37 protein-coding genes and 2 pseudogenes (1 of these 39 running past the window's edge) are annotated in these 57,671 nt (G+C 75.3%); 13 read left to right on the top strand and 26 right to left on the bottom strand.

Translation table 11 applies throughout. The annotated features are described in order from the left end of the window. Positions 1–121: 121 nt before the first annotated feature. Positions 122–388 (bottom strand): zf-HC2 domain-containing protein, encoded by a 267-nt coding sequence (locus tag ACZ7RU_RS22210; protein ID WP_470342659.1) that lies wholly within the window; start codon positions 386–388, stop codon positions 122–124. A gap of 55 nt (positions 389–443) precedes the next feature. Here ACZ7RU_RS22210 and ACZ7RU_RS22205 point away from each other — a divergent pair, with 55 nt between their 5' ends. From ACZ7RU_RS22205 to ACZ7RU_RS22190, 4 genes are all read left to right on the top strand, one after another. After that, positions 444–1,007 carry a sigma-70 family RNA polymerase sigma factor gene (locus ACZ7RU_RS22205; protein WP_470342658.1) on the top strand — a complete coding sequence of 188 codons (564 nt, stop codon included), beginning with the start codon at positions 444–446 and terminating at the stop codon, positions 1,005–1,007. Between the two features lie 348 nt (positions 1,008–1,355). Beyond that, positions 1,356–2,651 carry an MFS transporter gene (locus tag ACZ7RU_RS22200; RefSeq protein ID WP_470342657.1) on the top strand — a complete coding sequence of 432 codons (1,296 nt, stop codon included), beginning with the start codon at positions 1,356–1,358 and terminating at the stop codon, positions 2,649–2,651. Between the two features lie 91 nt (positions 2,652–2,742). Further along, a complete protein-coding gene (locus ACZ7RU_RS22195) occupies positions 2,743–4,074 on the top strand; it encodes a cytochrome P450 family protein (RefSeq protein ID WP_470342656.1) in 1,332 nt (443 codons plus the stop codon). 95 nt (positions 4,075–4,169) lie between these two features. Continuing rightward, positions 4,170–5,150: an L-tyrosine/L-tryptophan isonitrile synthase family protein gene (locus tag ACZ7RU_RS22190; RefSeq protein WP_470342655.1), complete on the top strand. Its 981-nt coding sequence runs from the start codon at positions 4,170–4,172 to the stop codon at positions 5,148–5,150. Positions 5,151–5,353: 203 nt separating this feature from the next. Here the strand turns inward: ACZ7RU_RS22190 and ACZ7RU_RS22185 are convergent, their stop codons facing one another. From ACZ7RU_RS22185 to ACZ7RU_RS22175, 3 genes are read right to left on the bottom strand one after another with little or no spacing between them, the layout of a single operon-like run. Beyond that, positions 5,354–6,163: an ABC transporter ATP-binding protein gene (locus ACZ7RU_RS22185; protein ID WP_470342654.1), complete on the bottom strand. Its 810-nt coding sequence runs from the start codon at positions 6,161–6,163 to the stop codon at positions 5,354–5,356. Beyond that, positions 6,160–7,248 (bottom strand): FecCD family ABC transporter permease, encoded by a 1,089-nt coding sequence (locus ACZ7RU_RS22180; protein WP_470342653.1) that lies wholly within the window; start codon positions 7,246–7,248, stop codon positions 6,160–6,162. The genes ACZ7RU_RS22185 and ACZ7RU_RS22180 overlap by 4 nt, the downstream gene beginning before the upstream one ends. Positions 7,249–7,251: 3 nt before the next feature. Next, the gene (locus tag ACZ7RU_RS22175; protein WP_470342652.1) at positions 7,252–8,352 is read right to left on the bottom strand and encodes an ABC transporter substrate-binding protein; all 1,101 of its coding nucleotides are present in this window, start codon (positions 8,350–8,352) and stop codon (positions 7,252–7,254) included. Between the two features lie 230 nt (positions 8,353–8,582). Between ACZ7RU_RS22175 and ACZ7RU_RS22170 the strand changes: the two genes are divergently transcribed. Continuing rightward, positions 8,583–9,428, top strand: coding sequence for a helical backbone metal receptor (locus ACZ7RU_RS22170; protein ID WP_470342651.1), 846 nt, complete (start codon positions 8,583–8,585; stop codon positions 9,426–9,428). Positions 9,429–9,541: 113 nt separating this feature from the next. Here ACZ7RU_RS22170 and ACZ7RU_RS22165 read toward each other — a convergent pair whose 3' ends face one another. From ACZ7RU_RS22165 to ACZ7RU_RS22155, 3 genes are all read right to left on the bottom strand, one after another. Further along, a complete protein-coding gene (locus ACZ7RU_RS22165) occupies positions 9,542–11,749 on the bottom strand; it encodes a hypothetical protein (RefSeq protein ID WP_470342650.1) in 2,208 nt (735 codons plus the stop codon). 300 nt (positions 11,750–12,049) lie between these two features. Then, entirely contained in the window at positions 12,050–13,693 is a 1,644-nt protein-coding gene (locus tag ACZ7RU_RS22160; protein ID WP_470342715.1) for a lipase maturation factor family protein, read from the bottom strand. 345 nt (positions 13,694–14,038) lie between these two features. After that, positions 14,039–15,112, bottom strand: a complete 1,074-nt coding sequence (locus ACZ7RU_RS22155) for a GAF domain-containing protein (RefSeq protein ID WP_470342649.1) — start codon at positions 15,110–15,112, stop codon at positions 14,039–14,041. A gap of 411 nt (positions 15,113–15,523) precedes the next feature. On the opposite strand from ACZ7RU_RS22155, the gene ACZ7RU_RS22150 reads away from it, so the two are divergent. Together ACZ7RU_RS22150 and ACZ7RU_RS22145 are read left to right on the top strand one after the other, a co-directional pair. Continuing rightward, entirely contained in the window at positions 15,524–16,801 is a 1,278-nt protein-coding gene (locus ACZ7RU_RS22150; RefSeq protein ID WP_470342648.1) for an acyl-CoA dehydrogenase family protein, read from the top strand. A 401-nt stretch (positions 16,802–17,202) separates the two neighbouring features. Further along, a complete protein-coding gene (locus ACZ7RU_RS22145) occupies positions 17,203–18,954 on the top strand; it encodes a sensor histidine kinase (RefSeq protein WP_470342647.1) in 1,752 nt (583 codons plus the stop codon). A 77-nt stretch (positions 18,955–19,031) separates the two neighbouring features. Here ACZ7RU_RS22145 and ACZ7RU_RS22140 read toward each other — a convergent pair whose 3' ends face one another. The 8 genes from ACZ7RU_RS22140 to ACZ7RU_RS22105 form a co-directional block, all read right to left on the bottom strand. Next, positions 19,032–19,490, bottom strand: a complete 459-nt coding sequence (locus tag ACZ7RU_RS22140; RefSeq protein ID WP_470342646.1) for a MarR family winged helix-turn-helix transcriptional regulator — start codon at positions 19,488–19,490, stop codon at positions 19,032–19,034. A gap of 150 nt (positions 19,491–19,640) precedes the next feature. Beyond that, positions 19,641–21,647 carry a hypothetical protein gene (locus ACZ7RU_RS22135; RefSeq protein ID WP_470342645.1) on the bottom strand — a complete coding sequence of 669 codons (2,007 nt, stop codon included), beginning with the start codon at positions 21,645–21,647 and terminating at the stop codon, positions 19,641–19,643. Then, a complete protein-coding gene (locus tag ACZ7RU_RS22130) occupies positions 21,644–25,390 on the bottom strand; it encodes a vWA domain-containing protein (protein WP_470342644.1) in 3,747 nt (1,248 codons plus the stop codon). The genes ACZ7RU_RS22135 and ACZ7RU_RS22130 overlap by 4 nt, the downstream gene beginning before the upstream one ends. Before the next feature lie 4 nt (positions 25,391–25,394). Beyond that, positions 25,395–26,561 carry an ATP-binding protein gene (locus tag ACZ7RU_RS22125; protein WP_470342643.1) on the bottom strand — a complete coding sequence of 389 codons (1,167 nt, stop codon included), beginning with the start codon at positions 26,559–26,561 and terminating at the stop codon, positions 25,395–25,397. Beyond that, on the bottom strand, positions 26,558–31,657 hold the full coding sequence (locus ACZ7RU_RS22120) for a hypothetical protein (RefSeq protein WP_470342642.1): 5,100 nt from the start codon (positions 31,655–31,657) through the stop codon (positions 26,558–26,560). The genes ACZ7RU_RS22125 and ACZ7RU_RS22120 overlap by 4 nt, the downstream gene beginning before the upstream one ends. After that, entirely contained in the window at positions 31,654–32,511 is an 858-nt protein-coding gene (locus ACZ7RU_RS22115; protein ID WP_470342641.1) for a DUF4132 domain-containing protein, read from the bottom strand. Before ACZ7RU_RS22115 ends, ACZ7RU_RS22120 begins: the two co-directional genes overlap by 4 nt. Positions 32,512–32,769: 258 nt before the next feature. Beyond that, positions 32,770–33,552, bottom strand: coding sequence for an ABC transporter ATP-binding protein (locus ACZ7RU_RS22110; protein WP_470342640.1), 783 nt, complete (start codon positions 33,550–33,552; stop codon positions 32,770–32,772). A 34-nt stretch (positions 33,553–33,586) separates the two neighbouring features. Continuing rightward, on the bottom strand, positions 33,587–34,621 hold the full coding sequence (locus ACZ7RU_RS22105) for an ABC transporter substrate-binding protein (RefSeq protein WP_470342639.1): 1,035 nt from the start codon (positions 34,619–34,621) through the stop codon (positions 33,587–33,589). Between the two features lie 128 nt (positions 34,622–34,749). On the opposite strand from ACZ7RU_RS22105, the gene fhuB reads away from it, so the two are divergent. From fhuB to ACZ7RU_RS22085, 4 genes and pseudogenes are all read left to right on the top strand, one after another. Beyond that, positions 34,750–36,927, top strand: a complete 2,178-nt coding sequence (gene fhuB, locus ACZ7RU_RS22100; protein WP_470342638.1) for a Fe(3+)-hydroxamate ABC transporter permease FhuB — start codon at positions 34,750–34,752, stop codon at positions 36,925–36,927. Positions 36,928–36,937: 10 nt separating this feature from the next. Beyond that, positions 36,938–38,071: pseudogene (gene fes / locus ACZ7RU_RS22095) on the top strand (enterochelin esterase); the annotation flags it as partial. A gap of 67 nt (positions 38,072–38,138) precedes the next feature. Then, positions 38,139–38,954 (top strand): helix-turn-helix domain-containing protein, encoded by an 816-nt coding sequence (locus ACZ7RU_RS22090; RefSeq protein ID WP_470342637.1) that lies wholly within the window; start codon positions 38,139–38,141, stop codon positions 38,952–38,954. After that, complete coding sequence (locus ACZ7RU_RS22085) at positions 38,951–39,157, top strand: DUF397 domain-containing protein (protein ID WP_470342636.1); 207 nt, start codon at positions 38,951–38,953, stop codon at positions 39,155–39,157. The genes ACZ7RU_RS22090 and ACZ7RU_RS22085 overlap by 4 nt, the downstream gene beginning before the upstream one ends. On the opposite strand, the gene ACZ7RU_RS22080 is transcribed toward ACZ7RU_RS22085, so the two are convergent. The 4 genes from ACZ7RU_RS22080 to ACZ7RU_RS22065 all read right to left on the bottom strand — a co-directional run bounded on the left by ACZ7RU_RS22080 (position 39,145) and on the right by ACZ7RU_RS22065 (position 48,633). After that, positions 39,145–39,690, bottom strand: coding sequence for a Uma2 family endonuclease (locus ACZ7RU_RS22080; protein ID WP_470342635.1), 546 nt, complete (start codon positions 39,688–39,690; stop codon positions 39,145–39,147). The two genes, ACZ7RU_RS22085 and ACZ7RU_RS22080, sit on opposite strands and share 13 nt — an antisense overlap. Positions 39,691–39,761: 71 nt before the next feature. Next, positions 39,762–41,156, bottom strand: coding sequence for a DHA2 family efflux MFS transporter permease subunit (locus ACZ7RU_RS22075; RefSeq protein WP_470342634.1), 1,395 nt, complete (start codon positions 41,154–41,156; stop codon positions 39,762–39,764). Further along, on the bottom strand, positions 41,153–41,338 hold the full coding sequence (locus tag ACZ7RU_RS22070) for an MbtH family protein (protein WP_470342633.1): 186 nt from the start codon (positions 41,336–41,338) through the stop codon (positions 41,153–41,155). The genes ACZ7RU_RS22075 and ACZ7RU_RS22070 overlap by 4 nt, the downstream gene beginning before the upstream one ends. Then, on the bottom strand, positions 41,335–48,633 hold the full coding sequence (locus tag ACZ7RU_RS22065) for an amino acid adenylation domain-containing protein (RefSeq protein WP_470342632.1): 7,299 nt from the start codon (positions 48,631–48,633) through the stop codon (positions 41,335–41,337). Before ACZ7RU_RS22065 ends, ACZ7RU_RS22070 begins: the two co-directional genes overlap by 4 nt. Before the next feature lie 119 nt (positions 48,634–48,752). Between ACZ7RU_RS22065 and ACZ7RU_RS22060 the strand changes: the two genes are divergently transcribed. Continuing rightward, entirely contained in the window at positions 48,753–49,961 is a 1,209-nt protein-coding gene (locus tag ACZ7RU_RS22060) for a M20 family metallopeptidase (protein WP_470342631.1), read from the top strand. A 79-nt stretch (positions 49,962–50,040) separates the two neighbouring features. Here the strand turns inward: ACZ7RU_RS22060 and ACZ7RU_RS22055 are convergent, their stop codons facing one another. The 7 genes and pseudogenes from ACZ7RU_RS22055 to ACZ7RU_RS22025 all read right to left on the bottom strand — a co-directional run bounded on the left by ACZ7RU_RS22055 (position 50,041) and on the right by ACZ7RU_RS22025 (position 57,392). After that, complete coding sequence (locus ACZ7RU_RS22055; RefSeq protein WP_470342630.1) at positions 50,041–50,793, bottom strand: AMP-binding protein; 753 nt, start codon at positions 50,791–50,793, stop codon at positions 50,041–50,043. A gap of 59 nt (positions 50,794–50,852) precedes the next feature. After that, on the bottom strand, positions 50,853–51,086 hold the full coding sequence (locus ACZ7RU_RS22050; protein WP_387757559.1) for a phosphopantetheine-binding protein: 234 nt from the start codon (positions 51,084–51,086) through the stop codon (positions 50,853–50,855). A gap of 134 nt (positions 51,087–51,220) precedes the next feature. Next, positions 51,221–51,838: pseudogene (locus ACZ7RU_RS22045) on the bottom strand (isochorismatase family protein); the annotation flags it as partial. 47 nt (positions 51,839–51,885) lie between these two features. Beyond that, a complete protein-coding gene (locus ACZ7RU_RS22040) occupies positions 51,886–53,568 on the bottom strand; it encodes a (2,3-dihydroxybenzoyl)adenylate synthase (RefSeq protein ID WP_470342629.1) in 1,683 nt (560 codons plus the stop codon). Beyond that, positions 53,565–54,776, bottom strand: a complete 1,212-nt coding sequence (dhbC, locus tag ACZ7RU_RS22035) for an isochorismate synthase DhbC (protein WP_470342714.1) — start codon at positions 54,774–54,776, stop codon at positions 53,565–53,567. Before dhbC ends, ACZ7RU_RS22040 begins: the two co-directional genes overlap by 4 nt. A 157-nt stretch (positions 54,777–54,933) precedes the next feature. Beyond that, positions 54,934–55,749: a 2,3-dihydro-2,3-dihydroxybenzoate dehydrogenase gene (locus ACZ7RU_RS22030; protein WP_470342628.1), complete on the bottom strand. Its 816-nt coding sequence runs from the start codon at positions 55,747–55,749 to the stop codon at positions 54,934–54,936. A 410-nt stretch (positions 55,750–56,159) separates the two neighbouring features. Beyond that, positions 56,160–57,392, bottom strand: a complete 1,233-nt coding sequence (locus ACZ7RU_RS22025; RefSeq protein WP_470342627.1) for a CapA family protein — start codon at positions 57,390–57,392, stop codon at positions 56,160–56,162. A 274-nt stretch (positions 57,393–57,666) separates the two neighbouring features. On the opposite strand from ACZ7RU_RS22025, the gene ACZ7RU_RS22020 reads away from it, so the two are divergent. Further along, a protein-coding gene (locus ACZ7RU_RS22020; protein WP_470342626.1) for a universal stress protein crosses the window boundary here: on the top strand, positions 57,667–57,671 show its beginning. It continues 790 nt past the right edge of the window; the window shows 5 of its 795 coding nt (coding positions 1–5); it begins with the start codon at positions 57,667–57,669; its stop codon lies off the right edge, out of view.

The raw sequence follows: 57,671 nt of genomic DNA, 5'->3' as shown, positions 1-57,671 counted from the left end.
AGTGCGGCGCCGCTCCCCGCCTTCCCCTCGGGAACTTCCCATGTCTGACTTCGACGGCGCACCGACTCCGGCCAGCGCCCCCGTCCCACCGCACCCGCTCCTCGGCGCGCCCCTGCCGTGCCTACTGCTCGACGGTCCGCCGGCCGTCCGGAACGCCATCTCCCGGCCCGCCCTGGCCCAACCCGGCAAGCAGTCGGGCCGACCACTCCGGCGACGGCCCGTCCGCGGTGCCCGCCCGCACCCGGCCGCGCAGCTGTTCCGCCCGGGCCAGCCAGTCCCGGCAGCCGGCGCAGCGGGCGACGTGTTTGTCCAGCCGGACCTCCGGCAGGCCGCTCGGTTCGCCGTCGAGCCTGGCGGACAGGGCGATACGGAACTGCGCACATCTCATACGACCATCGTCCCGCACGCCCGTTGTGCCGGGACCGGCCGGGTGGGAGGCCGTCGTGGATGACGAACAGCTCACCGCCCTCGCGCTGACCGCCCGCTCCGGACGGGCGGCCGACGTCGAGGCCTTCGTCCGGGCGACCCAGCGGGACGTCTGGCGGTTCGTAGCCCACCTGACCGACGTGCAGTCCGCCGACGACCTGGCGCAGGAGACCTTCCTACGCGCCCTGCGCGGCCTGCCCGCGTTCGCCGGACGCTCTTCGGCCCGCACCTGGCTGCTGTCGATCGCCCGGCGCACGGTGATCGACCGGTACCGGATGGCCGCCGCCCGGCCGCGCTGCGCGGCGCTGCCGGACTGGCAGGAGGCGGCGGAGCGCCAGGGCGGAGCACCGGCGGCCGGGTTCGAGGACGGCATCGCGCTCGGCGACCTGCTCGACCGGGTACCCGCCCAGCGACGGGAGGCCTTCGTGCTGACCCAGGTGGTGGGGCTGAGCTACGCCGAGGCGGCCGAGGTCGCCGGCTGCCCGGTCGGGACCGTCCGATCCCGGGTCGCCCGGGCACGGGAGGAACTGGTGGCACGCCTGCGCGCCGCCGAGGCCGAGGTGCTCGCGCCCGCCTGCTGAGGAGGCGGGCGGGCGCGGACAGCGGACGGCCGGCAATCGACAGCAAACAGATAACAGATTTCGAAATCTGTTATCTGTTCGCTGAAAGTTGTCAGCTGTCCGCTGTCCGCTGTCGGCTGTCGGCCGTTCGCCGCAGCACCCCACCTCCCACCCCCCGGGAAGAAATCCCCCAGGTGTTCGGAACCGGAGCCCCCGGACGCCCGACTGCTGTACCGGACCCCGCCGCCGAGGCGGCGTCCGGTCCGGCAGCACGGGAGACGGAGGGACTTCATGACAGTGCAACCAACCCCGGCCTCCCGATCCCTGACGCATAGTCAGCGCCAACCAGCCGACCGCTGGAGCCTTGTGGTGGCCGCCGGCCTGCTGTCGTTCGTCGCGATGCTCGACATGAACGTGGTCAACCTCGCGCTCACCGACATCTCGGCCGGGCTGCACGTCTCTCCCGGGGTCGCCCAGTGGGCCGCTCTCGGCTACCAACTCCCGCTCGTCGCCCTGCTGTTGCCCGCCGGGAGATGGCTGGACCAGGTCGGCACCCGTTCGGCTCTGCTGTTCGCGGTCGGCTGCTTCGCCCTCTGCGGCGCGCTGGCCGCCTGCGCCCCGTGGGCCGGCTGGCTGATCGCGGCCCGGCTGTTCCAGGGCGCCTTCGGGGCCGTGCTCTTCGTCCTGATGCCGGTGCTGGCCGCGACCTCCGTCCGGCCCGAGCTGCGTGGCCGGGCGATGAGCGTGCCCGCGACGCTCGGCCCGCTCGGCGCCGTCACCGGGCCGGTGGTCGGTGGTCTGCTACTGGACCACCTGGGCTGGCGGGCGATCTTCCTCGTCAAGCTGCCGGTCTGCCTGGCCGCCGTCCTGATCGTGCGGCGTCACGCCCCGCGCCGGGGCGGGCTGCGGCCGCCCGACCGGTCCTCGCTCGGCGACGCCGCGCTGATCGGCGCCGCCGTGGCCGCCACGCTGCTCGGGCTCACCCTGGCCCCGCAGGCGCGGCTGTGGTTGCTGCTCGCACTGCCCGCCGTACCGTTGGTCCTGCTCTGGCTGCGTCGCCCGGGCGGCCGGCCGGTGGCCGAGGTGCTGCGGGCCGCCGGGACGGCCGGGGTCAACGCCTCGGTGCTGGCGCTCGCCGCCGGCTTCGCGGCCTGCCACTACCTGCTCGCCCAGCACCTGCGCGGCCCCCGGGGTGAGAGCGCCACCGCGACCGCGCTCACCATGCTGGCGTTCCCGCTCGGCATGGTGCTGGCCGGCCGGGTCGGCGGCCGGCTGGCCGACCGCTGGGGCGCCCGGCCGACCGCGCTCACCGGCGCCGCCGTCACCACCCTCGGCCTGGCATTGCTCGTCCCGCTGGACACCGGCTGGTCCGCCCTCGACATCGCCGCGCGACTCGCCCTCGCCGGCGCCGGGATGGGCCTCAACGGCGGCCCCACCCAGGCCCTGGTGATGTCCGCCTCACCGCCCGGGAAGCTCGCCACAGCCGGGTCCGCCGTCCAGCTCGCCCGCAGCCTCGGCTTCGCGCTCGGCCCGGCCCTCGCCACCGCCGCCTCCCTCGCCGGGGCCCGCGAGACCACCGGGACCCGCGCCGGGATCACCCTTGCCGCCCTGGTCGCGGCCACCGCCGTCGCCCTGCTCGCCGCGCACCGCCGCCCCACGCCCTGACCGCCCCACGCTCTGCCACGACCTGACCGCCCCGCCTCCCTACCGCCCCACGTCCTGAGCCCGCAACTCCCGTACCGAAGGACCTCCTCAGATGACCGACACGATCCCCGGCCAGGGCGCCACCGGCGACGCCCCGCACTGCCCGTACGGGTACGACCGGCTCCCCTCCCCTGTCCCGCTGTACGGCCCGGCGTACAAGAGCGACCCGTACCCGCTCTACCGGCGGATGCGCGAGGCCGGGCCGGTGCACCGGGTGGAGTTCCCGAGCGGCATCCACGCCTGGCTGGTCACCGGCTACCGGGCCGCCCACGCCGTGCTCAACGACCCCCGACTCGGCAAGAACCACGCGCTGGGCAACGACAATTGGCGCCGCCGCGCGTCGATCATGCCCGAGCCGCAGCACTCCCAGCTCCAGGTCCACCTGCTCCACCAGGACCCGCCCAAGCACACCTCGATGCGCCGGCTCGTCCTGGACGCGTTCGCCCCGCGCCGGGTGGAGTCGCTGCGCCCCCGGTTCCGGGAGCTGGCCGACGCGCTGGTGGACAAGCTGCCGGAGTCCGGCGGCGCGGACCTGGTGGCCGGCTTCGCGGCCCACTACCCCTTCCAGGTGCTCGCCGAAGTCATCGGCCTGCCACCCGAGTTGGCTGAGAGATTCGACCGGGACTGGGGCAAGGTGGTGCAGCCGGTCGGCCCGCAGGACCCCGGGCGTCCGGCGTACGAGGCGCGGCTGCGCGGCCTCCAGACGTACATCGCCGATGTCGTCGCCCGTAAGCGCGCCGATTGCCGGGAACCCGGCTGGGCGGCCCGGGAGGACCTGCTGGGCCGGCTCGTCGCGGCCCATGACGCGGGAGGGTTGAGCCGCGCGGAACTCGACTCGATGGTGTTCCAGCTGCTGGTCGCCGGGCAGGAGCCGGTCACCAACCAGATCACCACCATGCTGGTCGCCCTGCTACGCCACCCCGAGCAGCTCGCCGGGCTGCGCGAGGGTCTCGACGAGCCCGACCGGCTCGCCCGGGCGGTGGAGGAACTGCTGCGCCACGACGCCGCGTTCGAGCTCACCACCTGGCGGTTCTTCGCCGGGGACAGCGACCTGTTCGGCACCACCGTTCCGGCCGGCGACTCCGTGATCGTCTCGCTCTGCGCCGCCAACCGCGACGACGCGCAGTTCCCCGATCCCGACCGCCTCGACCTCGACCGCACCCCCAACGCCCACCTGGCCTTCGGCCACGGCATCCACTACTGCCCCGGTGCCGCGCTGGCCCGGGCCGAACTGCAGGTCGCCCTCGCCACCCTGCTCGGCCGGCTGACCGGTCTGCGCCCGGCCGAGGCGCCCGGCGACGGCCTGGCGGACCTGGCCTGGATCCCCGCCGTCCTGGCGCGCGGCGTGAACCGGCTGCCGGTCGCCTACGACCGCCGCCGCTGACCCCCGGGGCCGAGGCGCCGCCCGGCTCCGCCCGCCCTCCTGCCTTCCTTCCTGCCTGCCCGCCGTACCGCACGACCTTCCGTGGAGGACCCGCCATGCCGCCCGTCGGCACCGCCCCCGCCATCACCGCCGTCGCCCCCGCCCTTGAGGACCGCCCCTCGGCCGAGCGACTCGCCACCCGCGTGCTGGGCCTGCTGCTGCCGCACCGCCGCGCCGCGGACCCGGACCTCGACGCCCGCCCGGAGCACTTCCCGGTCCAGCTGGCCCAGTTGGCGGACTTCATCGCCGCCGACGAACCGATCGTCCTGACGCTGCCCGGATTCCCCTGCAAGTCGCCGAACCCGGCGAAGGTGCTCGGCCACCTGCCGGACGAGGGCGAACGGCTGTCGCTGACGTTCCTCGACGGACTCTGTGCCGAGATCGGCCGACTGCACGCACCCGGCGCCCGCATCCTGATCTGCTCGGACGGGCACATCTTCGGGGACCTGATCAACGTCCCGGACGACCACATAGACGCCTACGCGGACGCCCTGACCGCGATGATCGCCCGCGAGGGCCTGACCCACCTCGACACCTTCGACCTGCGGGCCGTCCTCGGCGACCTCCCGTACGACGGGAAGCGCGCCCGGGTGCACGCCCAGTACGCGCCGAGCGTCGAGGAGTTGCGCGAACAGGTACTGACCGATGAGGGGACCCTGCGGCTCTACCGGGGCATCACCCGCTTCCTCACCGAGGACACCGTCGGTTTCACCGGAACCCGCTCCGCCCTCCAGCGGGAGTGCCGCCGCCGCGCCTACGGCGTGATCCAGCGCAGCCGCGCCTGGGGCGAGTTGATCGCCGAGCACCACCCGAGCGCCGTCCGGCTCTCCATCCACCCGCAGCCGGCCGGGGCGTCCAAGTTCGGCATCCGGCTGCTGGCGGCAGCCGACGCCTGGACCACGCCCTGGCACTCGGCGGTGCTCCACCGAGCCGACGGCGCCACGGAGTTGCTGCGCCGCGAGGAGGCCGCGCGGCTCGGCCGACTGGTCCTGCGGGACGGCCGGCCGAGCCATTACGAGAGCCGCCAGGGGTTCTGACCACGGAAGTTGGTGGCACCCGGCTCACGGCTGGGTGATCTCGAGACGGAGCGAGGGCCTTCTGCCTCGGCATGGATTGCGACATCTGCACCGGCCCCCGGAAAGCCCCTCATCCCACACCGCAACGCACCGCTGACCGAGACCGGACGCCTGCGCCTGGCCTCCGGCGTCGGCCAGCGCATGCTGACCGGCGACAGGGCCCACTACGACTCAACAGACCTCGGCGCGGCGGCCTCCGGCGCTGCCGGGGTGCGGTGGTCGAAGGCGATCAGCGGGTCGCCGGTGAGGGGGTGTTCGACCACCGCCGCCCGCACGCCGAAGACCTCGGCCAGCAGGTCGGCGGTCAGCACCTCGCGCGGTGTCCCGGAGGCCACCAGGGCGCCGTCGTGCAGGACGTGGAGCCGGTCGCAGACCGAGGCGGCGGCGTTGAGGTCGTGCAGGGCCACCAGGGTGGTGCGGCGCTGCTGCCGGAGCAGGGCGAGCAGTTCGACCTGGTGCCGGACGTCCAGGTGGTTGGTCGGCTCGTCCAGCACCAGGACGTCCGGCTGCTGGGCGAGCGCCCGGGCCAGCAGCACCCGTTGCCGTTCGCCGCCGGACAGTTGGGCGAAGCGGCGGGAGGCGGCCCCGGCCATGCCGACCCGGTCCAGCGCCTCGGCGGTGATCCGGCGGTCCTCGGCGTCGTCGGCCGCGAAGGCCCGCTTGTAGGGCGTGCGGCCCATCGCGACCACCTCGCGGACGCTCAACTCGAAGTCCCCGCCGCGCTCCTGGGGCAGCGCCCCGATGTGCCGGGCGGACTGCGCCGGCCGCAGCTCCGCCAGGTCCCGCCCGGCCAGCAGCACCCGGCCGGCGCTCGGCCGCAGGTGCCGGTAGACGGTGCGCAGCAGGCTGGACTTGCCACTGCCGTTCGGCCCGACCAGTCCGGCGATCTCCCCCTCCTCGGCGATCAGGTTGGCCCCGGCCAGCACCGTCCGGCCGGCCAGGGCGACGCTCAGGTCCTCGACGGCGATCCTCAACTGCGCTCCAGTCGTCGGTCCAGCAGGTAGAGCAGGGTGGGGGCGCCGAGCACGGCGGTGACGACGCCGATCGGCAGTTCCTGGCCGTCCAGGGCGGTGCGGGCCACGGTGTCGACGACGACCAGCAGCAGCGCCCCGGTGAGCGCGGACAGCGGCAGCAGCCGCCGGTGGTCGGCGCCGACCAGCAGTCGGCACACGTGCGGCACCATCAGCCCGACGAAGCCGATCGCCCCGGAGACGGCGACCAGCACCCCGGTGAGCACACTGGTGACGACGAAGACCTCGCGGCGCAGCCGGGCGACGTCCACGCCGAGCCCGGCGGCCGTCTCGTCGCCCATCAGCATCGCGTTGAGCCCCCGGGCGCGGGCCTGGAGCAGGGCCAGTCCGAGCGCCACGGCGACGGCGGGGACGGCGAGTTGGGCCCAGACGGCGCCGCCGAGGCTGCCCATCAGCCAGAACAGCACGCCCCTGGTCTGCTGTTCGTCGCGGGTCTGCAGGACCAGGTAGCTGGTGATGCCGCCGAGGAACTGGGCGATGCCGATGCCCGCGAGGACCAGGCGCAGCGGGGAGAAGCCGCCGCCGCGCCGGGCCATCAGCCAGACCAGCGAGAACGCGGCGAGCGCGCCGGCGAACGCCGCCAGGGAGACGGTGAGGCCGAGCGCGCTGCCGAAGGAGAGCTCGAGTCCGAGGGTGGTGCCCAGGACGATGGTGGCGACCGCGCCGAGTGAGGCGCCGGAGGAGATGCCGAGCAGGTAGGGGTCGGCGAGCGGGTTGCGGACCAGGGCCTGCACGGCGGTGCCGACCAGGCCGAGTCCGGCGCCCACCACCGCCGCCAACAAGGCGCGTGGGACGCGTAGTTGCCAGACGATGAGGTCGCGGGTGCCGGGTTCGGCGGGCCGGCCGGTGAGCCGGCGGGCGACCACCGACCAGGCCTCGCCGGGCGGGACGTCCACCGAGCCGAGCGAGACGGCGGCGGTCAGCGCGAGCACCAGGGCGGCGACGAGGACGGCGGCCAGCGGCCCGGCCCGCAGGGTGCGGGCCGGGCGGGCTTCGCCGTGCTCCTTGCGAGCGATGGCCGAAGTCACCGGCTACTGACCGTTCTTGGCGGGGGCGGTGCTCTTGACCAGGTCCGGGTGGACGGTGGCGGCGATCTGCCGGACGGCGTCGGCGTTGCGCACCCCCGCGATGGTGGTCACCTCGGAGCCGAGCCGGACGAAGTGCCCTTCCTGGACGGCCTTCAGGCCCTGGGTCGCGGGAAAGCCCTTCAGGAAGGCCTCGGCCTCGTCGAAGGCCTTGCGGGTGGCCTCCTCGCTGCCCCGGTTGCGTACGGCCAGCTGGATCCAGTCCGGGTTCTTGGCGACCACGTCCTCCCAGGAGCCGGGCTTGAAGTCGGCGTCGCACTCGGCGAACACGTTGCGCGCCCCGGCCTGGCTGATCACGGCGTTGGCGACCTGCCGTCCGCAGACCGCCACCGGCTGCTTGGTCCCGGCGTCGAAGTCGAAGACGAAGTAGCTCGGCCGCTGCCCCTCCGGCACGGTGGCGAGCGCGGTGCGGACCTCGCCGAGCTGCTTCTCCATCCCGGTGACGAGTTCCTCGGCCCGCGCGGCGGTGCCGGTGACGGCGCCGAGCCGGCGGACGTCCTCCTCGATCCCGGCGAGGTCGGTGCGCGGCGCCTTGGCGGCCTTCGGCGTCCCGGCGCAGGCGGTGGAGAGCAGGTAGACGTGCTGGATGCCGGCCGCCGCGAACTCCTCCTCGCTCGGCCCGGTGGCGCCGCCGCCCATCATCGGCATCGCGCCGAAGGTGTCCACGTAGAGGTCGGCGCCGGAGCCGAGCAGCTTCTCCTTGGGTATGCCCTTGTCCCCGAGCACCGGCACCTTGGCGCCCTGGTCGGCGAGGGCGGCGGGCAGGGTGCCCTTGCCAGGCGGGAAGCCGGTGCCGATCACCCGGTCCCCCGCGCCGAGTTGGAGCAGCAGCTCCAAGCTGGAGGCGTTGCTGGTGACGATCCTGGCGGGCGCCTCGGCGATGGCGGTCTCCTTGCCCGCGCAGTCGGCGACCTTGACGGGGAACCCACTGCCCGGGCCGGCCTGGACGGTGACGGAGGCGTTCGGCCCGCCCTCGGTCCCGCTTCCGCAGGCCGTGGCGAACAGGGCGACGGCGGCCGCGATTCCGCAGACGACGCGAGGGCGCATGACAACTCTCTCCTGGTCAGGTGGTGCTCGGTGGTGGTCGTACCGAGGGCCCGTACTGCGGACCCGGACCAGGTAGTCGGACGGCCCGGGCGATGGGTTCCCCGCGATTCGCGAGCGGTCGCCGCCGGTCGCCGCTGGTCGCGGCCGGTGCGTCTGCGGGCTCCTTCGCAGGCGGGTTCGTACCCGGGCAGGTTCGTACGCCGCCGAGGCCCCGGACGTAGGCTGGCCGGATGGCCGACCCCACCGCCCCGCGCGACGACCTCGACCTCCCCGTCCGGCTCGGGCCGCGCCCGCCCCGCCGGGTGGTCTCGCTGGTGCCCTCGCTGACCGAGGCGGTCGCCGCCACCGCGCCCGGACTGCTGGTCGGCGCCACGGACTGGTGCAGCCACCCCGCCGACCTGTCCGTCACCCGGATCGGCGGCACCAAGAACCCGGATGTCCCGGGCATCCTCGCGCTCGCGCCGGATCTCGTCCTCGCCAACGACGAGGAGAACCGGCGTCCCGACCTGGACGCGCTGCGGGCGGCCGGAGTCCCGGTCTGGGCCACCGACATCCGCACCCTGGACGACGCCTTCCGCTCCCTCGACCGGCTGCTGACCACGGCCTGCGGCCTGCCCCGGCCGGGCTGGCTGGACGAGGCGGAGGCGGCCTGGAGCGGCATCGGGAGCAGCGCCGGGAGCGGCACCGGGAGCGGCGGCACTCCGGCGGAACCCGACGGCCCGCGGACCGTCGTGCCGATCTGGCGCCGCCCGTGGATGGTCCTCGGCCGCGACACCTTCGCCGGGGACCTGCTGCGCCGCCTGGGCCTGCGGCTCGTCCACGCCGACCACCCCGAGCGCTACCCGGCCGTCCCGTTGCCCGAACTGCTCGCCTGCCGACCGGAGTTGGTGGTCCTGCCGGACGAGCCCTACCGCTTCACCGCCGAGGACGGCCCGGAGGCGTTCCCCGGCACCCCGGCGGCGCTGGTCAGCGGGCGACACCTGACCTGGTACGGCCCGTCACTGGTGACCGCCCCCGCCGTGCTGCGGCAGGCGCTCGACCACCCGGTCGGTCCGGGCGGTACGGGCACCTCGTAGCCGGCCGCCGGTCTCCGAGCCCGTCGTCGCGGTCCCGGCATCCGGTGCCGAACAGGAGAGGGCCCGAAACGCGCACTCGCGTCCCGGGCCCTCGACCCTGCGGCCTTACGTCGTCAGCCGCGCGCGGCGGCCACGGCGGCGCCCAGCGCCTCCTTGATCCGGGGGCCGAGGCGGGCGAAGCCCAGCTCCTTCATGGCCGCCCGCAGCAGTTCCTCGTCGGTCCGCTCGACACCGTCGCCGTCCAACCACCGCACGACGGCGAGCAGTTCGTCGGCGGAGTAGGCGGTCACCGGGCGACCGGGCGTGAAGTCCGGCTTCGCGGGACGGGCGTCGGCCTCCGGCTCGGCGGCGGGAGCCTCGGCAGCGGGCTCGGGCTCGGCTTCGGCCTCGGGCTCGATGGAGGGCTCCTCTGCCTCGACCACCGGCTCCGTCACCTCGACGGCGACGGCATCGGTCTCGGTCTCGGCAGCGGGCTCCTCGACGACGGCCTCGGTCTCGGGCTCATTCTCGACCACCGGCTCGGCCTCGACAGCAGGCTCGGCAGCCTCGGCGGCCGGCTCCTCGGCGGCGGGCTCCACCGTGACGGCGTCAGGCTCGGCCACGGGCTCGTCGACCTCGACAGCCGGCTCCTCGACCACAACCTCCGCGACGGCCTCCTCGACCTCGGCCTCAGCTGCCGCTGCCACCAGGGCCTCAGGCTCGACCTCGGCGGCAGGCTCAGCAGCCTCGGCGACGGGCTCCGCCGTGACGGCCTCAGGTCCGGTCTCGGTCTCGGTCTCGACAGCCGGCTCCTCGACCGCAACGTCGGCAACGGCCTCAACGGCCTCGGCGACCGGGACGGCCTCCGCCTCCGACTCTGCTTCCGCCGTCGCCTCGTCCGCAGCCACAGCCTCGGCCAGGGCGGCGGTCGCGGCGGCCACCAGGTCGTCGGCCGCCGGGGCGGGCGCCGGGAGGGAGACCACAGCGGACGGGGTCTCCTCCTCGGCCTGCGCTGCCGACGGCTCGTCGTCAGCGGCACCCGCCTCCGGCACCGTCTCCGCTTCGACCTCAGCCTTGATCTCTGCCTCGGCCTCGACGGCCACAGTCTCCGCAGCGGCCTCGTCGGCCTCCTCGACCGGAGCCGTCACCGGAGCCGGGGCCTCCTCCACGAGCCCGGCCCGCTGTCCACCGGCCAGCGCCTGCAGGGCAGCCGCCTCGGCGTCGGCCAGGTCGGCCGGCTCGTCGGCCTCGGTCTCCTCGGCGCCGGCCTCGACATCGGCCTCGACATCGGCCTCGGCGACGGTCTCTACCTCAGCCTTGATCTCAGCCTCGGCAGCGTCCTCGGCACCCGGCTCCTCGACCGCCGTCTCCTCGGCGGCAGCGGAGGCCTCCGCGAGCCCGTCCCGCTGGCCGGCGGCCAGCGCCTGGCGGGCGGTGTACGCGGCCTCGGCGGCGCGGCGGTCGGCCTTGACGGCGGCGAGTTCGGCGAGCAGGTCGGCGAGGCCGGCCTGCTCCAGGCCGGCGCGCAGGCTACGGATGGTGGGCAGGCGGTAGAGGGTGCCCTCGTCGGCGGCGAGCCGCTCGACCAGGTCGATCAGCTCCGCGAAGGACAGCCCGTCCAGGTCGTGGTCGGGCAGCAGCCGGGCGAGGCCGCGCAGGCCGGTGTTGATCGTCTCGAAGGCCTGGGCGGTGCGGTCGACCAGCGCGCCGTCGGCGGGCACCCGCGGGAGGGTGCCGACCGGGGCGAGCGCGGCCCAGGCGCGACGCTCGACCTCGGCGGAGGTGAGGGCCTCGTGCAGGTCCTCACGGCGGATGCGGCGGTCGGTGGCGAGCGCGACGGCCTGCTTGCGCAGCGAGCGGCCGCGCAGCCAGGAGAGCTTGACCCCGTTCTCGCGGCGCCAGCCGCTGTCGGCGGTGGCGGCGGCGAGGGCGCCGAGGTCGGCGTCGTACGCGGCGGGGAAGAGGACCGCGGAGGTGCGGTGCACCCGCTGGAGCATCTCGACCAGCAGCGCGGTCTTGGCGACGGTGTCGGGCTCGTCCAGCTTGACGTCGGCGGCGAGGGCGGTGACGGCCTCCCAGGTCTGCTGGAGGTCGCTGCCGCGCAGTTCGGCGAGGGCCGTGGACGCGGCGCGGGCGTCCTCGGGGGTGGCGACGGTGTCGACGGCCGCGTACCAGGCGTGGGTCTCGGCGGTGAGCGTGAAGGCCCCGAGCTCGGCGTAGCGGCCGAGGTCCTCGCGGAGGTCGGGCTCCGCTGCGGCGTCCTGGGGGTCCTTGACGTCTGCGGCGTCGGCGACGTCCGCCGGGTCGGCTGCGTCGGCGTTGCGCGAGTGAAGCACTGTCATGTGAGGTCCGGTTCTGGGCGACGACGGCGGGGCTGGCGGCGAGGGGGCGGCGGACCGGTTGCGCGGAATCGCCCCTACGACGGGGCTGGGGGCGCGCGGTCGGGCTGCCGGTTGTGGACGCCCAGAATACGGGTGCCCGTTCGAGCCTTGCACGCACCCACCGCCCCGAACGGCGGGTGTCGTGTGCCATACCGCCCGCCTGGCCGCCACCCGGGCGGTCCGCTCGGGTGGTCCCGCGCTGCTCCGGACAGGTGTCTTCGCTGCTCACGGCTGCTCACCGCGGGTCCTGGCGGGACTCCCTCACCGCGGCTCCCCGTGCCGCCCTCCATCGGACGGACCGCGCCGACGGGCAGGGCGGCGCCCAGGCCGGTCGGGACGTTCGGGACGGTCAGGCCGGTCAGGCCGGTCAGGCCGATCGCCCGACCGGTCCTCCCGCCGCCGGAACCGTTCCAGCGGCACCTCCCGGACGCCGCGTCCACGCCGCTGGCCCCGCCCGCCGAGCGGCGGCCGGAACCCGGCCCGGCCGAGGGCGTGCAGATCGACCGGCGCGAGGTACTCGCCGAGCGCGGTGCGGTGCCACCACGCGCCGGTTTCCCGCAGTTCGCGCCAATCGGTGAACCGGTAGAGGTAGAGGGTCGCCCGGACGTGGGTCGGCGGGGCGTCCGGGAAGGGGTTGTGGCGCAGCAGGCGCAGGGTGGCCCGGTCGCCGGACAGCAGGCGGGCGACGAAGGGCAGGAACCAGGGGCGGGCGTAGGCGGGCGAGATCCCGGCGAACCACATCAGCCAGTCGAGCCGCAGGTGGTAGGGCGCGAACTGTCGCGGGAGCCGGCGCACGTCGCCGGGTTTGCCCTTGAAGTCATACTCGCGCCAGACGGTGTGCGGGGTGAGCACGGCCTCGTCGGTGCCCTCGACCACCACCTCCTGGCGGAGCCGGTTGACGCTGCCGAAGGCGCCGTAGGTGTTGACGAGGTGCAGCCGGTTGAAGGAGCGGTTCATGGCCTGGCCGCGGGAGACCATGTTGCGCACCGGCCAGTAGCTGAGCACCACGACGGCGGCGGTCAGCGCGATCACCAGCGCCTCGTACCAGACCGGGGCGCCGGGGTACGCGCGGGCGTGGACGGGCAGGCCGAGGCGGGCCGGCTGTACGGCGGCGAGGGCGAGGACGATGGTCAGCCAGTTGAGCCAGGCGAAGTTGCCGGAGGCGACCAGCCAGAGCTGGGTGGCGATGACGGCGCAGGCCGCGTAGCCCGCGACCGGCTGCGGCAGGAGCAGGCCCACCGGTACGACGAGTTGGACGACATGGTTGGCGGCCGCCTCCACCCGGTGCAGCGGGGCGGGCAGGTGGTGGAAGAACCAGCTGAGCGGTCCGGGCATCGGCTGGGTCTCGTGGTGGTACTGGAGGCAGGTCAGGTCGCGCCAGCAGCTGTCGCCGCGCAGCTTGATCAGCCCGGCGCCGAACTCGACCCGGAAGGCCAGCCAGCGCATCAGCCACAGCACCGGGGCGGGCGGGGCGGTGTCGGCGTTGCCCAGGAAGGCGGCCAGGAAGCCGGCTTCGAGCAGCAGTGACTCCCAGCCGAAGGAGTACCAGGTCTGCCCGACGTTGACGATGGAGAGGTAGAGGACCCAGAGCACCGCCCACAGCAGGACCGACGCCCAGAGCGGCACGGCGTCGCCGAGCCCGGCCGCGACGGCGGCGGCGAGGGTGGCGCCGGTCCAGGCGACGGCGGCGAAGAACCGGTCGCTGTAGTGGAGGTGGAACAGGCCGGGCGACCGGCGGAACGGGACCCGGGCGGTGAACCGGGGCACCGGCAGCATGCCGTCGGTGCCGATCAGCGCGCGGAACTGCGCGGCGGCGGCCAGGAATCCGATCAGGAAGAGGGTGGCGAGCAGGCGTTGGACGAGCAGCCGGCTCAGCCAGTAGTCGGGGGCGGCGAACCAGTCCATGCGGCCCATGCCTACCATCCGGCACCCCGGGCGCGGGCCCGGTCGGGGCGGCGGCGGGCGGACGGTTCACCCGCTCGGCCCGGGCGGCGGGCCCCGGCGGACGGCGGAACGGACGCCGGTCGCGGACGCCGGTCGCGGACGCCGGTCGCGGGCGCCGGAACGGACGTCGGTATGTAAGCCGGTACGGAAGCCCGTGTCGGACGCCGGTACGGAAGCCCGTGGCGGCCCCGGAATAGTCACCCGGCGGACTGTCGGCCCCGGACGACACCGTGGCGGGGGTCCTCTCCACGGGGGTGAGAGGCGCCCCGCCACGGCGGTGGACGGGTCCGCACCGGTCGGCCGGGTTCAGCCGGGCAGGCCGGGGCCTGCCTCGCCGGTGATGGCCGAGCGGCCGGGCACGGAGGCGCCGCTCTGCTGGAGCCGGTCGACGAGCAGGGCGGCCAGCGTGCCGAGCTCCTCCTCGGTGCGGGACCGGGCGGTGATGTCCATGCCGACGGTGAGGACGCCGTTGATCCGGCCGGTGAGCGCGGCCCGCAGCGGCGTGCAGGTGAAGCTGAAGACCTGCCGGCCGCGCTGGGCGTCCGGGCGGGCGCACTGGATCCGGACGTCGTCGAGGACGGCGGTGCGACCGGTGTGGTACGCCTCCACGACGGCCTGTTCGAGGCCCGCCGCACCGAGTTGCGGGTAGGCGGCGCCGATCGTCCCGTACGCCGTCGGAGCGCCGAAGGTGTCGGCGTGCTGGGCGTTGGCGTACCGGATCTCCTGGCCCGGGCCCTCGGTGAGCATGATGGGGAACGGCGAGCCGTCGAAGGCGGCGAACATCTCCTGGCGCTGGGCGAGCAGGCTGTCGCGCAGCCGGATCTCGGAGAGCAGCGCCTCGGCGAGGTGCTGGATGTCGCGCAGCCGTTCGCGCCCCCACTGCCGGGGTTCCCGGTCGAGGACGCAGACGGTGCCGATGACGGTGTTGGTGTCGTCGACGAGCGGGGCGCCGAGGTAGGCGCGGACGCCGAGTTCGTCCACCACCGGATTTCCGGCGAACCGGGGGTAGGCGAGGATGTCGTCCAGGGCGAGCGGCGAGCGCTGGGCGACCACGTGCGGGCAGAAGCCGTGGTTCAGCGGCATCTCGCGGGCGGGAAGGTCGAAGGCGATGCCGCGGTCCGCCCAGGACGATCCGTCCTCGCCCTTGGTGTCGGCCGGACTTGGCGGAATGTAGAGCCCCCGGAACATCTGGCGCTCGTCATTGATGAAGTTGACCATCGCGATGGGGGCGCGCGTGATACTGGCTGCCAGGTGGGCGAAGCGGTCGAAGGCCTCGTCCGCGGACGGGTCGTTGAGGCCAAGGCCGCGCAGCCTGCGGGTTCGCGCGGACTCCCCGGAGGCACCCGGGAACTGGCCTTGAGTGCTCATCACATCAGTCATGGCGCACATGTAACCAGACATCAGAACGGCCGGGCGGTGCCGATCGACCGTTCCTCAGCCTTGCCGATGGCCAGTCAAAACCGCACGTGAACGACCGGTCGACGGTCCGTCACGAAGCGGTGATCGATTCCCGTCCGGGGCCCCGGCGAAACCCCTCGGCGCGGGGAGGGGCCGAATCACGCCAATCCAAGATCGACTCTGGGATGCCCCGGTGCCCCATACAACAATGAGCCCTGCCGAAGACACGGACGGTGCCCGTCGCCGGGACACCGCCCGGTGACGCACGCGCCGATCGCACCGGGGCGACCGGCCGACCTCCCCGCACCCCCACCGCCCCCCGTGGGGGTCGCCGGAGCGGCATCGACGGCACGGACGGAGGCACGGCACCACCCGCATCGAGAGGACCGGAGCATGGCGATGGACTACTTCACCGACGACCGTCACGAGGAGCTTCGCGCCGAGGTCCGTGACTTCGCGGAGAAGGAGGTGCGTCCGCGGGTGTCCAGGATGGAGGCCGAGCGGAAGATCGAGTTCGAGCTGGCCCGGGAGATCGCCCGCCAGGGCTGGATCGGCGTGACGATCCCGCGGGAGTTCGGCGGCCTCGGCCTGGGGCACGTCGCCAAGACCGTGATCATCGAGGAGCTGGCCCGGGTCAGCGGAGCCGCGGGCTCGATCGCGCAGGCCTCCCAGCTGGGCGTGGCCAAGGTCCTCCACTACGGCTCCCAGGCCCAACGCCGCACGTGGCTGCCCAAGTTCGCCTCCGGGGAGTGCCTGCCGACCATCGCCGTCACCGAGCCGGAGTCCGGCGGGCACGTGCTCGGGATGACCGGCACCGCGGTGCGCGACGGCGACGAGTACGTGCTCAACGGCCGCAAGTGGTTCGTGGGCAACTCCCACATCGGGGACGTGCACGGTGTGGTCCTGCGCACCGGCCAGGGCAGTCGGGGCCTGTCCGCCTTCCTGGTGGAGAGCGACCGCCCCGGGTTCCGCACCGGCTCCCCCGGGTCGCAGAGCGGGCTGCACGGTTTCAGCTTCGGCGAGATCCTCCTGGAGGACTGCCGCGTCCCGGTCGGCAACCGGCTCGGCCGGGAGGGGCAGGGGCTGGACGTCGCCTACTCCTCCTCCACCCTCTACGGCCGGATCAACCTCGCCGCCGTCGCGCTCGGCATCCACACCGCGATCGTCGAGGACACCGTCCGGTTCGCCGAGGGGCGCGTCCTGTACGGCCAGCCGATCAACCAACTCCCGAACATCATGCTGAAGTTGGGTGAGATGCAGTCACGGCTGATGACCGCCAGGCTGGCCGCCTACCACGCGTCCCACCTGCTCGACCACGGCCGCGCCTGCGACGCCGAGCTGATGAACGCCAAGCTCATCAACACCGAGTACGCGCTGGACTCCGCGCGCAACGCCATGGAGATCCACGCCGCCCGCGGCCTCCAGCCCGAGTTCGGCATCGAGCGCTACCTGCGGGACGCCACCCACGTCTACCCGCCGGCCGGCACCTCGGACGTCCAGCGGCTGCGGCTCGGGCAGGTCGCCTCGGGCACGTACGGCAAGCAGTGGTCGGCGGAGCTGGCCGACCTGACCAGCTGGGCCTGGAGCGAACTCGCCGCCCAGCGGGAGGCGTCGGCGGAGAAACCGCCGGGGCGGGGCGGACGGGTGCTGCCGATGCCACTGGCGGGCTGAGGCCCCGCCCGCCACAGCGGCTACTTGACCCGTTCCTGACGGATCCCCCAGCGGCCGCCCCCAGCCGCCGGGGACCGTCGGACCGGGCCGGCCGAGGGCCGTGAGCTGCGGCGTTGCGTCCTCGAACGATTCGCTCCGGGCGCCGTCCCGACACCATCAGCCCTTCGTCCAGGGCCAGTTGAGGTTGCGGCGCCGACACCACGGGCTGATAGCGTTCCGTGACGTCGGCGGTCGCGCTGCACCCCCGCCGGGCCCGGTGGCCGTACGTCACCGGCTCCGGCAGTCCCGGCCTCGACTCCCTGAAGCCCGGCCGCGCCGTACGGGGTCGACCCGCCGCCCGGACCCACCGGTCCGAATCCGGCGTCCCGGTCCCGCGGCTCGGCCCTGCAGCAAGGAATCAGATGCCAGGCATATCGGGCCCTCGCACGGGCCACCGCGCCGGCCGGTCCGGCTCCCTCCGCCGCCCGCTCCTCGCCCTCGTCCTGGTCCCCAGCCTGGGCCTCGCCGCCGCCTGGGGGTACGCCCTCTACCTGCTGCGCGGGTCCGGACAGCGCACCGCGCTGCTGGCCGGCAGTGCGGCCGTCGCCCTGGTGCTGCTGATCAGCCTGTTCCGCGGCCTCCGGACCGCCTGGACGCTGTCCGCGCGGCTGTCCGAACTTCGGGCCGACACCTTCGCGCTCGCCCAGCAGGAGATCCCCGAGGTGGTCGGACGGCTGCGCGCCGGGGAGCAGGTGCCCGCCCCGCCCGTCTGGGCGCCGACCCGGCGGACCGGCGACGACGTCCAGCAGACCTCGGAGGGCCTCGCCGCCGTCCGCCAGGCCGCGGTCGCCGCCATCGTCCACCAGGCCCAGGGCCGCGAGGGGACGAAGAAGGTCTTCCTCAACATCGCCCGGCGCACCCAGATCCTGATCCACCGGCAGATCAGCATGCTGGACGCGCTGGAACGCGAGCACGAGGACCCGGAGCTGCTGCGCGAACTGTTCGCGGTCGACCACCTGGCCACCCGGATGCGGCGCAACGCCGAGAACCTGGTCATCCTCGGCGGCGCCCTGCCCGCCCGGCGCTGGCGCACCGCCGTACCCGTGGTCAACGTGCTGCGCAGCGCCGTCTCGGAGACCGAGAGCTACTCCCGGGTCGTCGTCCGGGGCGTGCCGCGGGTCTCGCTCGGCGGGCAGGCCGTCGCCGACGTCATCCACCTGGTCGCCGAACTGATCGAGAACGGCACCACCTTCTCCCCGCCGTACGCCCAGGTGCAGGTCTCCGCGCAGGAGGTCTCCGAGGGCCTGTCGGTCGAGGTCGAGGACCGCGGACTCGGCATGACCGAGGAGGAGTACCGGCGGCTCAACGAGTACCTGGCCAACCCGCCCGAGCTGGACGTCTCCGCGCTCGGCGACGACCTGCGGCTCGGCCTGTTCGTCGTCGCGCGGCTGGCCGCCCGGCACGACGTCCGGGTCACCCTGGGGCCGTCCCCGTACGGCGGCACCCGGGCCGTGGTGCTGGTGCCCTCGGCGCTGCTGGAGCAGGCCCGGCAGCCGGCCGCGGTGCCCGGACAGTCGGCCGCGGTGCCCGGGCTGCCGTCGGGGGCCCGGATCACCCGGGCTCCGGCGGCCGACGTGCGGCAGGGGGCTGACGGCGGGGGCGGCCTCGGGGCGGGGGCCGGGGGCGGCTCCGGGGCCGGGGCCGGGTCCGAGCCCAGGCCTGGGCCCGATGGCCTCGGGCCGGTACCGGCGGGCGGGACGGCCGGGGGGTCCGGCGGACTGCCGGGCGGGGGCCAGGGGGCTCCTGGGCCCTTCGGTGCCCCGGGGGCTCCGGCCGTCCCGTACACGGCGGATGGTGGCGGGACGGGAGTCGCGGGGGAAGAGGGTGTCCGGGCGGACGCGCCCGTCAACGGGGGCCTGGCGGTGGGCGCCGAGATCCCCGGACTGCCCGGCGCCGTGGTCGTGCCCCGGCCCGTGCCGCCGCGCATGTACGACCTGTCGGGCAGCCCCGCCGTGGGCGGTCGCGTCGCAGGGGTGTCCGGCGGCCCGGACGGCCAACCGCGCGCGCTTCCGGTCCTGCCGCAGCGGGCCCGCGACGCCGGGCCGGCCGCGCCTTCCACCCCGCAGCACCTCGCGGAGGCCCCCGCCGTCCGGGAGGCCGAGGAACGGCAGTGACGACGCGGCCCGCGTCGGCTCCAGACCTCGCCGTGGGGCTCCAGACCTTGGTGGGGCCCCAGGCCTTGGTGGGGGCCTCAGGCCTTGGCGTGGACCGGGTGGAGCTCGCCGAGCGAGTCCACCAGCGGGGCCAGCTCGGGGACGTCGGTGGCCTCGGCCAGCGTCGCCTCCAGGGCCGCGTCGTGCACCGGACGGGCGGCCGTCAGCAGGTCGCGGCCCTCGGGCGTCAGCTCGGTGTAGATGCCGCGCCGGTCGTCCACGCAGAGGAAGCGGCTGAGCAGGCCCCGGTCCTCCAGGCGGCTCACCAGCCGGGTGGTCGCGCTGCTGCTCAGCGCCGCCGCGCGGGCCAGCTGCTGCATCCGCATGTGCCAGCCGTCCTGACGGGAGAGCGCTTCCAGCACCGTGTACTCGACCACCGAGAGCTTGAACTCGCTCTGGAGCGCCTTCTCCAGCGCGGTGTCGATCATCCCGTGCAGCGCGGCGAGCGTCCGCCAGCCGCGAGCCCGGATCTCGGCCGCATCGTCGCGGATTCCCATGACTCGCCCACCCTTCCGTCGCGCTGCTCGTGCCGTGTACCGGACGAGGCCGTGTGCCAGGTCTCGTCCGGTGTCCTCGATCTACGGCAAGTATGCCAGTACGCGCGGAATATCGGTCTGTGCAAATAGTTCGCCTTATACCCCGGCCGCTCACCCCTCTCCGGACCAGGCCGCCGCGCACAGCGCCGTGGCCAGTTCCTCGGTGTAGGAGGCCGCGGCCAGCCAGGCGGCGGCGAGGGCCTCGTGGTCGTCCGTGACGACCCGGCCGAAGACGTCGCGCCGCCGGTCGGCCGCGGCGGCCCGCAGACCGTCGAGGAGTTCCGCGGCGGTGGCCAGCCCGGCGGCGCGCAGCAGGGCGCGGTCGGCCGCCGCCGAGGCCTCGCTCGGGACGAGGGCGTGCCGACCGGTGGTGACCGTCTGCCCGACCCGGCGGCCGAGCACATGGACGGGCGGGCCGTACGGCGCCGGGGCCGTCGGCTGGTCCGCAGGCTCGTCCGCGGGCTGGTCCGCCGGGCCGGGCCCGGTGGCCGACGTGGCCGAGGCGGCCGAGGCGGTCACGGGCCCTGCGAGGTCGGCGGTCTGGAGGCGTTCGAGGCCGAGGTTGACCCGGCCGGCCCGGTCCGCGGGCAGGGCGAGCGGGCCGGGGTCGCCCGGGGGTGTGCCGATCGCGAGCAGGTGCAGCTCCGGGCGGTCCGCGCGCTCCAGTCGGCCGATCACCCGCAGCCGTAGGCCGGGCGCGGTGGCGAGCAGCGCGAGGTTCGCCCGGAACGGCAGGTCGGGGTGCTCGTGGGCCGGGCGCAGGACGATCACCGGACCGCCCGCGGCGTCTTCCGCCGATCCGCCTGCCGAACCGCCCGCCGTACAGCGCGCCAGCAGCTGCGGCGTCCCGCCCGGACCGGTGGGGGCGGTACCCAGCAGGGTGACGTCCAGGAACAGCAGGTCGCTCCCGGCCGGGCGGCTCTCGTACGGCAGGTGCTGCGCCGCAAGTGCCCGGGCCACCTGGGCGGCTGCCGGTGGGGACCAGAGCCGGGCGACCGGATCCGCCGTCCACGCCGCGCCCGCCGCGCGGACCGCCCGTACCGAGGCGCCGGCGCCCAGCCGGCCGCCGGTGGACCTGGTCGCGCCCTGGACGGCCAGCCCGGCGCGGCTGAACTCTCGGTGGCTGAGCGCGGCGTCGCCCAGCCGGAGCGTCCGGTTGCCCGCCCCGGCCGCCTGCCGGGCGGCGGCCGCCGCGTCGTCGTGCGGCATCACCTCGGCGATCGTGCTGAGGCGTCCGGTGGCGTCCACCGCCCAGCTGACCGCGCCCGCGTGGGTGGCCGTCAGCACCGGCTCGGCGAACAGGCCGTAGAGCCGCAGGCCGCCCTCCTCCCGGTAGGTCTGGCGCGCGGTGCCGCGCAGCTCGGCGGCCGGGGCGGCCCCGGTGGCCAGGGCGGTGGTGAGGCCGAGCAGTTCGCGCAGGCCGGCCACCAGGTCCACCAGGCGGTGGTCGGGCGCGCCGGAACGCGCCGCCCGGATCCGGGTCGCGACGGTGACCGCCGCCGCGGCCGGGCGGTACAGGCCCGCGAGGCGCGCCCGGTGGGCGGCGCGCAGCAGTTCGGCCTGGGAGACGGCGCCGGCCCCGCTCACCCCGGCGGCCAGCACGGCGGCCGCGGCCCCGTGCAGGTGGCGGACGGCGGCGAGTTCGGCGGTGGTGAGGGGGACGGCGGCCGACTGGTCGGCCGGCTCCCCGGGGGCTCCCGGGGCTCCTTCCCGGCCTTCCACGGCTGCCGTCCCGGGGCCGCCGCCGGCGTCGCTCCCGGGGCCGGGCTCCGGAGCGGGCGCAGACTCGGGCCCGGACTCAAGCCCGGACCCGGGCTCGGCGAGCGGGCAGAGGGTGACGGCGGCGGCCCGGTGCACACAGGCCGGGGCGAGCAGACAGCCGCAGCGGACGTCGGCCTCCCCGGTGACCACCCCGCCCGGGGCGTGCAGCACGAGCACCGTCTCCTCGTCCACCTCCACCCGCCACTCGTCGCCCTCCCGGGCCACCGGCCGCTCCGCCAGCTTCGCCGCCGCGGCGTCCAGCCGCTTCTGCAACCGGGCGCTCAGCCCGGCCACCACCTCGGCGACCACCTCGGGCCGCACGCCCGGCCAGTCGCTCGTCCGCGCCGTCACGCTCATCGCACCTTCTCCCCCACCCAGCGGGCCAGTTCCAGCGGGCTCAACGCCGCCACGGGCATTCCGGCCGCGACCAGTCGGCCCGCGACCGCCTTCGAGTAGCGGGCCGTCCCGGTGTCGTCCAGCGCCGCGCAGCCGAGCAGGTGCACCCCGGAGTCCACCAGGGCCCGGGTCTGGGCCAGCAGCCCGCCGACCGGCCCGCCCTCCTCGAAGTCGCTGACCACCGCGATCAGCGTGCGGGACGGCACCGTCACCAGGCCCCGCGCGTAGCGCAGCCCGCGCGCGATGCTGGTGCCGCCGCCGACGCTCACCTCCAGCAGGAGGCTCAGCGGATCGTCCACCCGTTCCGTGAGGTCCAGGACCTCGGTGGAGAAGGCGACGAAGTGGGTGCTCAGCGAGGGCACCCCGGCCAGGATCGAGGCCGTCAGCGCGGCCCACACCGTGGAGGCCTCCATCGACCCGGAGACGTCCACGACCAGGATCAGCCGCCAGTCGTTGGCCTGCCGCGCCCTGGTCCGGAAGACCGGGCGCTCGGGCACGATCAGGGTGCCGCCGTCCGGCCCGGGCCGGGCGGTGGCGAGGTTGGCCCGGATGGTGCGGTCCAGGTCCAGCCCGCCGCCCGGGCGGCGGGAGGGGCGCGGCACGGCGATCCCGGTCAGCGCCGGGCGCAGCCTGGTGGCCAGCTCCCGGCTCAGCTCGTCCACCAGGCGCCGCACCAGCGGGCGCAGCCGGGCCACCCGGGCCTCGGGCAGGCCGCCCGCGTGGTCCAGCACGGTGCGCAGCAGGTCGACGGACGGGCGGACGGCGGCCGGGTCGATCGCCTCCAGGACGTCGGTGCGGCCCTGCGCGACGGCGGCGGCCAGTACCTCCTCGCGCACACCGGGGCCGAACAGCGACTCCAGTTCCTCGGCCCACTCCCGCACGCCGGGGTACGGGGCCTCGCGGCCGCCCTTGCCGCCCCGGCTGTCCAGGCCCGGGCCGGAGCCCTCGCCGTGGCCGCTGCCGTACAACTCGTCCAGTGCGGTGGCGAGTCGGGCGCAGCGACCGGTCAGGCCGCCGTTGCCGGGGCGGCCGAGGAGCAGCCGCCAGCGCTCGGCGGGGGCGAGGGCGGGAGGCGGCGCCGTCGTGACGGGGGGCGGGGTGGCGTGGGGCGTCGTGGGAAGTGGAGCGACGGCCGTGGGCGCCGGGAGCTCCGCGGGCGCCGAGGGCAGGAGGCCGCGACGGGCGAGTGCCGCGCGCGCCGCGAGGTCCGCGCGGACCCAGCCGGCGAGCACGGCGGGGCCGGCCTCCTCGGGCAGGGCGGCGAGCCGGGTGCCCAGGCGCTCCTCGACCAGGGCAAGCAGCCGGTCGCGGGCGGCCGGGCTGAGCGTGTCGAAGCCGCCGCGCAGCGCGGGCAGCCGGTCCAGGAAGGCGTCGTCGGGCAGCGAGGTGACCCGCTCCAGCACCGGTTCCAGTGCCTGCGGCGCGGAGTCGAACAGCCCCTCGGCAGCCGTCAGCAGACCGACCAGCGCCCGCCCGAGCGCGTGTCGTGCCTCCGGGCCGGTCGCACCGTCCACCCATGAGGCGGCCCGACCGCCCAGCACCTCGGCCGGCTGCTGACCGAGCAGCACCCGCACCGCGTCGGCCGCGCCCCGCACCAACGGGCTCCCCTGCTCGGCGAGTTCGGTCAGCACGTGGGCCAGCCGCACCCCACCGAGCCGGTCCGCCCGGCGGACCAGCTCCACCAGCGCCCGGGCGTCCTGCGGGTCGTCGGACCCGCCCAGGCCCTCCAGCTGCCGCACGGCGGCGACGGTGAGCAGCTCGCCGGCGGCGGCGAGACGGGCCCGGCCCGTGGGCCCGGAGCGCGGGCCGGGACCGCTCTCCACCGGAGCGTCGCCGCCGGAGGCGTGGAGACCGTCGGCGACCGCCCCGCCGGGCACCGCTTCCCCGGCTGGCACGGCATCACCGGCCGGTCCCGGGTCGGCATCGCGCGCGTCGGCATCGCGCGGGCCGGCGGTGTCCTTCGCCCTTCCCTCCGGGGCGTGGCCGGGGAAGTGGCCCGCGGTCAGCCGGTCGACGAGCGCCAGGGCGTCGAGGAGTTCGGGGAGGGAGGCGGAGGCGGGGAGGTCGGTGGTGAGCTGGGTGAGGCGGGTCTCCGCGAGGGCCGGGAGGGCGCAGGAGGCGGCGGCGGTGAGGCCGTCGATGATCTCGCGCGGGGTCGGCTGGTCGGTGAGCCGGGTACGCAGGGCGCCTTCGGCGGCCTGCGCGGGGGTGACGCCGCGGGTGCCGGCGACGGTGAGCATGGCGGCGGTGGCGGGCGTCCAGTGCAGGCGCCAGCGGGTGCCGAGGGTCTCGGTGCCGCCGGCGCCGGTGGTGGCGACGGGTTCGGCGTAGGGGACCTCGCAGACGGTGAGGCGGTGCAGCAGGATCTCGCGGCGGCGGTCGAGGTCGCTGCGCTGCGGGTCGAGGCGCAGGTCGCGCGGGCCGGGGTCGGCGGGGCCGGGGAGGCCGAGGCGGGCGAGGAGGGACTCGACGGCGGGGGCGAGCCCGCTGCGCGGGGCGGCGGGGGTGGGGCGGCCGGTGCGGGTGCCGACCAGGACCTGTTCGAGGGCACGGGCGACGGCCCGGCCTCGGCCGAGGGGTTCGCCCTGGGCGAGGACGGTCTGCACCGCTTCGACGAGTTCGCCGCGGCCGGGGGCGGCGTGGCCGCGCAGCCGGGCGAGGTCGCCGGCCAGGCGGACGATCTCACGGGCGTCGGCCGGGCCGCTGGGGTGGTCCTGGGCGCGCAGGGCGGCGCAGATCCGCACGGCGGTGGTGGTGAGCGCCTCGGCGAGGCGCTCGGGGTCGCCGCCGGCGTCCAGGACGGTGTGCTGCCACTCCGGGTCGCGGATGCCCGCCGGGTAGCCGGAGCGGGCGTCGAGCAGCGGGTAGGTGTACGGGATGAGGGACAGGACGTGCCCGGGGTCGTCCGGGTGCGGCGGCTCCTCGTCCGGGTGCGGCGGCTCCGAGGTGGCGAGGGGGCCGTCCAGGAGGGCGGGGGCGTGGAAGGCGCCGATCACGGCGGTGACCCGGCGCCCGCCGGCCGAGGCGGCCCGGATGCGGGACCGCATCCAGGCCTCGCGCCGCAGGTCGTACGGGTCGACGCCGGGGCCGGTCTCGGCGTCCCGGCGCAGCGCCCAGCCGACCAGCAGCGCGGCGCGCCGGACGGCCTCCGGGGTGGAGCCGGGGGCGGCCGTCTCGACCAGGCGGTCCCACAGGTCCTCGTCGGAGCCACGGCCGGTGAGGCGGTGGCGCAGGGCGTCGGCGACGCCGGGTGCGTCCGGGGGCCCGTCGGTGGCCGGGCGGCCCCCCGCGCGGGCGGCGCGGTGGGCGAGCGGGAGGTCGCAGGCGATGGCCTCCACCCCGTTGCGCCGGGCCCAGCGCAGGGCGGCGAGTTCCGGGGAGAAGTCGGCGAACGGGTAGAAGGCGGGCCCGGCCGCCTCCTCGGGCCCGGCCGGGGCCGCCGCGAGGGCGACCGGGGCCTGGGTCGCCTCGTCGGCGAGCCAGCCGAGCCAGGGCTGGAACTCGGCGGGCAGCTCGACCAGGACGGCGTCCGGCCGGGCCGCGTCGAGCAGCGCGGGGACCACCGCGCTGAGGGACGGCGCGTGGTGGCGCACACCGATCAGGTGCGGCCCGGGGCGGCCGGTGCCGGAGGCGGCCAGCCGGTCCGCCTCGGCCCGGACCGCCCGGTCCGCGTCGTCCGGGCGGGTGATCTCCGCGCTGCTCATCGGATCAGGCCTCCAGTGCCGAGCGGAGGTCCCACAGGGTGCGCCAGGTGGCGGCGCCCTGTTCGGCGCGGCGGCGGACCGGGCCGTCCCAGTAGCCGAGCAGCCGGGCAGCGTCGGAGGGCTCGTCCTTGCGGACCACGCCGAGCAGCTGGCCGGGCAGCCGGCCGAGCAGGTCCCCGCCGTCGGGCAGGTAGGCGGCGCTGACGCCGAGCGAGGTGGCGACGGAGACCGCCTCGGCGGTGCTCATCACGGTGGACGGGCGTTCGACGTCCCAGCCTTCGGTGGAGCGGCCGGTGCGCAGGTCGCGGAAGGCGGTGACCAGGGCCTCCAGGACGGCGTCGTCCACCGCGTAGGCGGCGCCGGCCCTGGCCACGGCGGCGGTGGACTGGCGGCGGACCAGGTCGACCTCGGCGGCGAGGCTGCCGATCGGGCCGACCGTCTCGAAGTTGAACCGCCGCTTGAGCGCCGCGGACATCTCGCTGACGCCCTTGTCCCGCAGGTTGGCGGTGGCGATCAGGGTGAAGCCGGCCGCCGCGTGCAGCTGCCCGTCCGGGGTGCCGGCCAGCTCGGGGACGGCGATGCGGCGTTCCGAGAGCAGCGAGACCAGGGCGTCCTGCACCTCGGGCAGGCAGCGGGTGACCTCCTCGACCCGGGCGACCGCGCCGGTGGTCATCGCGGTGAGCACCGGCGAGGGGACGAGGGCCTCGCGGCTGGGCCCCTTGGCGAGCAGCAGGGCGTAGTTCCAGCCGTACTTGAGCTGGTCCTCGGTGGTGCCGGCGGTGCCCTGGACGGTGAGCGCGCTGCTGCCGCAGACGGCGGCGGCGAGCAGCTCGGAGAGCATGGACTTGGCGGTGCCGGGCTCGCCGACGAGCAGCAGGCCGCGCTCCCCGGCGAGGGTGACGACGCAGCGCTCGACCAGGGCGCGCTCGCCGACGAACTTCGGCTCGATGATCAGGCCCTTGCGCCCGGCCTTGAGCTTCTCGCCGCCGCTGCCCATCACGAAGGTGACCACGGCACGCGGGGTCAGGCGCCAGCCGGGCGGGCGCGGGCCGCTGTCGTGGGCGGCCAGGAACTCCAGTTCGGCGGCGTACTTCTCCTCCGGCGGGACGGTCTGCCGGTCCGCGGCGGCGACCGTGGTGGTCGCGCCGGTGGTGGTCTGGTCGGCGGTCATCGGCGGGCCTTCCTGCGCTTGCTGGTCTGGAGCTCTTCGTAACCGGGGGCGTCGCCGTCGACGGTCCGCTGCCAGGCCCGGGCGAACAGCTCGGGGACGGGCAGGGTGACCAGCGCGGGCCGGTGGGTGGGCAGTTCGTACAGGGCGGCCTTCCAGGTCTCGGCCGGCAGCCCGGGCGCCTTGGCCTCCTGCCAGCCACCGGGCAGGAAGAGGCTGCGGCCGGCCCGGGCGCGCTTGGCCTCCAGCACCAGGTCGGTGGCGGCGAGTTCGGCGCGGGCCTTCTTCAGCCGGGCGGGCTTCCAGCCCGTCCAGCGGGCGGCGTTGCGGTCGGTCGGGTCGGGCAGGGCGAGCAGTTGGAGGTAGAGCGCGGCGGCGTCCTCGCCCAGGCCGTGGGCGCGGGACACCTCGGCGACCAGTTCGGGGACGGACAGCTGCGGGTTCTGCAGCCAGGCCGGGCCCTCACCGGGGGCCGGCACCGCGGCGGCGGAGGCGGCCAACCGCTGCGGCTCACCGCGCAGCACGGACTCGATGGCCCGCCGTTCGGCCGGGAACCAGTAGCTGCTGGACAGCCCCTCCAGCAGTTCGAGCAGCGGGTCGTCCGGTCCGGTGAGGGCGGCCGGACGCAGCCAGACCCGCTCGGCCTCCTCGTGGTACGGCGTCAGGACGAGCGCCGGTCCGCAGCGCACCAGACCGTCCCGGTCGGCGCCGCCCTCGGCGGGCAGACCGAAGTGGGTGCGCAGGACGGCGGACAGCGAGGCGCTCGTGGCGGTGCGCATCAGGTCGAGGTCGAGCAGCAGCTCCGGATCGGACAGGCGGTCGCGCAGCGCGTCGGCGGCCGCGGGCAGCAGCGGGCGCAGCGGGCTGTCGGCGGGCAGGTGGTAGGCGAGCCAGCGCAGTGCGGCGATGGTGGAGCCCAGCGCGCCCGTTTCGGGGACGGCGGAGTCGTCCTCGGGGACCAGCCGCGGGCCGGCCCCGCCCGACTCGGTGAGCCGGAAGCCGGTACGGCCGGTCAGCCACGGGGTGCGGGCGGGGTTGAGCACCGCCTCGACGGTGTCGATGGACACGCCCTGGACGGTGGCCAGGGCCTCCTCGGGGAGGGTGACGAGCCGTCCGAAGCGGCGGATCCACTCCTCGGCGCCGGCGGCGACGTCCGGCCCGTCGGTCCACAGGGTCTCCGGGTCGGCGGGCAGCAGGGCGCCCCAGACGGCGGCGAGGCCGTCGTGGTCGTGCCGCCGCAGCCACTGCCTGGCCGCCTTGAACGCCGCCGACTTGAGCTCCAGCTCGGCGGGAACGGCGATGTCCGTCCAGTACAGCAGGCCGGACGGCGATCCGAGCAGCAGGGCGGAGCGGGCGGTGCCGATGCCGGTGAGCCCGCCGAAGGCCTCGGCCCTGGCGCCGTCCCACGGCACGGCGCCGCGCAGCGCGGCGACCCGCCGGAACGCGGCGACCCAGGCGGCGTCGACCAGTTCCTCGGTGCCGCGCTCCTCGACCGTGGTGAAGTGGGCGACGGGCCCGAACTCCCCGCTCGGGTCGTGGTCGACGGCGAGCCAGTGCACGGTGCCGTCGGTGAACTGCCGCTGCTGGCCGAGGATGACGACGGTGCGCCCGCCGTGCCGCAGCACCTCGCCCTGGCGGTGGGCGACCGGCCGGCCGCCGGTGGCGTTGACGGGCTCCGGGGCCTGCTCGGCGAGGACGGTCTCGCGCAGGGTGGCGCCGCGGTCGGCCAGCGGCCCCCTGGTCAGCTCGCCCAGCAGCAGGGCCAGCGAGGAGCGGTGGGCGGGATCGGTGAACGGCGAGGCCACCGCGTGGGCCAGCGCGTGGATCCGGCCGAGCAGGTGCAGCCAGCCGTGGCTGGCGTCGCCGTTGCGCAGGGTGACGGTGGCGGGGCTGCTCCAGCCCTCGCCGTCGGCGGCGGGCGGGGCGGCCAGCACACCGGTGACGGCACGCAGGTTGTTGAGCACCCACCAGCGCTCGGCGGAGCCCCAGCTGCTGCCGAAGCCGCCGGTCTCGGGCAGCACGGCGCGCACGGCGTCGCGCAGTTCGTGGTCGCGCCCGTGCTCGGGCTGCCACTCGGTGTCCTGCTTCTTGCTCGGGCGCTCGGCCTCCGGCTGCGGGGCGAACCGGGCGATCCGGTCCAGCAGGCCGGCGGCGAGGCGGGCGAGCCCGGCGACGCCGGCCAGCAGCAGCGGGTGCGCGATGCCGGGCAGGATCGCGCCGACCTCCTGGACGGGCAGGGTGCGCGGGCTGCGCCGGGCGAGCGGACGGCGCACCCCCTGGACGGTGAGCCAGCACTGCTCGTCCTCGGGGACCGGCTCGGTGTCGGTCGGCCAGGCGGCGTCGATCAGCCGGGCGGCCTGCTCGGCGGTGACGGTGCGCAGCACCTTCGAGCCCGCCTCGTCGCGCGGGCGCAGGGCGTGCCAGTGCGGGTACGGCGGGACGAGCGGGGTGCCGGCGGCGGAGAGTTCGCCGGAGTGGCAGGGGCGCAGGTCGACCGTGCGGTCGGCGCCGCCGGTGAGGTCGGGCAGGTTGAGCGAGAAGTGGTCGCCGGCGGTGTGGCTGACCACCGGGGAGGCCGCGCCGGGCAGGGCGAGCCGGCCGACCGGGAAGGAGCCCGCCTGCTGCGCGGCCGGCGGCAGCACGATCCGCTGTCCGTCGGCGGTGAAGGCGGTGACGGCCTTGCCGGGCTCGACCCGGACCCAGTTGCCGAGCACGGTGCCGTCGGTGCCCAGCGGCGTCCCCTCCAGGCCGGGCTGGAGCGGCAGCAGCCAGGTGCTGCGCTGGACCAGCCGGCCTGCCGCGGCGGTGGCGGCGATCACCGGCGGTTCGGCGGTGCGGCCCAGGGTGCCGGTGGCCGGGTCGAGTTCGCGCAGCACGGCCTCGCCGCCGGAGGAGCGGCGCGCCGTCCAGTAGCCGGTGCCGTCGCCGAGGACACGGTGCTCCTCGGGCATTCGCGTGTCGCCGGCGTGCAGCGGGCGCTCGCCGGTGGTGCGGCCGCCGCCGGGCAGCTGGAGGGACGGCGCCTCGGGCTCCCGGTCGCGGTAGTAGTAGCCGGCGATGGTCTCGCCCGCCAGCTCGAACTGCTCGTCCGGGCGGCTGGACCAGTACGCGAGCTGCTTGCCGTCCTGGTACCAGACGACCAGCAGCTCGCCGTCGACCAGGCGCAGCCTGGGCCGGTTGTGCTGGTGCCGCGACTCGGGCACGCGCAGGGTGTGCTCCAGCACGATGCCCTCCGGGCCGACCACGACGGCCCGGTCGAGGCGGGCGAGGATCAGGTGCGGCCAGGCGTCCTCGATGATCAGGCCGCTCAGGCCGGCGCCGCCCAGGCTGGGGGCGGGGTGCTGCGGGGCGTCGTCGGCGGGCGGGTCGGCGAGCGCGCCGAGCGCCTCCTCCAGTGCGGGCCAGCCGAGTTCGTCCAGGATGCCGGCTCGGAGGGCGTCGGTGAGCAGCGCGGCGACGTCGAGGGCGGCGACCCGGTCGGCGACGGCCGGCGCCACCGTCCGGACGGCGGTGCGGTGCTGTCCGAAGGAGCGGACCAGGTCGGTGACGGCGGCCAGGCCGCGGGCGGCGAACAGCTCCTCGGCGCGTTCCTCGGCCCACTCGGCGAACAGTTCGTTCAGCAGCGGCAGGGCGGGCACCTCGCGCTTGGCGGCCGTAGCCCAGGCGGCCGGGGTGGCGCGGCGCAGCACCGGCCGGTAGCGCTCGTCGGCGCCGACGGCGGCGAGCGCGGGGCTGTCCGGGCCGCACTCCGCGACCCAGTCCTGCAGTTCGAAGCCGAGGCCCTCCGGCGGGTCGGCCACCGGCACGCCCGCGGTCAGCAGGAGGTCCAGCAGGTCGATCCTGGTCCGGCTGGCGCGGATGCCGGTGTGGAGGTCCACCGGGACGGCGTCGGCCTTCAGCCGCTCGACCATCCGGCCGGCCAGTGCGAGGGTGTCCGGGCAGCTGGGCCGCCGGCTGCGCCAGCCGCGGCCGTGGTGGTGGCACCAGCGCTGGAGCCAGGCGGCGGCGGGTTCGGCGCCCTCGGGGCGGGGGCCGGTGAGCAGGGCCTCGGCGCCGGTCTCGGCGAGGACCGCCAGCCAGGCGGTGTCGTGCGGGCCCGGGTCGGCGGAGGCCGGGTCGGGCATGAGTTCCAGCAGCCGGGTGCGTACGGCCGCGTCGCTGCGGCCGAGCTCGACCAGCGCGCCGTGCCAGGACTTCCAGAACGCGGCGGGTGCCCGGTTGACCGCCGGGGAGTCCAGCAGCTCGGCGAGCAGCGCCCGTTCGTGCTCGGTGCGGTCCAGCCCGGCGGCCTTGATCAGGGCGCGGGCGTCCTCGGCGACCCCGGCGTACGGGGCCATGCCGGCCGCGGAGCGCTCGGTGCACAGCTGGCGGAAGCGCTGCCAGGCGGTCAGCGGGTCGAGCCGCTGGGCGAGCTCCTTGACGTACTGGCGCAGGGACTTGACGGTGAGCGCGCCGGCCAGGGCGAACTCCAGGAAGACGGCGCGCAGCCGCTCCTCGTCCACCGTCAGGCCGTGGGTGCGCTCGGCCTCGCGGGCCTTGCCGAACCAGGCGGCGGCGTAGGTCTGGTTCTCGTGGCGGAGGAAGATCCGGCCGACCTCCTCGCAGAAGGTGGGCAGGAAGTGCGGGACGGCCCGGCCGAGGCGGGTGGCGAGCTCGTCGAAGCCGTCCTTGGCAGCGCCGGGCTTGGAGGTGGCCTGGCGGGCGAGCCGCTCCATCTCCTTGACCAGGGCGAGGGCGTGGTGGCCGTTGGCCGGGTCGTGGACCAGCGCCCAGGCGGGGAAGCCGAGCGCCTCCTGGCGGACCTGGCCGACCTCGGCGGGCGCGGCCTGCGGTGCCAGGCCGAGGAAGTCGAGGGCGAGGTCCTCGGCGGGGCCGAGCGCGCCGGGGACGAGCCGGACGATCCGGCGGCCGTCGAGCGCGGGGTGGGTGTAGGTGCGGGCGGTGAGCACGTCGGCGCCGCTGTCGGGGCGGCCGACGTCGGGCAGGGTGCCGGACGGGAGCACGGCTCCGGCGTCGAGCAGCTCCTCGGGCCTGACGGCGGCCGGGTTCGTGGTGGCGGTCGGGTTCGTGGTGGCGGTCGGGTTCGTGGTGGCGGTCATTCGGCTTCCTCCCCCTGGATCGTGCGGCCCGCGTACAGGGCGGCGGCCATCCGCATGCCCTCGGACCAGGCGACCGGCCCGACCTCGGTGAGCGGCAGGGCGCGGCCGTCGGGGCCGGCCCAGCTGAGCGCGCCGGTCTCGCACTCGTCGTACTCGTAGTAGTCGCCCGCCCAGACCCGGGCCTCGACGGTGCGGCCGCCCTCGGTGACGGGCTGGACGGCGAAGCCGCCGCGGACCCGGCAGCCGAGCCTGGCGCTGCGTCCGAGCAGCTCGCGCAGCTCCCGGTAGCGGCCGCCGGCGTAGGTGGTGACCTCGGTGCCGGCCGGCAGCTCCGCGGGCCGGTGCCAGACCTCGCGGTAGAGCTGCTGGACGCGCTGGGAGACGCCGAGCTCGACGGCGAACTCGCGCAGCTCGTCGAGGTCCTGGAGCAGGACCGGGTGCGGTATCAGGACCTCGCCGTCGGTGAGGCGCACGGTGTCGCCGTCCAGGTCGACCAGGCCGAGGCCGCGCTCGGCGTCGGCGCCGCGCAGGAAGCCGGCCACGGAGCCGTCGGTGGCGGTGACCACGAGGTCCTTCAGGACGCCCTGCCAGGCCTCGTCCGGCCACACCGCGGTGAGCACGGCGGCGGGCACCGGCAGCGAGCGGACCATCCAGCGCTCGACGTCCTGCCGGCAGCCCCGCTCGTGCGCGGCCAGCCACTCGGCGAGCTGCTTGAGCTGGGCGACCACCGGGTCGTCACCGAGCTTCGACGGTAGGGACTTGAGGTCGCGGCCCGCCGCGTTGCGGCACACCACCCTGCCCTCCCCGTCGAGCGCGACGCGGTACCCTCCCGCGCCCGTCTCCACCCATGCCACGGCCGTACTCCTCCCACCGGGGAAACACCTGTCGATCGCCTGCTGACCAGCGATGCGAGGAACGTAGCGAGGCCCACTGACAACGCGACGGGCGGGGTGAACCTGGGCCCTGACATGCAGAGTTCAAACCACTCGAACGAGTGATCGAAGATCGCGGCGGAGCAGCGCGGACAGCAGAGCGGACAGCGCCCCGGACAGCAGAACGGCAGGGCGGGGCGGCTGCCCCCACGCAGCCGCCCCGCCAGTCCCCGCACCCCGTCAGCCCAGCGGCGCCCGGGGCACGATCACCGGAGCCCCGTCGCCCGGCGCCGCCAGCACATGGCTGTCGATGTCGTACAGCGCCCGCACCAGCGGCGCGTCCACCACCTCGCGCGGCGGCCCGCAGGCCACCACCGCGCCGTCCCGCAGCGCGACCAGCAGGTCCGCGTAGCGGGCGGCCGCCGCGAGGTCGTGCAGCACCATGACCACCGTCCGCCCGCCCGCCGCGACCCGGCGGACCAGCTCCAGCACCTCCACCGCGTGCCCGAGGTCGAGCGCGCTGGTCGGCTCGTCGAGCAGGACCACCGGAGTGTCCTGGGCGAGCACCATCGCCAGCCAGCAGCGCTGGCGCTGGCCGCCGGAGAGCCGGTCGAGCCGGCGGTCGGCGAGGTCCGCCACGCCGGTGGCGCGCAGGGCCTCGGCGGTCAGCCGCTCGTCCTCCGCCGACCACTGGCGGAACAGCCCCTGGTGCGGGTGGCGGCCGTAGCGGACCAGTCCGCCGACGGTGACCGCCTCCGGGGCCTGCGGGCTCTGCGGCAGCAGCGCGATCCGGTGGGCGGCCTGGCGCGGGCGCAGCCGCCACACGTCCTCGCCGCCGACCAGGACCCGCCCGCCGTCCGGCCGGTGCAGCCGCGCGACGGCCCGCAGCAGGGTGGACTTCCCGCAGCCGTTCGGGCCGACCACGGCGACCACCCGCCCGGCCGGGACGGTCAGGTCGACGCCGCCGAGCACCGGGCGCCCCGGCCCGTAGCCGGCGCCGAGTCCCTCGATCGTCAACTCCATGACAGCTCCCCCTCGACCCTCCGCCGGCGTCCGCTCAGTTGCCCGCGAGCGCCTTGGAGAAGTCGCCGATGACGACGTCGGCGGCGAGCGGGCCGCCCCGGGTGGACCAGACCGAGCCGTCCACGGTGACGGTGTGGTTGTTCTTCACCGCGCCCAGGTCCTGGTAGGCGGGCTTGGACTGGACGTCCTTGAGCGCGGCCCTGCCGTCGTCGGTGAGGGTGGACAGGAACAGCCAGTCGCCGTCGATCTCGCCCAGCTTCTCCAGGCTGAGCGCCGGGCTGTGGGCGTTGCCGTCCTTGTCCTGCGCGGCCGGGCGGGTCAGGCCCATGTCCAGGGCGACGCCGCCGGCGAACTGCTTCTTCTCCATCCAGCTCGGGCCGGTGGGGTTCCAGCGCACGATGGAGACGGCGGCGCCCTTGTTCTTGGTGAGTTCGCCACCCGCCTTGGCGGCCTTGGCCTCGTAGTCGCCGATCACCTTGTTGGCCTGGTCGAGCTTGTTGACGGCGTTGCCGATGCCCCGGAAGGCGAGCTTCCAGTCGTCGGTGGGTGCCATGGTGACCAGCGTGGCGGGGGTGATCTCGCGCAGCTGCTTGAGCACCTGCTCGTCCTGCATGTCGCCGGCCAGGATCAGGTCGGGCTTGGCGGCGATCACCTTGTCCATCACCGGCTGGAGCAGGTTGCCGACCACCGGGACGCCCTGCACCTTGTCCTTGAGGTAGGCGGGCGGCTCGGCGAGCCCCTGGCCGTTGGTGATGCCGACCGGCTTGACGCCGAGGGCGAGCACCGCGTCCAGGTCCTCCTGGGTGAGGGTGACGATCCGCTTGGGCTCGGCGGGGACCTCGACGGCCTTGCCGGTGGCGTCCTTGACGGTCCGCTTGCCGCCGTTTCCGCCGTTTCCGCTGCCGCCGCCCGCCGCGTCAGCCGCCGGGGAGGCGGCCGCGGACGAACCCGAGGACGAGGAGCCGGAGGATCCGCAGCCGGTGAGCAGGAGCGCGGCCGCCCCGGTGACGGCCAGCGCCTGGGCCGCACGGCGGCGGACGGGGCTGAGCGGGCGACGGGCGAACGGCATGAGTGCCTCCGGGCAACGGTGGTACGGGAGTTGAGCGGCGTCCGGGCAGCTCGGCGGGGCGGAAGTGCCCCACGGGTGCCTTACGGGTGCCCCACGGGACGGGCTCGACATTAGGTTAGCCTTACCTTATGACATTGTCGCAAGCCGGCGTCCACCCGGCGCCCCCCGCCACCGCGCCGGACTCGCCGCCACCGGGCGGGCGCAGCCGTCGGCCCGAGGGCACCCGCCCCACCTGGCCGGCCGTCACGGCGGCGGTGCTGCTCCTGTTCGCCCTGGCCGCGCTGTCACTGTCGGTCGGCGCCGGCGAAGTCGGCCCCGGCCGGGTGCTGGACTACCTGCTGAACCGCGACGGCGCCCGCGCCGACGGCCGACTCGCCCTGGTCGTCGGCGACCTGCGGCTGCCGCGCACCCTCACCGCCCTGCTGGTCGGCGCCGCGCTCGGCGTCGCCGGCGCGCAGTTGCAGTCCGTCACCCGCAACCCGCTGGCCGAGACCGGCCTGCTCGGCGTCAACGCCGGCGCCTCGCTGGGCGTCGTGCTCGGCATCGCCGTGCTCGGCGTGCAGACCTCCTTCGGCTACCTCGCCTTCGCGTTCGGCGGCGCGGTGCTCGCCAGCACCGTGGTGCTGCTGGTCGCCAGCACCCGGGGCGGCGGCTCGCCGATGCGGCTGGTGCTCGCCGGCTCCGCCGTCGCGGCGATCTTCCGCGGGCTCACCGACGTGCTGATCGTCAACTCGCCCGAGGCGTACGAGCGGTACCGGGTCTGGGTGCTCGGCTCGCTGGCCGGGGTGGAGGGCTGGACGACGCTGCGCCAGCTCGCCCCGGTGCTCGGCGCCGGGTTCCTGCTCGCCGCGCTCACCACCCGGCCGCTCACCGCGCTCGCCCTGGGCGACGACCTCGCCCGCGGCCTCGGCCACCGCCCCGGTGCCACCCGGGCCGCCGTCGCCGTCGCCGTCACCCTGCTGACCGCCTCCGCGGTCGCGCTGGCCGGGCCGGTCGCCTTCCTCGGACTGCTCTCCGGCTTCCTCGCCCGCACCGTCGCCGGCCCCCGGGTCGGCCGACTCACCCTGCTCGCCGCGCTGTTCGGCGCCGCCGTGCTGACCGGCTCGGACATTCTCGCCCGGGTGGTGGCCCGGCCCTTCGAGGCACCGGTGTCGGTGATCGTCGCGCTGATCGGCGCCCCGGCCCTGATCGCGATCGTCCGCTCCCGGCGCTCCGCCGCCCTCGCCATGGCCGACCCGGCCGCGCCCACTCCACCACCGCGCCGCGAAGAACCGACGTTACCCAGACCGGACTTGACGCTGCGGTACGGCGCCTGGTCGCTGCTGCTGCCGCACCGGGCACTGCTGGCCTCGCTCGGCCTGGCCGCCGCGCTGCTGGCCGCGGTGGTCGTCTCGGCGCACGCCGGGCAGAGCGAACTCGGCCTCGCCCGCACCTTCCAGGCCGTGTTCGGCTACGGCGACCGGCTGGACGTGCTGCTGGTGCAGAAGTTCCGGCTCGGCCGGATCGTCGCCGGGCTCGCCGCCGGCGCCGCCCTCGGCCTGGCCGGCTGTCTGACCCAGACCCTCGCCCGCAACCGCCTGGCCACCCCCGAACTCCTCGGCGTCAACGACGGCGCGACGGCCGCCGTGCTGATCTCCGCCAGCGCCGCGGGCACCTTCGGCGCCTGGTGGGCGGGACCGCTCGGCGCCCTGGTCGCCGTCCTGGTCGTCGCCCTGGCCTCCGGCGGGCTCGGCGCACGCGGCTACCGGGTGCTGGTGGTCGGGCTCGCCATGTCGGCGCTCGCCTCGGCCGTCATCCAGGTCGCGATGGCCCGGCGCTCGCTCAACTCGGCCGGCTCGCTGTACATCTGGACCAACGGCAGCCTCAACGGGCGGGACCTCGCCGTCGCCACGCCCGTGCTGATCGGGCTGGCGGTGCTGGTGCCGCTCGCCCTCGTGGTGGCCCGGCGGCTGGCCGTGCTGCGCTTCGACGACAGCGTCGCCTCCGCGCTCGGCGTCGACCCGGGCCGGGTCCGGCTGGCCTGCCTGCTGCTGGCCGTCGCACTGGCCGGGCTGGCGGTCGGCGTCTGCGGGCCGGTCGGCTTCGTGGCCCTGGCCGCACCGGTGATCGCCGGTCGGCTGGCCGGGCCCGCACGGGTGCCGGTACTCGGCTCGGCGCTGACCGGCGCCCTGCTCGTCGTGCTCGCGGACACCCTGGGGCGGGTGCTGTTCGCCGGGGTGGAGATCCCCGTCGGCATCGTCACCACCGTCCTCGGCGGACCCTTCCTGCTCTGGGTGCTGCTCGGCCGCAAGGGCAGCCCCGCCTAAGCCTCTTGGAGTCACTGCTGTGGAAACCCCGTTCATCGCCCCCGATCCCGACGACCCCGCCTACCGCCTGGTCACCTTCACCCACCGGGACGAGGACTGCGACGGCGTGCTCGCGCTGCTGCACACCGTCACCGACAAGGACCGCCACGCCGGGGACCTGACACCGCATCTGATGTCCCGCCAGGAGGACGGGATGTGGGCGATCACCTACCGGCTGCGTGCCGACCACCGTGCCTCGTACCAGCTGTACCCGTTCCACGGCGAGGCGCCCGGCACCGCCCGCCCCGACTGGCTGCGGGTCCTCGACCACGCCCGCCCCGACCCGTACGACACCGAGCCCCGGCTGCCGGCCCGCGACGGCCGCCACCCCGCCTCGGTGCTCAGCCTGCCCGACGCACCCGCGCAGCCGTACGTGCGGCGGCGCGAGGGCGTGCCGCGCGGGCGGACGCTCGCCCGCACGGTGGCCGGACGGCGGGTGGACGTCCACCTCCCGGCGGCGCACGAGGCGGACGGCGGACCGTACCCGGTCGCGGTGCTGCTGGACGGCGAGATGTGGGGCGAGGTGCTGTCCGTCGGCGACACCCTCGACAACCTGACGGCGGACGGCGCGATCCGCCCGACCGTCGCGCTGCTCGTGCACACCATGGGCCCCCAGCGGCCGGACGACCTGAGCTGCAACCCGGCCTTCGTCGACCTCCTCGCCGACCGTCTGCTGCCATGGGCTACGACGGAGTTCGGCGCGACGGCCGACCCGTCCGCCACCGTCATCGCCGGCCAGAGCGCGGGCGGCCTCACCGCCGCCTATGCCGCCTACCAGCGCCCGGACTGCTTCGGCAACGCGCTCTCCCAGTCCGGCTCCTTCTGGTGGCCGGACGAGACCGAGTTCGACGCGGGCAGCGAATGGCTCACCCGCCGCTTCGCCGCCGAGGAACGGCGGCCGGCCAGGTTCTGGATCGAGGTCGGCCTCCAGGAGTGGATGCTCCTCGCCCAGAACCGCCACCTGCGCGACGTCCTGACCGCCCGCGGCTACGACCTCGCCTACCGCGAGTTCAACGGCGGCCACGACTACGCCTGCTGGCGCGGCGGCCTGGCCGACGGGCTGGCCCACCTGCTGGGGTCGCCCGGGGGGATGGTTCCGGGCTGATTCGCATACCTCCAGGCCATCGGGCGTCTAGCGTCGAACTCCGCACCGATCGGCCTGGAGGTACCCCATGAACGCGTCCTCGTCCGCCACGCCGCCACCGATGTCGTGGCGGTACTGCGGCAACCAGATCAAGCTGTGGCGGACGCATGCCGGCGTCAGCCGCGAGGAACTGGCCGCCGAGGCCGGCTACAGCATCGAGAGCCTGCGGTCGATGGAGGCGGGACGGCGGAGGCCGACCGCGCACATGTTGCAGGTAGCGGACGACATGTGCGGCGCGAAGGGGATCCTTGCGGCGGGAGAGCAGTATCTGAAGCCCGAGAAATACCCCCACTTCGCTGAGGACTTCATGCGGTACGAGGTCGCCGCCATCGTCCACAGCTCGTACGAGAATCAGCTCATCCCGGGCCTGCTTCAGACCGAGGAGACCGTACGATCGCTCCTGCACGCACACTGGCCGCCCATGGACGACGAGACCGTCGAGGAACGCGTCGCTGCTCGTCTACAACGGCAGGAACTGCTGAAGACCCAGACCAAATCATTCAACTTCCTGATCGAAGAGCACGTGCTGCGACGCCCGATCGGGAGCATCGACGAGCAGTGTCGCCAACTCCTCCACCTGCTCGCCAGCGGAAAGCCTCGCCACATTGCGGTTCAGGTGGTGCCGGACACAGGAGCCCACCCTGGTCTCAACGGGCCCTTCGTCCTGCTTGAGACGCCCGAACATGACCGTCTCGCATATGAAGAAGGCCAATCGATGGGACTACTCTCTTCGGAGCCGGACAAGGTCAACCAGCTCTATCAGCGCCATGAAATGATCCTCAGGAAGGCTCTCACCCCCGAGGCCTCGGCGGAGTTCATCAGCAAGCTCGCGGAGGAACTATGAGCACCGAACTGGCCTGGTTCAAGTCCAGCCACAGCGGGACCGAAGGCGGAAACTGCGTCGAGGTCGCCTCCGCCAAGGGCGCGATCCATGTCCGCGATTCCAAGGACAAGACCGGGCCTCAACTCACCTTCACCGCCAAAGCCTGGGCCGACTTCGTCGGCTTCGCCCGGGTCAACGGCCCCGACGCGGGTCAGTTCCGGTAGGGGACCAGCCGGGCCAGGTCCAGCTCGAAGTCGAACGGCGCGGGGATCCGGATCTTCTCGCCGAACTCCCGCTCCGTCCGGGTGTGGTAGCGGTCGCGGTTGGGCTCGGAGAACAGCGTCACCGTCTTCTGCCGCGGGTCCACGATCAGGTAGAGCGGGAAGCCCAACCGCGGGTGGTCGCGGACCTTCCCGCTCCAGTCGTTGTCGGGGTTGGAGGGCGAGACGACCTCGACGGCGATCAGTGCCAGTTCGGCCGGGATCTCGTGACCCAGCTCGATGACGTCCTCGGGCAGGTAGGTGAGGTCGGGGTTCCGGACCGAACCGACCTCGGGCGAGGAGAGGTCGCTGTTCCCTGTCGGGAGTACCCGGCCGGGCAGTGCGCCTCGAACTGGCGCTGGACGATCGCAGATTGAGCTGGTGCATCGACGGCGGTGACGCCTGCAGAGGATGAGGTCGCCGGACATCTCGGCCTTGTAGCCGTCCGGGAGGCTGCGGCGGACCCCTTCGAGCAGACGGTAGTGCTCAGGGTTCATGCGCTCTCCTCCGGTGCTCCGACCACCGTACGACAGTCGGAGCACCGGAGGCGCGATGGACCGCTGCGCCGTCAGTCCTCCGGGGGCGGGCCGGGGGCCTCGGTGGGGAGGCGGCGGGCCAAGGCGGCGCCGGCGGCGACCAGCGCTGCCGTGAGGAGGAGTGCAAGGCGGTACGGGCCCGCGCCCGTGCCGTCGCCGAACGCGCCGATGAGGGCTGCCGTGGCGGCGATGCCGAGGGCTCCGCCGAGGGTGCGCAGGATGGTGAACAGGCCCATCGCGCGGCCCATGGCGGGGCCGGGGACGTCGGCGAAGCCGGCGATCTGGACGGTGAGGACGGCGGTGCCCAGGACCAGGCCGACCGCGAACATCAACGCCCTTACGGCCCAGGGGTTCTCCGCGAAGCCCAGGGCGGCGAGGACGAGCGCCGCCAGCAGCAGCCCGGGCAGGGCGAGCCGGCGGGGGCCGAGGCGGGGCAGCAGGCGGTCCACCACCTGCGAGGCGGCCATCAGGCCGATCGCCTCCGGGAAGACGCTCAGCCCGGCGTCCAGGGCGGTGGCGCCGCGCGCCGCCTGGTAGAGCAGGGGCAGCACGAACAGCGCGCCCATCAGCCCGGCCGAGGTCAGCAGGGCGAGCCGGCTCGCCGCGCCGAAGGTCCGGTCGGCGAGCAGCCGCAGGTCCACCAGCGGTTCGACGGTGCGCAGTTGGTGCCGTACGGCGGCGCCCAGCAGGGCCAGGCCGAGCAGCCCGCCGAGGGCCACGCCCGGGGAGGTCCAGCCGTGCGCCGGACCGAAGCCGAGGGCGTAGGTGAGCAGGCCGAGGCCGGGGGTGGCGAGCAGGAAGCCGGTGGTGTCGAAGCGACCTGCCGGGGGCTCCTCGGCGCCGCGCAGGCCGAACAGCCCGATGAGCACGGCCGCCGCCCCGATCGGCACGTTGACCAGGAACAGCCAGTGCCAGGAGAGGTGTTCGGTGAGGAAGCCGCCGAGCGGCGGCCCGAGCGCGGGCATCAGCGCGGTCGGGACGATCAGGACGCGGCCCAGGCCGGCCCGCTCGTGCGGGGCGAAGGCCCGGAACAGCAGGGTCATCCCGACCGGCGTGAGCAGCCCGCCGGCCACCCCCTGGACGGCCCGGGCGGCGGACAGCGCGCCCAGGCCGGGTGCCGCCGCGCAGAGCGCGGAGGCGAGGGTGAAAGCGGCGAGCGAGCCGAGGAAGACGCGCTTGACGCCGTACCGGTCACCGAGCCAGCCGGCCACCGGCAGGCCGAGGGCGAGGCCGACCAGGAAGGCCGTCTCCACCGCGTTGGCCGCCGAGACCGGCCGGCCGAAGTCCTCGGCGATGCTGAACAGGGCCGGGTTGACGATGGTCGAGTCCAGGCCGTTCATGCACATCGCGGCCGTGTAGACGACCACCACCGCGGCGCGCCCCGCGAGCAGGGGGCGCGCCGGGGTCTCGACCGCCGGAGGGGTCACAGGGTGGTCCAGTGCGTGCTGATCCACTCCAGGGCGGCCGCTCGCTCGCACGGGCCGTGGGCGACGCTCCAGCCGGCCGGGACGGCGGCGAAGGCGGGCCACAGGGAGTGCTGTCCCTCGGCGTTGACGAGCGCGAGGAACTCGCCGTCGGCGTCGAAGGGGTTGGCGGGGGCGTCACTCATCGGTGGTCTCCAGCATCGTCGGTCGCCTTCGGGAGGTCGGCGAGGTGGTCGGCGATCACGCTCGCGATGTGCGCGATCGGGGCGGGCAGGGTCATGTCCTTGTGGGAGCAGGCCACATTCGTGTTGGCGATCCGGCCGGACACGTACGGCTCCCACAGCTCGGGCACCAGGGTGTCGTCGATGGTGTCGACGGTGGCCCGGAAGAACAGCACGTCGCCGTCGAAGCGGCGGTGGTCGTAGCCGCGGACCAGGTGGTTGGTGTTCAGGTAGATCCCGTTCAGCGCGGCCACGGTGGCGTCGTCCAGTCCGGCGAGCGGGCTGCCCTCGCGGTGCAACAGCTCGGTGACGGAGCCGAGTTCGAGCGGCCGGCCGTTCAGGTCCTCGGGGCCGAAGCCGCCCATGGTGAGCAGCGCCTCCAGCGCCTCGGCCTGGTCGGGGACGGGCAGATCCCGGAAGCCCTCGGCCGGGTAGGCGTCCAGGATGGCGAGCAACTCGACCTCCTGGCCCAGCTCCTGGAGCCGGACGGCCACCGCGTGCGCGATGATCCCGCCGGTGGACCAGCCGAGCAGCCGGTACGGGCCCTCGGGCTGGACCTCGCGCAGCCGGTCGGCGTAGTGCGCGGCCAGTTCCTCCAGCGATCCCGGCAAGGGGAGCCCGGCGGTGGCGGCGCCGACGCCCTGGGCCTGGAGGCCGTAGATCGGCACCTCGCCGGGCAGGTTGCGGATCAGGCCGGTGTAGCACCAGCTGAGGCCGCCGGCCGGGTGGACCGCGAACAGCGGGCGCTGCCGGCCGGGGGCGACCGGCCGCAGCGGGAGCAGCACGTCCAGGGCGTCGGTGTCCGGCGCGCCCGCCGCGAGGGCGGCGTCCAGGGCGGCCACGGTGGACGCCTGGAACAGCGCGCCGATGCCCACCTCCAGGCCGAGCACCTCACGGATCCGACCGGCGAGGCGCACGACCAGCAGCGAGTGCCCGCCGAGCGCGAAGAAGTCGTCCTCGACGCCGACCGCGGCCACGCCCAGCACCTCGGCGAACAGTTCGCACAGCTGCTGCTCGCGCGGGGTGCGCGGTGGGCGGCCGGCGCCCGCGGCGGGGGCCTCGGGGGCGGGCAGGGCACGGCGGTCGAGCTTGCCGTTGGCGGTCAGCGGCAGGCGGTCGAGCAGTACCACGGCGGAGGGGACCATGTGGACGGGCAGTTCGGCGGCGGCGTGGGCGCGCAGCTCGTCCGGCTCGGCGGTGCCCACCGCGTAGCCGACCAGCCGCCTGTCCCCCGGCGCGTCCTCCCGGACCACCACCGCGGCGTCGGCGACGGCCGGGTGGGCGGCCAACACGGCCTCGATCTCGCCGAGTTCGATCCGGAAGCCGCGCAGCTTGACCTGCTGGTCGGCGCGGCCGAAGTACTCCAGCACGCCGTCGGGGCGGCGCCGGGCGAGGTCTCCGGAGCGGTACATCCGGGTGCCGCGCTCGCCGAACAGTCCGGCGTACGGGTCGGCGACGAAGCGGGTGGCGGTCAGCTCGGGGCGGCCGAGGTAGCCGCGGGCCAGGCCCGCCCCGGCCACGTACATCTCGCCGGTGACGCCGGGCGGGACGGGCTGGAGGTACTGGTCGAGGACGTAGACCCGCAGGTCGGGGATGTTGACGCCGATGGTGCTGCTGCTCCCGGCGGCGGCGCTCGCCCGGTCGAGGGCGATGTACGAGACGTGCACGGTGGTCTCGGTGATGCCGTACATGTTGACCAGGGTGGGCGCGTCCTCGGCGTGCCGGTCGTACCAGTCGTCCAGCCGGGCGAGTTCGAGCGCCTCGCCGCCGAACACCACGTAGCGCAGGGCGAGTTCGCTGCCGGGGCGGTCCCGGTCGGCGGCGCTGAGCTGGTAGAAGGCGGACGGCGTCTGGTTGAGCACGGTGACCCGCTCGCGGGCGAGCAGTTCCAGGAAGGCCGCCGGGTCGCGGCTGACCAGGTGCGGGACGACGACCAGCCGGCCGCCGTGCAGGAGGGCGCCCCACAGCTCCCAGACCGAGAAGTCGAAGGCGCAGGAGTGGAACAGCGTCCAGACGTCCTCGGCGCCGAAGCCGAACCAGTGGTCGGTGGCACCGAACAGCCGGACCACGTTGTGGTGGGTGACCGGCACGCCCTTGGGGCGACCGGTGGAGCCGGAGGTGTAGATGACGTACGCGGTGTCCTCGGCCCGCAGCGGGCGGGTGCGCTCGTGCTGGGCCAGCGGGGTGGCGGGGAAGGCGGCGGACTCGGGCCCGTCGACCAGGAGTCGCCGCACCTCGTGGGCGGGCAGCCGGGGTGCGGTGGCACGGTCGGTGAGCAGGGCGGCGGGGGCGGCGTCGGCCAGCATGTAGGCGAGGCGGTCGGCCGGGTAGTCGGGGTCGAGCGGCAGGTACGCGGCGCCGGACTTGGCCACCGCCAGCAGGGCGACGACGAGTTCGAGCGAGCGCGGCAGGGCGAGCGCGACGATGGTGCCGGGGCCGATGCCCTCGGCGGCCAGCAGTCGGGCCAACCGGTCGGCGCGGGCGGCGAGTTCGGTGTAGTCGAGCTGCTCGTCGCGGTAGCTGACCGCGACGGCGCGCGGGTGGGCGGCGGCGGCCGCCTCGAACAGCTCGGGCAGGGTGCGGCGCGGAGTGGCGCTCGGGACGACGCTCGCGGCGGCGCTCGGAGTGGAGCCGGCGGGGGCACTGTTCCACTCGACCAGGGCGCGCTGCCGCTCCTCCTCGCTGATCAGCGGCAGCCGGGCGATCGGGGTGTCGGGGGCGCTCGCGGCGGCGGTGAGCAGCCTGGCCAGGCGCTCCCCGAGAGCGGTCACGGTCGCGGCGTCGAAGAGGTCGGTGCGGTACTCCAGGAAACCGCCGATGCCACCGCCGGGCAGTTCGCCGGCGTTGAGGGTGAGGTCGAACTTGGCGGTACCGCTGGGGATCGCGGCGATCTCGGCGGTCAGACCGCCGCCCAGGGCGATCCGCTCGTCCGGTCGGCTCTGCCAGGCGAGCATCACCTGGAACAGCGGGTGGCGGGCGAGCGAGCGGGCCGGGTTGAGCTCCTCGACCAGGCGGTCGAAGGGCAGCTCGCCGTGCTCGTGCGCGGCGAGCACGGTGCCCCGGACGCGGGCCAGCAGTTCGCGGAAGGTGGGGTCGCCGGAGGTGTCGGTGCGCAGCACCACCGAGTTGACGAAGTAGCCGACCAGTGCGGCGGTCTCCTCGTCCTCGCGGCCGGCCAGCGGGGTGCCGACCGGGATGTCGGTGCCGGCGCCGTGCCGGGTGAGCAGTGCGGCGAGCCCGGCCTGGACGGCCATGAAGACGGTGCTGTCGGCGGCCCGGGCGAGCCTTGCCAGGGCGGCGTGCGCCTCGGCGGCGAGCGCGAAGGGCACGGTGGCGCCCTGGTGCCCGGCGACGGCCGGGCGGGGGCGGTCGAGGGGCAGCTCCAGCTGGTCGGGGAGTCCGGCGAGCGCGGTGCGCCAGTGCTCGGTCAGCCGGACGGCGAGCGGGCTGGGGGCTTCGGCGGTGCCGAGCCGCTCCCGCTGCCAGACCGCGTGATCGGCGAACTGAACGGCGGGATCGGCCAGTTCGGGTTCCTGTCCGGCGGTCCGGGCGGTGTAGGCGGCGGCCAGGTCGCGCAGCAGCGGGGTGGTGGAGGCGCCGTCGCTCGCGATGTGGTGGAGCAGCAGGAGCAGGGTGTGCCGCTCGGGGCCATCGGCGAACAGCGTGGCGCGCAGCTGCGGTTCGGCGGCCAGGTCGAAGGCATACCGGACGGCCTCCGCCAACTCGTCGGCCGCGTCATGCAGTTCGACGGGGGACGGGGGCAGGATGCGCTGGTACGGCGTGCCGTCCGGCTCCTCCCCGTAGACGGTGCGCAGGACTTCGTGCCGGGCGACGAGGTCGCCGAGGGCGAGGACGAGGGCGGACCGGTCGAGCGGACCGGTGAGGGTGAGCGCCAGCGGGATGTTGTAGGTGGGGCTGGGGCCTTCGAGGCGGTGCAGGAACCAGAGGCCGCGCTGGGCGGGCGAGAGCGGCATCCGTTCGGCACGCGGCACCGGGACGGGACGGCGCTCGGCCTCCGCGCCCGCGCCCGCGCCGGGAGCCTCACCGAGCAGCGCGGCGAGGCCGGCCGGGGTCGGCTGCCGGAAGACGTCGGCGAAGCCGACGGGCACGGCGAAGGTGTCGCGCAGCCGGGCGGCCAGGCGTCCGGCGAGCAGCGAGTGGCCGCCGAGGTCGAAGAAGGAGGCGTCCCGGCCGGGTGCCTGCGGCAGGCCGAGGACCTCGGCGAACAGGCCGCAGACCAGTTCCTCCCGGGGCGTGGCCGGGGCGGCGCCTTCGGTGGCGGCGGCCGGCTCGGGCAGGGCGCGGTGGTCGAGCTTGTCGTGGGCGGTGCGCGGCAGTTCGTCCAGCAGCAGGACGGCCGCCGGGACCATGTGCGCGGGCAGCCGGGCGGCCAGCGCGGCGCGCAGCCCGTCCGGGTCGGGCGCGCTGCCGCTCTCCGGGACGGCGTAGCCGAGCAGCCGCTTGCCCTGCGGGCCGGGGCGGGCGATCACCACGGCCTGGGCGACGCCGGGAAGTTCGGCGAGGACGGCGGCGATCTCGCCGGGCTCGATCCGGAAGCCGCGGATCTTCACCTGGTCGTCGGCCCGGCCGAGGAACTCCAGGGTTCCGTCGGGGCGGCGCCGGGCGAGGTCGCCGGTGCGGTACATCCGGCTGCCGGGCGGGCCGAACGGGTCGGCGAGGAAGCGCTCGGCGGTGAGGTCGGGTCGGCCGAGGTAGCCGCGGGCCAGGCAGGCGCCGGCCACGTACAGTTCGCCGGTGACGCCGTCGGGCGCGGGGCGCAGCGAACCGTCCAGGACGTAGGCGCGGGAGCCGCGCACCACCCGGCCGTGCGGGGCGCCGTCCGGGCCCGGCGTCCAGGCGTAGGCGTCGACGGTGGTCTCGGTCGGGCCGTAGAGGTCGACCGGGTGCAGGCCGGGGACGGCGGTCAGGCGCTGCCAGAGGGCGGGCGGGGTGGCCTCGCCGCCGACCACGAGGACGGACGGGCGGTGCCGGCCCTCGTCCAGGATGCCTTCGGCGAGCAGGACTTCGAGGTAGGAGGGGGTGAGGTCGAGGTAGTCGATGCGCTCGCGGTCGAGGTGGGCGGCGAGCGCGGCCGGGTCGCGGTAGGTGGCGTCGTCCAGCAGGTGGAGCTCGTGGCCGTGGACCATCCAGAGCACCGGGTCCCAGGAGGCGTCGAAGGCGAACGAGGCGCTGTGGGCGACTCGCAGCCGGTCGCGGCCGGTGCGGCGCAGTGCGGGGGCGATGTGGTCCTCGCCGAGGCCCGCGTGCAGGTTGGCCAGCGAGGCGTGGGTGACCACCACGCCCTTGGGGCGGCCGGTGGAGCCCGAGGTGTGCAAAACGTAGGCGGGGTGGTGGGGTTGGGGGCCGGGTGGGGCGATCTCGGCCTCGCTGCCGTGCTCGCTGTCGACCTCCTCCGGCCACCTGACGGGCTCTACGGCGGGCCGGACGGTCGGCAGGTCGGCGGGCAGGTCGAGGCCGGCGAGGGACTCGGCGGTGCCGATCGCGCAGACCGGGCGGGCGTCCGCCAGCACGGCGGCGAGGCGCTGCGCGGGGTGGGCGAGGTCGAGCGAGACGCAGGCGCCGCCCGCCTTGAGCACGGCGAGCATCGCGACCAGGGTGTCGGTACTGCGCGGCAGGGCGATGGCGACCGGTGCGCCGGCCCGGACGCCGAGGGCGGTCAGCCGGTGGGCGAGCCGGTTGGCGGCGTTGTCGAGCTGCCGGTAGGTCAGTGCGGCCGTTCCGGAGCGGACGGCCACGGCGTCCGGGGTGCGGGCGGCCTGGGAGGCGAACAGCTCGGGCACGGTCCGCTCGGCCGGGGGCTCGGCGCGGCCTTCGGTGGCGCGGCGCAGGCCCTCGGCGTCGAGCAAGTCGATCCGGGCGATCGGCGCCTGCGGGTCGGAGAGCAACTGGTCGGCGAGGGCGTCGAGGTAGCGCAGCAGTCCGTCGCGGTGGGCGGCCAGGGAGGCGGCGCCGTAGCGGGCCGGGTCGGCGTCGATGACCAGGCGCAGCGCGCCGTCCGGGCCGGGCGAGACGTTCAGGGCGAGGTCGTCGACCGGGCCGGCGGCGAGGTTGCGGACGGTGCCGGGCAGGCCGGCCAGGTCGAGGTCGCTCTCGAAGGCCTTGATGTTGACCATCGGGCCGAACAGGGCGCGGCGGTCGCCGGTGCGGGCGAGGTCGCGGCGCAGGTCCTCCAGCGGATAGCGCTGGTGGCGACGGACGGCGCGCAGCTCGCGGACCACAGCGCGCAGCAGGGCCTCCGCGCTGTCGGCGGGACGGACGGCGAGGCGCAGCGGGAGCACGTTGGCGGCGGCGACGGGGGTGCGCAGGGCGGCCGGGCCCCGGCGGTTGGCGAGCGGCAGGCCGAGGACGACGTCCCGGGTGCCGGTCAGGCGGTGCAGGTAGCCCGCCGCGGCGGCGAGGAGCAGCTCGGCCCAGGTGGCGCGGACCGCTCCGGCGGCGCGCTCCAGGCGGTCGCGGGTGCCGGCGGGCAGGTCGGCGGCGAGGCGGATCGATGCGCCGGACGCGGCGCCGGTGGCACCGGCCTCAAGGCTTCCGGCCTGGTCGGCCTGGTCGCCGCCGGTGGGCTCGGGGGTGCCCGGGAGGGTCGCCGGGGTGTCGGCGTCGGCCATCCGGGCGGACCAGTGGGCGCGGTCGGCCTCGTACTCCGCGCTCTCCCGGTAGGCGGCCTCCTCGGCGGCGGCCTCGGCGAGTCCGGTGAAGGGGCTCGGGGCGGGTTCGGCGCCGGTGGTGCGGGCGGCGTAGAGGGCGGCGACCCGGTCGCCGAGGAGGGTCAACGCGTAGGCGTCGACGGCGAGGTGGTGGATGCGGCGGTACCAGACCCGGCGGTCCTCGGTGAGCCGGATGAGCGCGTGGGTGAACAGCGGGCCCTCGGCGATGTCCGCCGGGCGGGCGAGGTCGGCACGCATCCAGGCCTCGGCCTCGGCGGCCGGGTCGGCGGCGGCGCGCAGGTCGAGGCGGTGCAGCGGCCAGTGGCGGCCGGGGCGCAGCCGCTGACGGGGCGTGCCGTCGGGGCCGGTGACGACGACGGCGTTCAGGGCCTGCGCCTCGTCCACCGCCTGCCGCAGCGCCTGTTCGAACCGGTCCTCGTCGAGCTGGCCGGTGATCTCGACGGCGTCGCCGGTGTTGTAGACCGGGCTCGCGGGATCGAGGGCCTGGGCGTACCAGATGGCGGCCTGGGCGGCGAGCAGGGGGATGTCGGCGGTCTGGCTGTCGGCGATCTGGGTTTCGACGGCAGGCATGGGGTGGAGAGCTCCTCGGGGATCCGGAACGCCTTACTTAGGTTAGCCTAATCTAACTTCATATGATCTGGTCAACGGCCCCGTACGGTCGGGCCCCTGACACCCCGGAGACGCCACCCATGCCCCAGACCGAGCCCCCGACCGCTCCGGCCGCGATCACCCCTCCCTCGGCCACCCCTCCCGCCGAGGTCAAGCAGGCCGTACGCGACCGCGTCCACGCGCACCGGGGCGAGCTGCTCGCGCTCAGCCGCCGCATCCACGCCCACCCCGAAACCGCTTTCGAGGAGCACCGCGCCGCCGCCTGGTGCGCCGAACTGCTGCGCGAACACGGCTACTCGGTCACCGCGCCCGCCCACGGCCTGGCCACCGCGTTCGACGCACGCCTCGGCAGCGGGCCGGTCACCGTCGCGCTGGTCTGCGAGTACGACGCGCTGCCCGGGCTCGGCCACGCCTGCGGGCACAACCTGATCGCCGCCGCCGGGATCGGCGCGGCGCTCGGCCTCGCCCCGTTCGCGGACCGGCTCGGGCTCACCGTACGGGTGATCGGCGCGCCGGCCGAGGAGCGCGGGGCGGGCAAGGCCCTGCTGCTGGAGGCCGGGGCCTTCGACGGGGTGGACGCCGCGATGATGGTCCACCCCTGCCCGGTCGAGGTCGCCGACTTCCGTTCCTTCGCGCTCGGCACGCTGTCCGTCCGCTACACCGGGCGCGCCGCCCACCCCAGCCTCGACCCGCACCGGGGGCGCAACGCCGCCGACGCGCTGACCGTCGCCCAGGTCGCGATCGGCCTGCTGCGCCAGCAACTCCCGCCGCAGTGGCGGGTGCACGGCATCACCACGGCGGCCGGGACGGCGCCGAACCTGATCCCGGACAGCGCGAGCGCCGAGTACGAGATCCGGGCCTCGGTGGCCGAGGACCTCGCCGAACTGCGCTCCCGGGTCGAGGACTGCTTCCGTGCCGGGGCGCTCGCCACCGGCTGCGAGGTGGAGCTGACCAGGCCCGAGCCGGACTACCTGGACATGCGCTCCGATCCCCGCCTACTGGCGCTGTGGCGGGCCAACGCGGCGGCCCTCGGCCGGCCGGAGCCGGTCGAGAGCGGGCCGTTCGCCTGCACGGACATGGGGAACGTGTCGCACGCGGTGCCGTCGATCCATCCGGTGCTGGACATCACGGGCGGCGCCTGCGCCCCGCACGACGCGGCGTTCGCCGAGGCGGCGCTGGGCGTGGAGGCGGAGCGGGCGGTGCTGGACGGCGCGGTGGCGATGGCGTGGACGGCGGCGGACCTGGCGGCGGGTGCCACCGGCCGCCGGGGCACGCTGAGCGGCGGGTGACAGCGGGCGGGGAACAGCGAACAAGATTCAGCGAACAGATTTCATCATCTGTTCGCTGAAATCTGTTCGCTGAATCTTGTCACCCGCCGAGCAGCACCCCTGGCGCCACCCGCACCGCCGTCACGCCCAACTCCCTGACCAGTGTTCCGACCTCGCCCTCCTGCCACGGGTCGGCGAGCACCACGGCGGCGCCCGTCCGCAACGGCCACAGGTACTCCCAGAGCGGCAGACCCAGGTGCAGCACCCGGTCGCCCGGCCCCAGCGGGTGGGCCGCCTGGAGTTCGCGCACCCGGCGGTCCGCCTCCCCGTGGGTGAGCCGGACGGCGGTCGGGCGCCCGCCCGGGCCGTACCCGACACAGAGCAGGTGCTGAGGCGTAAGCGCCCGGGGCGGGTCGGTGGGCAGCTCGCCGTCCGTCTCCAGCCCGGCCAGTGCCCCCGGCACCCCCTCCCCCAGCACGCAGACCGGAGTGTTCTCCGCGAGCAGCCACTCCCTCCGCCCGGGCGTGTCCGCCGGGTCCAACGGCAGGTACGCCGCGCCGGACTTCGCCACCGCCAGCAGCGCCGTCAGCAGCTCCACCGGACGCCAGAGTCCTGCCAGGCCGACGACCGTGCCCGGACGGGCCCCACGGGCGGCCAGGGCGCGCGCCAGCCGGTTGGCCGAGGCGTTCAACTCCCGGTAGCCGACGGTCTCCCCGTCCGCGAGCACCAGCGCCGGCGCGTCCGGCGTCCGCGCCGCCTGCGCCTCGACCGGTCCCACCACGGTGGTCGCCGGGTACCGCACCGTACGGCGGGGCAGCGAAGGCAACTCCGGGGCCGAAAGCACCGAGGGCACCGCGGACGGTTCCACGCCCCGGAGCGCGTCCCGGACCGCCTCGCCCACCCCCGCCGCCATCACGCCGCGCCCAGCAGCTCGGCCCAGGCCTCGATCGCCGGGCGCTCCGCGAGCTGGACGAACGCCACCTCGGCGCCCGCCTCCTGCCAGCGCGCGGCGAGGGTCATCAGCCGGATCGAGTCCAGGCCCCAGTCGACCAGGTTCTCGTCCAGCGGGATCTCCGCCGGGTCCTCGCCGAGCAGGTCGGCGACCTCGGCCCGGATCCGCTCCACCGTGAAGCCCACGCCCGTCACTTGCCGCTCACCCCTTCGAGTTCCACGTTCTCCGCAACTCCCGCGACGTCCGAGGCGTCTGAGGCGTCTGAGGCGTCTGAGATGTCCGAGGCACCCGACGCGTCCGGCTGCGCGGCCGAACCCAGCGCCCCGAGCACGGCCTCCGCCGTGCTGACCATGCCGCAGCGCCCGGCCACCCAGGCCAGCGCGCCGTGGTGCTCGGCCGGTCCGAAGTCGGCGACCGCGTCGGCCACCACGAAGGCCTGGACGTCCTGCATCCAGGCGTCGCAGGCGGTGGCCTGCACCCCGATGTGCGCGTACACACCGGTGATCACCAGCTGGTCCCGACCCTGCTCGCGCAGCAGCTGCTCCAACCCGGTGCGCACGAAGGCGCTGTACTTCCACTTGGTGAGCATGGTGTCGCCCGGCGCCGGGGCGACGGCCTCGGCGATCGCGGTGGCCCGCGGGTCGTCCGGGATTCCCGGGCCCCAGAAGTCCTGCTGCAGTCCGCGCTCGGCGGGGCTCTGCCCGCCGAGCTGCGCCGAGTACACGACGGGGACGCCGACGGCGCGGGCGGCCTCAGCCAACGCGGCGACGTTGCCGAGGAGTTCGGGCACCGGCGCGGCTTCGGTGTCGAAGGCGCCCAGGAAGTGGTTCTGCAGGTCGTGCACCAGCAGGACGGCGCGCGCCGGGTCCACCGTCCAGGAGACCCGGTTGGCGGGCAGCTCCTCGGCGGCGGGCATGGGATAGCGGGGAATGCGGGGCAGGCCCACGGTGGCGTTCCTTAACTCGATGGCGATTCGGCGGGATCAGCGGGCGGTCAGCGGTCAGCGGTCAGCGAGGCCGCGATCGCGGCGCGCAGGTCCTTCTTGCTGACCTTCCCGATCCCGGTAGCGGGGAAGGCGGCGACGAACTCGACCCGGTCCGGCACCTTGTACTCGGCGAGCCCGCGCTGCCGCACGAACCGCTTCAACTCGACGCCCTTCGGCGGCTGTTCGCGGCGCTCGGGGCGCAGCACCACATAGGCGCAGGTGCGCTCGCCCAGGTACGGGTCGGGCATCGACACCACCGCCGCGTCGTGCACCGCGGGGTGCGCGAGGAGGTGGTTCTCGATCTCCTCGGCGGCGACCTTCTCGCCGCCCCGGTTGATCTGGTCCTTGGCCCGCCCCTCGACCACCAGGTGACCGGTCGGGGTGCGCCGGACCAGGTCCCCGGTGCGGTAGAACCCGTCCGCCGTGAAGGAGGCGGCGTTGTGCTCGGGCGCGTTCCAGTAGCCGCGGATGGTGTACGGGCCGCGGGTGAGCAGGTGGCCGGTGGCGCCGTCGGGCAGGTCCCGGTCCTGGTCGTCCACCACCCGGACCTCGTCGTCCGGCGAGATCGGCCGGCCCTGAGTGGTGGTGATCAGCTCCTCCGGGTCGTCCAGCCGGGTGTAGTTGACCAGTCCCTCGGCCATCCCGAAGACCTGCTGGAGCGTGCAGCCCAGCACCGGACGCACCCTCCGGGCCGCCTCCTCGCTGAACTTGGCGCCGCCGACCAGCAGCACCTCCAGGCTCTGGTACCCGCGGACGCCGCGCTCGGCGGCGTCCAGCCAGAGCAGGGCGAGCGGGGGCACCAGCCCGGTGATGGTCACGCCCTCGCGCTCGATCAGCGGGAAGGCCGTCTCCGGGGCGGGCTGCGGACAGAGCACCACCCGGCCACCGGCGTACAGCGTGCCGAGCGAACCCGGGGAGCTGAGCGGGAAGTTATGGGCGGCGGGCAGCACGCACAGGTACACGCTGTCCGCGTCCTGCCCGCACAGCTCGACCGAGCCGCGCAGCGAGTAGATGTAGTCGTCGTGGGTGCGCGGGATCAGCTTGGGCACGCCGGTGCTGCCGCCGGAGAGCTGGAGGAAGGCGACGTCCCCGGGCGCGGGCTCCCCGCCGAACGCCTGCGGGCCGGGCCCGTCACAGGGCACGTCCGCGAGCCGGACGTGCTCGCCCGGGTCCTCGCCGGCCACCAGCACCAGTCGCAGCGCGGGGTTCTCCGCCCGTATCCGGGTGGCGAGTTCGCGGTAGTCGTAGCCGCCCTCGACAGCCGGCACCACGTAGGCGGCGGCCCCGGTGAAGGAGCAGAAGTACCCGATCTCGGCGTACCGGTGGGCGGGTAGTGCGAACACCGGCAGCGCGCCGATCCGGAACAGCGCGAAGACGACCTCGAAGAACTCGGCGGCGTTGGGCAGTTGGACGACCACCCGGTCTCCGGCCCGGATGCCCCGCGCGAGCAGTCCGGCGGCCATCCGGTCGGCCCGGCGGTCGAGTTCGGCGTACGTCCAGCGGCGCTCCGCGGCCGCCACCGAGTGACCACCCGGGTCGACGACGGCGGTCCGCCCGCCGTGCGCGGTGGCGCGCTCGCGCAGCATCCGCCCGAAGGTCTCGCCGCGCCAGTACCCGGCGGCCCGGTAGCGCTCGGCGAACTCGGCGGGGTACGGGGTGAACCCGGCGAGAACGGTCTCCAGCGGCGTCACCGGGTCACCCCCGCGGCGTCCAGGAACGTGCGGAACTTGGCGCTGGTCTCGGCGAGTTCGGCCTCCGGCCGGGACTGCTCGACCACGCCGGCGCCGGCGTACACCCGCAGCGTCCGTTCCTCCGCCTCGGCGCAGCGGATGGTGACCACCCACTCACCGTCGCCGGTCGCGTCCTGCCAGCCGACCATGCCGGTGTAGAGGCCGCGGTCGAAGGGCTCGACCTCGCCGATCACCCGGCGCGCGATGTCCGTCGGTGTGCCGCAGACCGCCGGGGTGGGGTGCAGCGCGCAGGCCAGTTCCAGGGCGGAGACCGCCGGGTCGGCCAGCTCGCCGCGGATCGTGGTGGCCAGGTGCCACATCGCGGCCGTCCGTACCAGGGTGGGCCGCTCGGGCACCTCCAGGGTGCGGCAGTACGGCGCCAGCGCCTCGCGGATGGCGTCCACCACGACGGCGTGCTCGTGCAGGTCCTTGGGCGACTCCAGCAGCGCGGCGGCGCGCCGGACGTCCTCGCCGAGGTCCTCGCTGCGCGGCACCGAGCCGGCCAGCGGGTTGGCCAGCACGGCCGTTCCCCGTCGGGTGAGCAGGAGTTCGGGGCTGGCGCCGATCAGCGTACGGCCTCCGCCGGACGGGACGGCGAAGGTGTAGCCGCCCGGGTCGCGCCGGGCCAGCCGCTGCAGGATGGCGGGCAGGTCGAGCGGCTCGGCGGCGCTCAGCTCCAGCGTCCGGGCCAGCACGACCTTGCTCAACTCCCCGCCGCGCAGCCGCTCGACGGCCGCCGCGACGCCCGCCCCGTACGCCTCCGGCGCGGGCACCGGCGCGATCCGCCAGTCGGTCCGCTCGGCCGGCGGCGCGGGCAGGGCGATCAGCGGGTCGTCGCGCAGCGCCCCGGCGGTGCGGACCCGGGCGGGGACGGCGAGTTCGACCCGGCTGTCCCGGTCGAACGCCACCGCGCCGACCACCAGCGGCAGTTCGACCCCGCCCCGGACCGCCTCGGCCAGCGTCTCGGCGACCCGCACCGGCAGCGGCCGCCCGTCCTGCGGCACCCGGGCGTGCACGCCGGAGCCGAGCAGGGTGCGGGTGGGCGAGGCGAAGAACGCCTCGTCGGAGCCGGCCCGGTACTGGCCGAGCAGTCCGCTGGCCGCGCCGATCACGGCGTGGTCCGGGCCCTCGGCGAGGGCGGTCGCCGGGGCGTCGGGCCCGGCGGGTATCGGCCCGGCAGGGGCGTGGTGCACCGTGGTCACGGCGGTTTCTCCAGTCTGGGACGGTTCTACGGGAGGACGAGGAGGAACGGGGGAACGAGCAGAAGGGGGAGGAGGACCAACGGGGAGGGATCGACCGGAGGGGCGGGGCGCCGTCCGGCACCGCTCAGGCGCGCAGGGTCGCGCCGCCGTCGACGTACAGGTCGTGCATGGTGATGTGCCGCGCCCGCTCGGAGGCCAGGAACACCACGGCCTCCGCGATGTCCGAGGGTGCGGCGATCCGCCCGAGCGGGATGCCGACCCGCCAGGCCCCCAAGTCGCCCTCGATCACCCGGCGTTCGGCCGCCTCGGCGTCCTCGCCCCACAGCGCGCGCTGCATCTCGGTGTCGGTCGACCCGGGTGACACCACGTTGCAGCGCACCCCGGACCGGGCGAGTTCCAGCCCCAGGCAGCGGGTGAACATGGTGGCCGCCGCCTTGGACGCCGCGTAGGCGGCCATACCGGCCCGCGGCACCCCGGCGGCGTTGGACCCGACGGTCACGATGGCCCCGCGGCCGCGGGCCGCCATCCGCCGGCCGACGGCCCGGCTGACGCGAAAGACTCCGGTGGTGTTGACGGCGAAGGTGTCCGCCCAGTCCTCGTCGGTGAGTTCGACGACCGGGGCGGTGCGCAGGATGCCCGCGACGTTCACCAGCGTGCGGACCGGGCCGAGTTGGCCTTCGATCAACTCCACCGTCGCGTCCACGGCCCGGGCGTCGGCGACGTCCAGCACGCACGGACGGACGGTCGGCAGTTCGGCCACCAGGGCGTCGAGCCCACCGGGGTTGCGGTCCACCGCCGCGACGACGGCACCTTCGGCCACCAGCGCCCGCACCACGGCCGCGCCGATGCCCTGCCCGGCCCCGGTGACCATCGCGACGGCACCGGAGAATTCGGACTGTTGCTGCACAGGACATCCCCTCCGACCAGCAAGATTAGGCAAGCCTAACCTAACACAGCTGTTCGTCCAGGCCGAGAGTCTGTGCGAACGTCAAATCGCTCCGGAGTCCCTTCGGATCCTTCCGCGGGCGCCCGGCGTTCGCCGGAAGTGCGCCCGGACACGACGAGGCCGCCCGACCCCGGGCGGGTCGGGCGGCCTCGGTGTCCTGCGGTGGCGTCCTGCGATGGTGTCCGCGCGGCTTCCTGACGGCGGGCGGCTCGCGAGGTTCGGGGCGAAGCCGGTCAGGGACGTGGGCGGCAGACCGGCAGGCCCGCCCCCATCGACTTGGCGCCGCAGAAGCGCGGCGTCGTCGGGGAGTTGTGCGCGCGGACGATCCGCCAGCCGCAGGCACGGCACTCCCGGAGGGTCACCAGCGGCCGTACGGCTCCGGAGAGTCCGGGAACTCCGGGCACTTAGCGCGGCGCGGCGGGGGCCGTCGAAGCCTTCGCGGGCGCGGCCGGCGACTTGGTTGGAGGCGTGGAAGCAGGACTGCCAGCGGCGGACGCGCCGGGGGCGGCGCCGGGCACCGGGGAGAGACCGGTGCAGCCGCGCAGGCCGTCGCGGCGCTTGAGGGCGGCCTCGGCGGTGGCGCCGGTGACCGGCTCCGGGATGCCCTTGTCGTCGATGGTGGCCGGGGTGAAGGCCTCGCCGGTCACCTTGCCGTCGGCGGTGAGGGTGAGGGTGGTGACGCCGGTCTCGTTGGAGTTGGCGTAGTTGGAGGTGCCGTACCAGAGGAAGTTGCCGAAGCCGTACCCGACGTAGGTGTTGCCGAGCATGCCCGAGCCGACCATGGTGTGGGCGTGGGTGCCGACCACGGCGGTGGCCCCGGCGGTGGCGAGCTTCTTGGCGATGGTGGTCTGCGGGCCGGTCGGGCAGGCCTTGCCCTCGTCGCCCCAGTGCAGGTAGACGAGTACCACCGGGGCCTGCTGCTTCGCCGTCTCCACCGCCTTGACCAGCGCGGGGACGTCCAGCGCCGAGGCGATGCCGGGCTTGTTCGCGCCGGCCCGCCACTTCTGGTTGGTGAGGTCCTCGACCTGGCTGGCGGCGACCACCGCGACCTTCACCCCGCGCACGGTGGTGACGTACGGCGCGTACGCCTCCTTGGCGTTGCGCCCGAAGCCGACCACCGGGATCGGCGAGGAGTCCTTGGCGGCGAGGGTGTCGGCGAGGCCGTCGGCCCCGAAGTCCACGGCGTGGTTGTTGGCCATCGAGACGACGTCGACGCCCGAGTCCTTGAGCGCCGACAGCGCCTTGGGCGAGGTGCGGAAGGTGTACGTCTTCGGCTCCGGGGCGCCGCGCCCGGTGATCGCGGTCTCCAGGTTGAGGACGGACAGGTCGGCGTCGGCGAGGGTGCGGGCGATCGGGCCGAGCGCGGGCTCGGGCGACTGGACGGCCAGCCGGGCCTCGGTGCGGCCCTCGAAGTGGACGTCCCCGGCGAAGGCGACGGTGATGGTGCCGTCGGGCCTGGGCGGGGCGCTCTTGCCGGCGGCCGCGCCGGAGGGAGAGCCGTCCGGCGCCGAGGAGGTGCTCGGCGGGACGGGCGCTGCGGAGGCCGGGGCCGGGGCCGGTGCCGGGTCGTCCGGCCCGCAGGCCGCGACGGCGGTCATTCCGACGAACAGCGCGACGGCGGCCGCGGCACGGCGCATGAGTGGATCCCCCCGAGGATGATGCAAGAGCGGTCAGCCTACGCCACCGAATCACCACCCCCCGGACCCGATCCCACAACATTCCGGCCACAAAGGGCCACTACCGGTCCCGGCCAGGACGTCGACCGGCCGTTCCCGGACGGCGCCCCTGGCCCGCCCGTCCCAATCGCCCCACCCGACCCGGCCACCGCGTCCCTGGCGCTAAGGCGGGCGGGGCGCGCAGCGTGGTGTACAGGGGACGAGCCCCGTGCCGAAGGCCGGGAGGTGTGACGTGATGGG

The sequence above is a fragment of the Kitasatospora sp. NPDC114501 genome (genome assembly GCF_055633695.1).
The sequence above is the reverse complement of the archived record's forward strand: the minus strand, read 5'-3'. Positions and strand labels throughout refer to the sequence as shown.

What these genes read in the sequence shown, in the direction of transcription:
- ACZ7RU_RS22210 (WP_470342659.1), bottom strand. Translation starts at nt 388, where the DNA reads ATGAGATGTGCGCAGTTCCGTATCGCCCTGTCCGCCAGGCTCGACGGC.
- ACZ7RU_RS22195 (WP_470342656.1), top strand. Translation starts at nt 2,743, where the DNA reads ATGACCGACACGATCCCCGGCCAGGGCGCCACCGGCGACGCCCCGCAC.
- ACZ7RU_RS22190 (WP_470342655.1), top strand. Translation starts at nt 4,170, where the DNA reads ATGCCGCCCGTCGGCACCGCCCCCGCCATCACCGCCGTCGCCCCCGCC.
- ACZ7RU_RS22175 (WP_470342652.1), bottom strand. Translation starts at nt 8,352, where the DNA reads ATGCGCCCTCGCGTCGTCTGCGGAATCGCGGCCGCCGTCGCCCTGTTC.
- ACZ7RU_RS22170 (WP_470342651.1), top strand. Translation starts at nt 8,583, where the DNA reads ATGGCCGACCCCACCGCCCCGCGCGACGACCTCGACCTCCCCGTCCGG.
- ACZ7RU_RS22165 (WP_470342650.1), bottom strand. Translation starts at nt 11,749, where the DNA reads ATGACAGTGCTTCACTCGCGCAACGCCGACGCAGCCGACCCGGCGGAC.
- ACZ7RU_RS22160 (WP_470342715.1), bottom strand. Translation starts at nt 13,693, where the DNA reads ATGGACTGGTTCGCCGCCCCCGACTACTGGCTGAGCCGGCTGCTCGTC.
- ACZ7RU_RS22155 (WP_470342649.1), bottom strand. Translation starts at nt 15,112, where the DNA reads ATGACTGATGTGATGAGCACTCAAGGCCAGTTCCCGGGTGCCTCCGGG.
- ACZ7RU_RS22150 (WP_470342648.1), top strand. Translation starts at nt 15,524, where the DNA reads ATGGCGATGGACTACTTCACCGACGACCGTCACGAGGAGCTTCGCGCC.
- ACZ7RU_RS22145 (WP_470342647.1), top strand. Translation starts at nt 17,203, where the DNA reads ATGCCAGGCATATCGGGCCCTCGCACGGGCCACCGCGCCGGCCGGTCC.
- ACZ7RU_RS22140 (WP_470342646.1), bottom strand. Translation starts at nt 19,490, where the DNA reads ATGGGAATCCGCGACGATGCGGCCGAGATCCGGGCTCGCGGCTGGCGG.
- ACZ7RU_RS22135 (WP_470342645.1), bottom strand. Translation starts at nt 21,647, where the DNA reads ATGAGCGTGACGGCGCGGACGAGCGACTGGCCGGGCGTGCGGCCCGAG.
- ACZ7RU_RS22130 (WP_470342644.1), bottom strand. Translation starts at nt 25,390, where the DNA reads ATGAGCAGCGCGGAGATCACCCGCCCGGACGACGCGGACCGGGCGGTC.
- ACZ7RU_RS22125 (WP_470342643.1), bottom strand. Translation starts at nt 26,561, where the DNA reads ATGACCGCCGACCAGACCACCACCGGCGCGACCACCACGGTCGCCGCC.
- ACZ7RU_RS22120 (WP_470342642.1), bottom strand. Translation starts at nt 31,657, where the DNA reads ATGACCGCCACCACGAACCCGACCGCCACCACGAACCCGACCGCCACC.
- ACZ7RU_RS22110 (WP_470342640.1), bottom strand. Translation starts at nt 33,552, where the DNA reads ATGGAGTTGACGATCGAGGGACTCGGCGCCGGCTACGGGCCGGGGCGC.
- ACZ7RU_RS22105 (WP_470342639.1), bottom strand. Translation starts at nt 34,621, where the DNA reads ATGCCGTTCGCCCGTCGCCCGCTCAGCCCCGTCCGCCGCCGTGCGGCC.
- fhuB (WP_470342638.1), top strand. Translation starts at nt 34,750, where the DNA reads ATGACATTGTCGCAAGCCGGCGTCCACCCGGCGCCCCCCGCCACCGCG.
- ACZ7RU_RS22090 (WP_470342637.1), top strand. Translation starts at nt 38,139, where the DNA reads ATGAACGCGTCCTCGTCCGCCACGCCGCCACCGATGTCGTGGCGGTAC.
- ACZ7RU_RS22085 (WP_470342636.1), top strand. Translation starts at nt 38,951, where the DNA reads ATGAGCACCGAACTGGCCTGGTTCAAGTCCAGCCACAGCGGGACCGAA.
- ACZ7RU_RS22080 (WP_470342635.1), bottom strand. Translation starts at nt 39,690, where the DNA reads ATGAACCCTGAGCACTACCGTCTGCTCGAAGGGGTCCGCCGCAGCCTC.
- ACZ7RU_RS22070 (WP_470342633.1), bottom strand. Translation starts at nt 41,338, where the DNA reads ATGAGTGACGCCCCCGCCAACCCCTTCGACGCCGACGGCGAGTTCCTC.
- ACZ7RU_RS22065 (WP_470342632.1), bottom strand. Translation starts at nt 48,633, where the DNA reads ATGCCTGCCGTCGAAACCCAGATCGCCGACAGCCAGACCGCCGACATC.
- ACZ7RU_RS22060 (WP_470342631.1), top strand. Translation starts at nt 48,753, where the DNA reads ATGCCCCAGACCGAGCCCCCGACCGCTCCGGCCGCGATCACCCCTCCC.
- ACZ7RU_RS22025 (WP_470342627.1), bottom strand. Translation starts at nt 57,392, where the DNA reads ATGCGCCGTGCCGCGGCCGCCGTCGCGCTGTTCGTCGGAATGACCGCC.